The organism is Streptomyces pseudovenezuelae (assembly GCF_001513955.1).
Lineage (GTDB): Bacteria > Actinomycetota > Actinomycetes > Streptomycetales > Streptomycetaceae > Streptomyces > Streptomyces pseudovenezuelae.
The window spans coordinates 352,876-409,942 of sequence record NZ_KQ948148.1; the positions used below are offsets into that span (position 1 = coordinate 352,876).

50 protein-coding genes, 1 tRNA gene and 2 pseudogenes (1 of these 53 cut by a window edge) are annotated in these 57,067 nt (G+C 70.3%); 23 read left to right on the forward strand and 30 right to left on the reverse strand.

All coding sequences use genetic code 11. From position 1 onward, the window contains the following. On the forward strand, positions 1-76 hold the end of the coding sequence (locus tag AQI94_RS21970) for a PIN domain-containing protein (RefSeq protein WP_051831890.1). Its footprint begins 266 nt before the window's first position; only the last 76 of its 342 coding nucleotides appear in the window; its start codon lies beyond the left edge, outside the window; the stop codon is at positions 74-76. A gap of 2 nt (positions 77-78) precedes the next feature. Here AQI94_RS21970 and AQI94_RS21975 read toward each other — a convergent pair whose 3' ends face one another. From AQI94_RS21975 to AQI94_RS21985, 4 genes are all read right to left on the reverse strand, one after another. Continuing rightward, the gene (locus AQI94_RS21975) at positions 79-735 is read right to left on the reverse strand and encodes a DUF433 domain-containing protein (RefSeq protein WP_031037229.1); all 657 of its coding nucleotides are present in this window, start codon (positions 733-735) and stop codon (positions 79-81) included. Positions 736-820: 85 nt separating this feature from the next. After that, complete coding sequence (locus tag AQI94_RS21980; protein WP_031037231.1) at positions 821-1,720, reverse strand: hypothetical protein; 900 nt, start codon at positions 1,718-1,720, stop codon at positions 821-823. A gap of 281 nt (positions 1,721-2,001) precedes the next feature. Next, positions 2,002-2,142 carry a DUF397 domain-containing protein gene (locus AQI94_RS45710; protein ID WP_225890239.1) on the reverse strand — a complete coding sequence of 47 codons (141 nt, stop codon included), beginning with the start codon at positions 2,140-2,142 and terminating at the stop codon, positions 2,002-2,004. Then, positions 2,096-3,013, reverse strand: coding sequence for a helix-turn-helix domain-containing protein (locus AQI94_RS21985; protein WP_031037234.1), 918 nt, complete (start codon positions 3,011-3,013; stop codon positions 2,096-2,098). The genes AQI94_RS45710 and AQI94_RS21985 overlap by 47 nt, the downstream gene beginning before the upstream one ends. Positions 3,014-3,191: 178 nt before the next feature. Here AQI94_RS21985 and AQI94_RS21990 point away from each other — a divergent pair, with 178 nt between their 5' ends. The 4 genes from AQI94_RS21990 (at position 3,192) to AQI94_RS22005 (ending at position 8,435) form a co-directional block, all read left to right on the forward strand. Continuing rightward, positions 3,192-3,656 (forward strand): ATP-binding protein, encoded by a 465-nt coding sequence (locus AQI94_RS21990; RefSeq protein WP_031037236.1) that lies wholly within the window; start codon positions 3,192-3,194, stop codon positions 3,654-3,656. 159 nt (positions 3,657-3,815) lie between these two features. Continuing rightward, entirely contained in the window at positions 3,816-6,290 is a 2,475-nt protein-coding gene (locus AQI94_RS21995) for an AAA family ATPase (RefSeq protein ID WP_031037240.1), read from the forward strand. Beyond that, the gene (locus AQI94_RS22000) at positions 6,287-6,697 is read left to right on the forward strand and encodes a hypothetical protein (RefSeq protein WP_079062553.1); all 411 of its coding nucleotides are present in this window, start codon (positions 6,287-6,289) and stop codon (positions 6,695-6,697) included. The genes AQI94_RS21995 and AQI94_RS22000 overlap by 4 nt, the downstream gene beginning before the upstream one ends. Positions 6,698-6,749: 52 nt before the next feature. Continuing rightward, on the forward strand, positions 6,750-8,435 hold the full coding sequence (locus AQI94_RS22005; RefSeq protein WP_031057301.1) for a TIGR04141 family sporadically distributed protein: 1,686 nt from the start codon (positions 6,750-6,752) through the stop codon (positions 8,433-8,435). Between the two features lie 180 nt (positions 8,436-8,615). Here the strand turns inward: AQI94_RS22005 and AQI94_RS44050 are convergent. Next, positions 8,616-8,777, reverse strand: a pseudogene (locus tag AQI94_RS44050) (class I tRNA ligase family protein); the annotation flags it as partial. A gap of 443 nt (positions 8,778-9,220) precedes the next feature. Beyond that, a complete protein-coding gene (locus AQI94_RS22015; RefSeq protein WP_031057305.1) occupies positions 9,221-9,748 on the reverse strand; it encodes a YbjN domain-containing protein in 528 nt (175 codons plus the stop codon). 139 nt (positions 9,749-9,887) lie between these two features. Here AQI94_RS22015 and AQI94_RS22020 point away from each other — a divergent pair, with 139 nt between their 5' ends. Continuing rightward, on the forward strand, positions 9,888-10,379 hold the full coding sequence (locus AQI94_RS22020) for a hypothetical protein (RefSeq protein WP_031057308.1): 492 nt from the start codon (positions 9,888-9,890) through the stop codon (positions 10,377-10,379). 36 nt (positions 10,380-10,415) lie between these two features. Here the strand turns inward: AQI94_RS22020 and clpB are convergent, their stop codons facing one another. Then, entirely contained in the window at positions 10,416-13,013 is a 2,598-nt protein-coding gene (gene clpB, locus AQI94_RS22025; protein WP_062229892.1) for an ATP-dependent chaperone ClpB, read from the reverse strand. A gap of 129 nt (positions 13,014-13,142) precedes the next feature. Here clpB and AQI94_RS46255 point away from each other — a divergent pair, with 129 nt between their 5' ends. Next, positions 13,143-13,556 carry a pyridoxamine 5'-phosphate oxidase family protein gene (locus tag AQI94_RS46255; RefSeq protein ID WP_031057315.1) on the forward strand — a complete coding sequence of 138 codons (414 nt, stop codon included), beginning with the start codon at positions 13,143-13,145 and terminating at the stop codon, positions 13,554-13,556. 128 nt (positions 13,557-13,684) lie between these two features. Here the strand turns inward: AQI94_RS46255 and AQI94_RS22035 are convergent, their stop codons facing one another. Together AQI94_RS22035 and AQI94_RS44640 are read right to left on the reverse strand one after the other, a co-directional pair. After that, positions 13,685-14,020 carry a Rieske (2Fe-2S) protein gene (locus AQI94_RS22035; RefSeq protein WP_007383548.1) on the reverse strand — a complete coding sequence of 112 codons (336 nt, stop codon included), beginning with the start codon at positions 14,018-14,020 and terminating at the stop codon, positions 13,685-13,687. Position 14,021: 1 nt separating this feature from the next. Beyond that, entirely contained in the window at positions 14,022-14,207 is a 186-nt protein-coding gene (locus tag AQI94_RS44640; RefSeq protein ID WP_158806423.1) for a hypothetical protein, read from the reverse strand. A 104-nt stretch (positions 14,208-14,311) separates the two neighbouring features. Between AQI94_RS44640 and AQI94_RS22040 the strand changes: the two genes are divergently transcribed. The 3 genes from AQI94_RS22040 (at position 14,312) to AQI94_RS22050 (ending at position 17,506) form a co-directional block, all read left to right on the forward strand. Next, positions 14,312-15,352, forward strand: a complete 1,041-nt coding sequence (locus AQI94_RS22040; RefSeq protein WP_031057318.1) for a hypothetical protein — start codon at positions 14,312-14,314, stop codon at positions 15,350-15,352. Between the two features lie 166 nt (positions 15,353-15,518). Then, positions 15,519-16,517, forward strand: coding sequence for a helix-turn-helix transcriptional regulator (locus AQI94_RS22045; RefSeq protein WP_031057322.1), 999 nt, complete (start codon positions 15,519-15,521; stop codon positions 16,515-16,517). Beyond that, positions 16,514-17,506, forward strand: a complete 993-nt coding sequence (locus tag AQI94_RS22050; protein WP_031057324.1) for a helix-turn-helix transcriptional regulator — start codon at positions 16,514-16,516, stop codon at positions 17,504-17,506. Before AQI94_RS22045 ends, AQI94_RS22050 begins: the two co-directional genes overlap by 4 nt. Here the strand turns inward: AQI94_RS22050 and AQI94_RS22055 are convergent. Continuing rightward, positions 17,469-18,497, reverse strand: a complete 1,029-nt coding sequence (locus AQI94_RS22055; protein WP_031057326.1) for a helix-turn-helix transcriptional regulator — start codon at positions 18,495-18,497, stop codon at positions 17,469-17,471. The two genes, AQI94_RS22050 and AQI94_RS22055, sit on opposite strands and share 38 nt — an antisense overlap. A gap of 376 nt (positions 18,498-18,873) precedes the next feature. On the opposite strand from AQI94_RS22055, the gene AQI94_RS22060 reads away from it, so the two are divergent. Genes AQI94_RS22060 through AQI94_RS22070 form a run of 3 tightly spaced genes read left to right on the forward strand, consistent with a single transcriptional unit; the run spans position 18,874 to position 22,191 of the window. Then, the gene (locus AQI94_RS22060; protein ID WP_031057329.1) at positions 18,874-20,418 is read left to right on the forward strand and encodes a circularly permuted type 2 ATP-grasp protein; all 1,545 of its coding nucleotides are present in this window, start codon (positions 18,874-18,876) and stop codon (positions 20,416-20,418) included. Continuing rightward, on the forward strand, positions 20,415-21,347 hold the full coding sequence (locus AQI94_RS22065) for an alpha-E domain-containing protein (protein WP_031057331.1): 933 nt from the start codon (positions 20,415-20,417) through the stop codon (positions 21,345-21,347). Before AQI94_RS22060 ends, AQI94_RS22065 begins: the two co-directional genes overlap by 4 nt. Before the next feature lies 1 nt (position 21,348). Then, positions 21,349-22,191, forward strand: a complete 843-nt coding sequence (locus AQI94_RS22070) for a transglutaminase family protein (RefSeq protein WP_031057333.1) — start codon at positions 21,349-21,351, stop codon at positions 22,189-22,191. Between the two features lie 45 nt (positions 22,192-22,236). On the opposite strand, the gene AQI94_RS22075 is transcribed toward AQI94_RS22070, so the two are convergent. Continuing rightward, positions 22,237-23,340: a sugar ABC transporter substrate-binding protein gene (locus tag AQI94_RS22075; protein WP_031057336.1), complete on the reverse strand. Its 1,104-nt coding sequence runs from the start codon at positions 23,338-23,340 to the stop codon at positions 22,237-22,239. 240 nt (positions 23,341-23,580) lie between these two features. Here AQI94_RS22075 and AQI94_RS22080 point away from each other — a divergent pair, with 240 nt between their 5' ends. Further along, positions 23,581-25,965 carry a PA14 domain-containing protein gene (locus tag AQI94_RS22080; protein WP_031057339.1) on the forward strand — a complete coding sequence of 795 codons (2,385 nt, stop codon included), beginning with the start codon at positions 23,581-23,583 and terminating at the stop codon, positions 25,963-25,965. A gap of 56 nt (positions 25,966-26,021) precedes the next feature. On the opposite strand, the gene AQI94_RS22085 is transcribed toward AQI94_RS22080, so the two are convergent. The 5 genes from AQI94_RS22085 to AQI94_RS22105 all read right to left on the reverse strand — a co-directional run bounded on the left by AQI94_RS22085 (position 26,022) and on the right by AQI94_RS22105 (position 31,304). Then, the gene (locus tag AQI94_RS22085) at positions 26,022-26,468 is read right to left on the reverse strand and encodes a heat shock protein transcriptional repressor HspR (RefSeq protein ID WP_031057343.1); all 447 of its coding nucleotides are present in this window, start codon (positions 26,466-26,468) and stop codon (positions 26,022-26,024) included. A 6-nt stretch (positions 26,469-26,474) separates the two neighbouring features. Then, positions 26,475-27,656 carry a molecular chaperone DnaJ gene (gene dnaJ / locus AQI94_RS22090; protein ID WP_031057345.1) on the reverse strand — a complete coding sequence of 394 codons (1,182 nt, stop codon included), beginning with the start codon at positions 27,654-27,656 and terminating at the stop codon, positions 26,475-26,477. A 45-nt stretch (positions 27,657-27,701) separates the two neighbouring features. Then, positions 27,702-28,349: a nucleotide exchange factor GrpE gene (gene grpE / locus AQI94_RS22095; RefSeq protein ID WP_031057349.1), complete on the reverse strand. Its 648-nt coding sequence runs from the start codon at positions 28,347-28,349 to the stop codon at positions 27,702-27,704. Further along, positions 28,346-30,190, reverse strand: coding sequence for a molecular chaperone DnaK (gene dnaK / locus AQI94_RS22100; protein WP_031057350.1), 1,845 nt, complete (start codon positions 30,188-30,190; stop codon positions 28,346-28,348). The genes grpE and dnaK overlap by 4 nt, the downstream gene beginning before the upstream one ends. 94 nt (positions 30,191-30,284) lie before the next feature. Continuing rightward, positions 30,285-31,304: an MraY family glycosyltransferase gene (locus AQI94_RS22105; RefSeq protein WP_031057353.1), complete on the reverse strand. Its 1,020-nt coding sequence runs from the start codon at positions 31,302-31,304 to the stop codon at positions 30,285-30,287. Between the two features lie 195 nt (positions 31,305-31,499). Here AQI94_RS22105 and AQI94_RS22110 point away from each other — a divergent pair, with 195 nt between their 5' ends. Next, positions 31,500-33,782, forward strand: a complete 2,283-nt coding sequence (locus AQI94_RS22110) for a heterodisulfide reductase-related iron-sulfur binding cluster (RefSeq protein WP_031057354.1) — start codon at positions 31,500-31,502, stop codon at positions 33,780-33,782. A gap of 70 nt (positions 33,783-33,852) precedes the next feature. Here the strand turns inward: AQI94_RS22110 and AQI94_RS22115 are convergent, their stop codons facing one another. After that, on the reverse strand, positions 33,853-34,347 hold the full coding sequence (locus AQI94_RS22115; RefSeq protein ID WP_031057356.1) for a nucleotidyltransferase domain-containing protein: 495 nt from the start codon (positions 34,345-34,347) through the stop codon (positions 33,853-33,855). 117 nt (positions 34,348-34,464) lie between these two features. Between AQI94_RS22115 and AQI94_RS22120 the strand changes: the two genes are divergently transcribed. The 3 genes from AQI94_RS22120 to AQI94_RS22130 all read left to right on the forward strand — a co-directional run bounded on the left by AQI94_RS22120 (position 34,465) and on the right by AQI94_RS22130 (position 37,284). After that, positions 34,465-35,757, forward strand: coding sequence for an FG-GAP repeat domain-containing protein (locus AQI94_RS22120; protein WP_051832812.1), 1,293 nt, complete (start codon positions 34,465-34,467; stop codon positions 35,755-35,757). Positions 35,758-35,826: 69 nt separating this feature from the next. Next, on the forward strand, positions 35,827-36,783 hold the full coding sequence (locus tag AQI94_RS22125) for a Yip1 family protein (protein ID WP_078902923.1): 957 nt from the start codon (positions 35,827-35,829) through the stop codon (positions 36,781-36,783). 90 nt (positions 36,784-36,873) lie between these two features. Next, complete coding sequence (locus AQI94_RS22130; protein WP_031057362.1) at positions 36,874-37,284, forward strand: NUDIX hydrolase; 411 nt, start codon at positions 36,874-36,876, stop codon at positions 37,282-37,284. A gap of 52 nt (positions 37,285-37,336) precedes the next feature. Here the strand turns inward: AQI94_RS22130 and AQI94_RS22135 are convergent, their stop codons facing one another. Together AQI94_RS22135 and dcd are read right to left on the reverse strand one after the other, a co-directional pair. Continuing rightward, positions 37,337-37,852: a phosphoribosyltransferase gene (locus tag AQI94_RS22135; RefSeq protein WP_031057364.1), complete on the reverse strand. Its 516-nt coding sequence runs from the start codon at positions 37,850-37,852 to the stop codon at positions 37,337-37,339. Continuing rightward, positions 37,849-38,424 (reverse strand): dCTP deaminase, encoded by a 576-nt coding sequence (gene dcd / locus AQI94_RS22140; RefSeq protein WP_031057367.1) that lies wholly within the window; start codon positions 38,422-38,424, stop codon positions 37,849-37,851. The genes AQI94_RS22135 and dcd overlap by 4 nt, the downstream gene beginning before the upstream one ends. Before the next feature lie 525 nt (positions 38,425-38,949). On the opposite strand from dcd, the gene AQI94_RS22145 reads away from it, so the two are divergent. Beyond that, positions 38,950-39,023 (forward strand) — tRNA-Gly (locus AQI94_RS22145). Between the two features lie 49 nt (positions 39,024-39,072). Here AQI94_RS22145 and AQI94_RS42995 read toward each other — a convergent pair. Next, positions 39,073-39,205 (reverse strand): annotated as a pseudogene (locus AQI94_RS42995) (flavoprotein); the annotation flags it as partial. 335 nt (positions 39,206-39,540) lie between these two features. On the opposite strand from AQI94_RS42995, the gene AQI94_RS22150 reads away from it, so the two are divergent. Beyond that, positions 39,541-41,250, forward strand: coding sequence for an RICIN domain-containing protein (locus AQI94_RS22150; protein ID WP_031057371.1), 1,710 nt, complete (start codon positions 39,541-39,543; stop codon positions 41,248-41,250). 196 nt (positions 41,251-41,446) lie between these two features. Here AQI94_RS22150 and AQI94_RS22155 read toward each other — a convergent pair whose 3' ends face one another. The 3 genes from AQI94_RS22155 to AQI94_RS22165 all read right to left on the reverse strand — a co-directional run bounded on the left by AQI94_RS22155 (position 41,447) and on the right by AQI94_RS22165 (position 44,426). Then, positions 41,447-42,238, reverse strand: a complete 792-nt coding sequence (locus tag AQI94_RS22155; RefSeq protein WP_062229893.1) for a hypothetical protein — start codon at positions 42,236-42,238, stop codon at positions 41,447-41,449. Beyond that, the gene (locus tag AQI94_RS22160; RefSeq protein ID WP_031059993.1) at positions 42,235-42,765 is read right to left on the reverse strand and encodes a SigE family RNA polymerase sigma factor; all 531 of its coding nucleotides are present in this window, start codon (positions 42,763-42,765) and stop codon (positions 42,235-42,237) included. Before AQI94_RS22160 ends, AQI94_RS22155 begins: the two co-directional genes overlap by 4 nt. 1,007 nt (positions 42,766-43,772) lie before the next feature. Continuing rightward, the gene (locus AQI94_RS22165; RefSeq protein ID WP_031059989.1) at positions 43,773-44,426 is read right to left on the reverse strand and encodes a TetR/AcrR family transcriptional regulator C-terminal domain-containing protein; all 654 of its coding nucleotides are present in this window, start codon (positions 44,424-44,426) and stop codon (positions 43,773-43,775) included. Between the two features lie 139 nt (positions 44,427-44,565). On the opposite strand from AQI94_RS22165, the gene AQI94_RS22170 reads away from it, so the two are divergent. Both AQI94_RS22170 and AQI94_RS22175 read left to right on the forward strand, forming a co-directional pair. Then, on the forward strand, positions 44,566-46,083 hold the full coding sequence (locus tag AQI94_RS22170) for an FAD-dependent monooxygenase (RefSeq protein ID WP_031059986.1): 1,518 nt from the start codon (positions 44,566-44,568) through the stop codon (positions 46,081-46,083). Between the two features lie 335 nt (positions 46,084-46,418). Beyond that, positions 46,419-49,238, forward strand: coding sequence for a PKD domain-containing protein (locus AQI94_RS22175; RefSeq protein WP_225890240.1), 2,820 nt, complete (start codon positions 46,419-46,421; stop codon positions 49,236-49,238). Between the two features lie 11 nt (positions 49,239-49,249). Here AQI94_RS22175 and AQI94_RS22180 read toward each other — a convergent pair whose 3' ends face one another. Next, the gene (locus AQI94_RS22180) at positions 49,250-50,281 is read right to left on the reverse strand and encodes a saccharopine dehydrogenase family protein (RefSeq protein WP_031059980.1); all 1,032 of its coding nucleotides are present in this window, start codon (positions 50,279-50,281) and stop codon (positions 49,250-49,252) included. 110 nt (positions 50,282-50,391) lie between these two features. On the opposite strand from AQI94_RS22180, the gene AQI94_RS22185 reads away from it, so the two are divergent. After that, positions 50,392-51,360, forward strand: coding sequence for a helix-turn-helix domain-containing protein (locus AQI94_RS22185; RefSeq protein WP_031059978.1), 969 nt, complete (start codon positions 50,392-50,394; stop codon positions 51,358-51,360). On the opposite strand, the gene AQI94_RS22190 is transcribed toward AQI94_RS22185, so the two are convergent. From AQI94_RS22190 to AQI94_RS22215, 6 genes are all read right to left on the reverse strand, one after another. Beyond that, a complete protein-coding gene (locus AQI94_RS22190; RefSeq protein WP_225890241.1) occupies positions 51,353-51,868 on the reverse strand; it encodes a hypothetical protein in 516 nt (171 codons plus the stop codon). The two genes, AQI94_RS22185 and AQI94_RS22190, sit on opposite strands and share 8 nt — an antisense overlap. Before the next feature lie 107 nt (positions 51,869-51,975). After that, positions 51,976-52,689, reverse strand: coding sequence for a hypothetical protein (locus tag AQI94_RS22195; protein WP_031059972.1), 714 nt, complete (start codon positions 52,687-52,689; stop codon positions 51,976-51,978). Continuing rightward, positions 52,686-53,972: a WXG100 family type VII secretion target gene (locus AQI94_RS22200; RefSeq protein ID WP_031059969.1), complete on the reverse strand. Its 1,287-nt coding sequence runs from the start codon at positions 53,970-53,972 to the stop codon at positions 52,686-52,688. Before AQI94_RS22200 ends, AQI94_RS22195 begins: the two co-directional genes overlap by 4 nt. Positions 53,973-53,975: 3 nt before the next feature. After that, the gene (locus AQI94_RS22205) at positions 53,976-54,299 is read right to left on the reverse strand and encodes a hypothetical protein (protein WP_031059965.1); all 324 of its coding nucleotides are present in this window, start codon (positions 54,297-54,299) and stop codon (positions 53,976-53,978) included. Between the two features lie 350 nt (positions 54,300-54,649). Continuing rightward, positions 54,650-55,942 carry an alpha/beta hydrolase gene (locus AQI94_RS22210; RefSeq protein ID WP_031059962.1) on the reverse strand — a complete coding sequence of 431 codons (1,293 nt, stop codon included), beginning with the start codon at positions 55,940-55,942 and terminating at the stop codon, positions 54,650-54,652. Positions 55,943-56,072: 130 nt separating this feature from the next. Then, positions 56,073-56,447, reverse strand: a complete 375-nt coding sequence (locus tag AQI94_RS22215) for a hypothetical protein (RefSeq protein ID WP_031059960.1) — start codon at positions 56,445-56,447, stop codon at positions 56,073-56,075. Between the last annotated feature and the right edge of the window lie 620 nt (positions 56,448-57,067).

A 57,067-nucleotide genomic window follows, 5' to 3' on the forward strand; every position in this document is an offset into this window, starting at 1 on the left:
TGGTGCGGTGATCGCGACCACCAGACCGCAGACGTGGAAGGAGCAGCCAGTGCGCGTCCTGGACGTCAGCCCCTAAACTCAGGCGGCAAGGTGCACCACGGCCCGGCAGAGCGCGTCCACCTGCTCAGGCGTCATGTCGTAGTCGTACGCGATGTCCTCGACGGTCTCCCCCGCCTCCCACAAGTCGGTGATGGCCTGGACCGTGACGCGGTTGCCGGCCACCACAGGGAGACCGTGGCCGAACCTCGGATCGATCACGACGGGAACGGAGTCCGGGTACTGCCTCAGCCGCAGGCTGGAGGGGAAGTCCTCGCCCGGCTCCCAGGTGAGGTAGCGGAGATAGTCGGAGACCACTTCGTGGATGGGGACTTGGCCGTCGCGGGCTCTGCGGAGGTCTCCCCAGCCGTGCTCGATGAAGATGTCCACGCCGTCCGTGGCGATTCGCTTGGACACGAGGCCGTAGGGGGTGTCGAAGGCATCTCGTACGGCGGCGGCCGCTTCCCTGATCTCGCTCATGCGGAGTCCCAGGGAGCGAAGGGAACGCAGAACGTGCGCCTCGGCCACCGCGATGAACGGAACCGAGGGCTGTCCCTTCCGCACCGGCTCGACCTGGTGGACCAGCGGTGCTCCAGCGGCCTTGTTCTTCAGCCACGACGTGAGAGTCGACTGTGGAATCTCAAGGTAGGAGGCGGTTTCCGTGGGCGTCAGAAGCCCGTCGTTGAACCTGTCGACCATGCCCCACCTCCTCCTGGCGCCGGATTTCGCATCGTGCCACATCAAGCCTCCCACCTGCGGGTGGACCGCACACCCGGTCATCGGCTCAGCCGGCCGCACGTAGTGGGTCCCCGGCCCGGCAGTCCCGGCAGCGGCCGGGTTCCGCCGAACGGAACCCCCGGTCGCATCCGTCGCAGTTCCGCAGGGGCACGACCGTCGGGCGCACGGCGGATTCCGCGCTCCTGGCTGGTAGCGGCAGGGGAGTCTCCTTGAGGCGGTAGGCGAGGATGCCGACCGGGCGGGTGAGGAAGTAGTCCGGCAGACGTGCGGTGAGGTGATCCGTGATGTGCGTGGGCAGCAGGCCCGCCGCGAGCCACCGGGCGACGGCCGGGGCGAGGCGGGCGGTTTCCTGCGCGGACAGGATGAGGCGGGGGTCGACCCGGCGCAGTGCAGTGAGTACGGCTACGGCTCGGGGGTCGGCGTCGGCGAGCGAGACCGGTGCCTCCGCCTCCGCAGGTGCAGGCGCGGCCACTGTTGTCTCCACAGGCCCGGACGCTGGTGTGACCGCAGCGGCGGCGCCCTGCTTTCGCGGTCCACGCGGCTTCGGCGGCTCGGGAGGCCCGTCCGGGTCTGGGTTCGGTTCCGTATCCGGATCGCCGCCGGGGACGTCGTAGAAGTAGGTGCGGGTACGGACGTGCCCGGTGGACGTCCGCTCGCGGCGGCGCTCCAGGTAACCGGCCGCTTCCAACTCCCTGAGCGCCCGCGAGATCAGGATCTCGCCCTCGCTGAAGTGCTTGCACAGGGCCGGGATGGTCACGGGGGTGCCGTCGGGCAGGGAGGAGATGTACGCCGCGACGCCGACCGTGACCGCACTGCCGCGCCGCTGGGCGAGGTCGTTGGAGATCACGGTGAAGTCGGCCGTGAGGCGGGTGCGGACGTGGATCACGCCGGAGGTCGGAGCTCCGGCGTCGGCGCGCGAGGGCGCGTTAGACTGCGGGTCAGCCATCGGGAAGGTGTCTCTTCCTGATCGGTCAGGCCCTCGTTCGGGATTGCAGTCCCGGCGGGGGCCGAAGTCTGTGTGCTGTTGTCGCGGCGAACGTAACCGTCCGTATCCCGCGCCTGCAAGCCGGTCACCCGGACGAGTGACGCGAGCCCTGCGGCCGGGGAGGGTGGGTGGGCGGGTAGTTCTTTCCCCCGGTTCTTTAGGGAGGTCAGCGGCCTGCCGGGCCCTCGCGGACAGGGGTCCGGTGAGCCCGGGACGTGGACGGTGACCAGGGCCCGGCGGGCTCAGTGACGGTGGCCTCCGGCCTTCAACTCGCCTATGAAAGCCGCCCAGGAGGCAGCCTCGAAGCACAGCACCGGACCGTGCGGGACCTTGCTGTCACGGACGGGGACGGCGCTCTCCCGGAATCCGTCGGCCACCTCCACGCAGTCGCCGCCCGCCTGATTGCTGTAACTGCTCTTGCGCCAGGCGGCGCCGTTCAGATTTGGACGGGAGATTCGCGCCACGGTAGCTGCCCTCCAGGGTGGACCGGATCATGTCGAGTGACATGAGAGGGGGCAGCGCTGCCGCCCGCAGCCGATCGTAAATCACCTTGTAGCGGCTGACGTTGGCTGGCTCTTCGATGAGTTGGCCGTAGTCCGAGCCCTCTGTGTAGGCCACTTCCGCGCCGTCCGGGAGTGTCAGGATCGTCAGCGATCCGCCCATCGCCTCGTGTCCGCCTTGGTCGAACGGCAGTACCTGCACGCTGATGTGGCGCTCCTCTGCCTCACCGAGCAGTCGTGCCAGTTGCCGCCGCATCACGCCATGTCCGCCGATGGGGCGCCTCAGTACCGCCTCGTCCAGGATCACCACCAGCTCCGGCCGGTCGGGCGAACTCAGTCGTGCCTGCCGTCCCATACGGGCCGCTACACGCTCCTCCAACTGTTCTTCGCTGTCGAGCATCGCGTCCAAAGCTAGAACCGCCCGCGCGTAGTCCTCCGTCTGCAACAGACCCGGCACCACATGCGCCGCGTACTGCCGGATGACCACCGCCCGTTCCGAGCAGGCCATGAACCTCCGCGACCAGTCCGGAAACGCCTCCCGGTACACATACGGCCACAGCTCCACGAGCAAGTCATCCGCACCGAGGACCGCGTCCAGCGCCCGCGCCAGCTCCAGCGTCGGCTTCGCTCCGGACGCCCGCTCGATCTGCGTGATCCGCGTACCCACCACGTGAACCTTGTCGCCCAGTTCCGTCTGGGTCAGTCCGGCCGCGAGGCGAAGTCTGCGGACACGTGCACCGAACAGCGCGGCCATCGACGTACTGGGGTCAATTCCGTTGGCCAAAGCGTCACTTCCGTTCCTTACGGGTTGAAAAGTAAGGACGCGTCACCTGTTGAGCGTAGGGCGACCGGACGAATCTTGAGTGCGGAACGTGACGATCCACGCACACCACGCCACATCCCCCGCTCGACAGCCAAGGACGGACCACGCCGTGCTGACAGAAACCACGAACGTACAGAGCGAACTGCCGCCTCTCGTCGCACAGTTCACCTCCTCACCTCGCGGTGCGCGGCTGGCCCGGCAGCTCGCCGTACGGCACCTGGAGGAGCGGGGGTATCCGCCGGCGTCGGACGCGTCGTGCGCGGTCGCCCTTGTGGTCGCCGAACTCTCCGCGAACGCTGTGCTCCACGGCCGGGTGCCGGGACACGGCTTCGGTCTCCGGGTCGCTGTCGACACGGCGGCGGGCCTGGTCCGCGTCGAGGTCTCGGACGCGGCCTCCGCGAAACGGCCCCCGGCGATGCCACCTTCGTCGGCTCCCGAGGGAGAGTCGGGCCGAGGGCTGCTCCTGGTGGACACCCTGGCCGTGCGCTGGGGTTCCGCACCGCGCCACCCGTTGGGCAAGACGGTGTGGGCGGAAGTGTCCATCGGCCGCCCAACTGTTTGGCAAGATGCTTGAGTTGCGATAACCAGGGTTATCGCTGAAAACATGGATTGAGTAACTTCTCCGCCTCTAACGTCTGTTCCGTCACACCGGGCTCGCGCAAAGCGAGAGGCTCACGGCCCTCGCCCAGCGCACGGCCCGGCCCGGAACCGACCACGGAGGGCGGAGAGCACCATGACGGAACACCCCGCACAGAGCGGACCCAACGCATCCGACCAGCAGGTCGAGCACCGCCGAGGCGCCTCCTCGACGCTCGCCCGCCTGACCGCCCGCCTCGAAGGATCCGCGCTCAACGAGGCAGCCCGGGAACTCCTGCGCGAGGCAATCGGCGCCACCGAGGCGGAGGTCTCCGGCGCCCCCGCCGCCCCGCACCCCGACCAGCGGGTGTTCCTCGACTCCATCAGCGTGGGCGGCTTTCGCGGCATCGGCCGCAAGGCGCGTCTGCCGCTGACCGCGCGGCCCGGCGTCACCCTCGTCGTGGGACGCAACGGCTCGGGGAAGTCCAGCTTCGCCGAGGGCGCCGAGACGGCGCTCACGGGCCGGACCGCCCGCCTGGACAAGCAGCGGGGCGAGGTATGGCGCCGGCACTGGCGCAACCTGCACGACGGGGCCGACCCGAAGGTCGAGGTCCGCCTCGCCCTCGCGGGCGACCCCCGGCTGTCCACGCTGACGTGCACCTGGCCCGGCGACGACGTCACCGCCCCCGAGGTCGAGTTCAGACGGCCGGGCCACGGCCGTCGGCCCTTCGCCGGCATCGGGTGGGAGCGGGCCCTGAACGACTACAGCCCCTTCCTGTCCTACGCGGATCTCGACAAGATCCTCAACGGCAGGCCCAGCGAGCAGTACGACTCGGTCGCCGCCATCCTCGGGCTGCGTGAACTGACCGACGCGGACGAGCGGCTCCAGAGCATCGAGAAGACGCTCGACTCCGCGCTGAAGCAGGTCGAGGCCGAACTGCCCGCACTCGCCGAGGCGTTGTCCGCACTGGACGACCCGCGGGCGGTACGCGCGCTCGCGGTGGTCGGCAGGGCGGGCGACCCCGACTTCACCGAGCTCGACGCCCTCGTGACCGCACTGCCCGACGCGGACGAGGGCCGTCTGAGGGAACTGCGGGCGACCGCCGCGCTGGCCGGACCGGACCTCGGCGCCGTCGGCTCGGCCGTGGACCGGCTGCGCGAGGCCGTCGCCGTACTGGACGACGTGTGTGCCTCGGGCGCCGAGGACGCGCACCAGCGTGCGGAACTGCTGGCCAAGGCCCTGGAGCACAGCCGTCGGCACCAGGACGAGGACACCTGCCCGGTGTGCGGGTCCGACCGGACGCTCGACGAGGCGTGGGCCGAGCGGGCCGCCGAGCAGGTGGCCGGCCTGCGGCAGGAGGCCGTGACCGCGCGGGAGGCCCGCGACGATCTGCGGGACGCGGTGGACGCCCTCCGCTACCTCGTCACGCCGGTCCCCGCGTGGCTGCCCGCCGCGCTCGTGGACCCGTGGGAGGAGTGGCAGGCGTGCCGGGTACTCGACGACGCCGAGCGGCTCGCCGCCCGCGCCGAGACCGCCGCGCTCGTCCTCGCCGACGCCTGCGCCGCACTGCGCGAGGAGGCGCTGCGGGAGCTGGAGAAGCTCGACGAGGAGTGGCGCACCTGTGTCACCCGCCTCGCGGGCTGGCTCGACCGGGCCCGGCCCGCGTACGCCGGCAGGCCCCGGCTCAGCCAGGTCAGGGCAGCCCGCAAGTGGCTCAAGGAGGCGCGTGCCGAGTTGCGCGAGGAGCGGCTGCGGCCGTTCGAGGACCACTCGCAGCGGATCTGGGAGGAACTGCGCCAGCAGAGCAGCGTCGACCTGCGCTCCGTACGCCTGACCGGCAGCGAGAAGGCGACCGTGCGCAAGCTGGTGATGGACGTGTCCGTCGACGGCACCGAGGCGTCGGCGCTCGGCGTGATGAGCCAGGGCGAACTGCACTCCCTCGCGCTCTCGCTCTTCCTGCCGCGCGCCGCCGCGCAGGACAGCCCCTTCGGGTTCGTCGTCATCGACGACCCGGTGCAGTCCATGGATCCCGCCAAGGTCCATGGCCTCGCGAAGGTGCTGCACGACCTCGGCGAGACCCGGCAGGTCGTGGTCTTCACCCACGACACACGGCTCCAGCGGGCCTTCACCAACCAGGAACTCCCGGTCACCGTACTGGAGGTGGAGCGGGCGGGCCGGTCCGTGGTCACCGTGAAGCGGGTGACCGATCCGGTCCGTCAGGCACTGGCCGACGCACACGCCCTCATCCGCACGCGGAACCTCCCGCCGGTCGCGATGACCCATGTGCTGCCCGGCCTCTGCCGCGCCGTCCTGGAACGGGCCTTCTCCGAGGCCGCCTGGCTGCGGCTGCACCGGGCGGGGATGACCGAACACGAGGCGGAGAAGACCGTCGCGAGGGCCGTCACGCTGATGGACATCGCCGCCCTCGGGCTCTTCGGAGACCCGTCGAAGACGGCCGGTGAGGTCTACGGCGAACTGCGCAGGCAGTGCGGCCCCGGGGCGGTGGACCTCGTCCGGCAGTGCCAGGAGGGCGCCCACCCGACCGGCACCTCGATGCCGGACCCCCACCGGTTCGTGGACGACATCGAGGCCGTCGCCCTGACGGTACGCAAGCCCGAGGAGGGGCCGTGAACCACACGATCCGCCAGCTGCTCGACACCGCCGGCCTGCTCCTCACGGACACCGGCGAGTCCGCCCCGCCCGCCGCCGACACGGCCGTACCCGCCGCGTCCGCCGCCGCCACGGCGAGCCGGTGCCGCGGTGCCGCCTTCGCCCTCCGTGTCGCTCTGGAGAGCGCCGTCGCCGACCGCCTCACCGCCCACCGGGCGCCGCGCGCGATCCGGGAGGGCACCAAGCGGTCCGCGTTCCTCTGGCTCCGTGGCTGCGCCGAAGCGGGAACCGCCCGCCGGGCGAAGGCCGTGTGGAGCCAGCTCTGCCTGGGATGCCACTACCACCAGTACGAGATCGGTCCCACGGAGGACCAGGTTCGCGCATGGCACGCCGAAGTCGCGGCGCTCGTCGCCCTGTTGGCCACTTGAAACAACACCACGAGGACGCCAGTCCACATAGAGCGGAACGAGGAGTAGCACCTTGACGGCCCGTACGTCCAAGCGAACCCTGTACCGACTCAGGGGGGTCCCTCCCACAGCCGACGCAATGTTCGACGCCCTGGACGCGGACCAGTTGGCGCGGGTCCACGCGGATTTCGACGTCCCCGAGAACCTCGGTGTACCAGCTGTCTTGGTCACCGGCAGCTTCCAGCAGCCCGTCGCGAGCTGGTGCGACGAGATCTTCTGTACGACGGGTATCGAGGTGTCACGGCCCGTCAACCGCTCGGCCGGCCTGCTGATGCTGGCCGTCGACGGTGAGGTGTACGCGATCGGTTACGACCAGGGGTTCCGCCTGGTGCCGGACCGCCTGAAGGACCACCGCTTCGGGCTGAGCTTCGCGTCTCGCCGGGTGGACCCCGCGAAGATCCGGGACCTGGTGTCGCACACTCCCGGCGGAGGGCGTACCGACATCACTCTGATCCCGAGCGGGGCCTCGGTGTGGAGCCTGGGAATCGTCGAGCACGCACGGATCGTGCGCCGCCTCGGCGGCCACCTGGACAACATCCCTCTCACCCTCTCCCGGGACAACCCGGGGAAGATCTCCAGTGCCGAGGGCGGCGCCGGCCTGTGCATGCGGCTCGGTGTGGAGGCCGCCGACCTGATCGCCGACATCCGTGCGATCGCCCGCGTCCTGCGTGAGGAGAAGCCGAGTCCGGAGCTGGAGTTCGTCGAACACGTCGTGCCCGTCGACGACCCCGGTCTTGTCACTCGCCTGGAGGCCATGCTCGACAACCTTCTGGGTCAGGAGCCCGACGGGAGAATCAGCGTCGCCGTCCCCGCCGACCGTTGGGACGACTACATGGCCGCCAGGGCGTTCCGGGCAAGGATCAACAGCGACTCGGCCGGCCGGTCGACCGACGACTTCGACCTTGAGTACGTCCTCTTCCGTGCACGCATCCAGCGTGCGGGCAGCCGCGTGGCCGCGCTCCGGGAAGGAACCGTCACCCTCTACCGGCACAACCGCGCCGACCGGGCCGACGAAATCTGGACGTCCAGCGCGCTCCGCTGGATCGAGACGGAAGTGTTTCTCGACTCCCGCCGGTTCTTCCTCATGGACGAGCACTGGTACGAGATCGACCAGGAGTACCTGAAGGCGATCCGCTCGCACGCCGAACGGTTGATCACCGACACCCCCTCCGTCGACCTGCCCCCGTGGGTCCTCGGGGAAAAGGAGCGCACCTACAACGCGTCCGTGCCGGACCAGCGGCCCGGGTACGTCTGCTTCGACCGCGACAACGTGCAGACCGCGCTGCACCGCGGGAACGGCGTGGAGATCTGCGACCTGCTGAGCCCCGACAACGCCCTGGTCATGGTGAAGCGCGCCAAGGGCTCCGACACGCTGAGCCATCTTTTCAGTCAGGCGCTCGTCGCCGTACAGACGCTGCGGAACTCCCCGGAGGGGAGGGAACGGTTCGCCGAGAAGGTGGCCGCCGCCCGGCAAGGGCAGGGTCTGCCTGAAGACTTCCGGCCTTCGAAGGTCGTCTTCGCCATCCTGCTGAAGGACGGCACCGACCTCACCGCCGACACTCTGTTCCCGTTCTCGCAGGTCACCCTGGTACAGACGGCCAGGATGCTCGAAACGTGGGGGGTGCGGGTTGAGGTGGTCGGGATCGCCTCCACTCCGCCGGCCGCCGCCCCGACGGAGGTCCGACGGTTGGCGGCCTAGCCGATGCGCACCGCCTCATTTTCCGGCGTTTGCCGTGAACCTCCTCGCCGGGCGTTTCCGCGTTGGCGACCAGAACAGCATCATGGGCATCGTCGGCCCCCTGCACGAGTACCGACCGGTGCCGCTGTCCGTCGGCCAGCCGGCGATCACGACGGACTCACGGCCGGTGAGCGTGGTTCACAGCGTCTGCGTCACGAACGGATCGATCGAGTGAAGCAGGCGCAGCGTCACGTCGAAGACCTCGCCCAGAACGCGTGCCGAGACCTTGGCCGCGTCGCCGCCGGCCATGAACGTCGTCTCGGACAGCTCGACGTACCAGTCGAAGGCCTCGTCCCACGCGAAGCCGGGGAGGCCGGCGGCGCTCGCCGAGCTGTCCCGGCCGGTCGCAAAACAGACCAGGGCCTTCGAACAGGCCGAAAAGTTACCCACAGGCTGTGGACGGCCGCCGCGAGACCGACTGGCGCGCCTTCCCGACGGCGCCGCCGCCGGCCGCCGTCCGCCGGTACGCGCTGTTGCCGGCCGACCGCGCCACGCTCCCCTGCTGGTCCACCGCGGGGTCCCGCTGCTGGTGGCGCTCAGCGGGTCGGGGTTCTTCGCGTCCAGGCCCCGTTCCGGCTGCCCGCCTTCCCACAATGACGCTGCCGCTCCCGACGCCGCCGCCACGGACGGCGAGAGCCCGGCCCCGGCACGCGGCCGTGGTGGCCGGTGCCCTGGCCGGGCTCTCGTCCGATTACGGCGCGTGTCCGGCCGTGATCGCCGGCACGCCCCGTCAGCGGGAGGAACTGCTACTCGTCGTCCTCGGGCTTCTCGGCGTCGTTGACCTCCTCCTCGAGGCCGAGCTGCTCGACGAGCCACTTGTCGAACTCGATGGCGGCGCGCACCCAGCTGACCGTGGAGGACACGAAGTGCTCCAGGGCGACGCCGGTGCCGATGAGCATCTGCGCCTCACCGATCAGACGGACGGTGCCGTCGTCGTGGGTGTGGCTGTAGACCTTGGGCCACAGGGTGCGCCGGTTCCAGTCGTCGATGGACTCCAGCAGCGTGGGCTTCTCGTCGATCTGGTGGGGCCGGTCGTAGAACGTCCGCACCGAGAAGACCTGCTGGTCGCCCTCGCCGCGGAACATGAAATACGTACGGAACTGCTCCCACGGCGCCGCGAGGTCACCCTCGTCGTCGACGACATACTTCAGCTCCATCTGGTCGAGGAGCTGCTTCACGAGATCCTGATCCGGGACGACGGGGCCCGCCGGTCCTTGGGGCTGCGGCTCGGGCTGGCCCCCGAAGTTCGGAATCGAGGACGGGTCGATGGTCACCGTGAATTTCCCTTCGTACGGATTCCGCCATCCTCCCCCATGCGGGGAGGGGGGTGGCAAGCCCAGACAGACCCTGTCCTCCCAGGGCTGACATGATCCGGTCAGCACTGCATGCAGGTGTCGAGGAAACGGGGAAGACATGACCGATACGCAGACCGGAACACCGGCGGAACCGACCGTGCCGGGCAGGACCAGATGGGGGGTGTTCGCGGCGATCCTGGCCGTGCCGACGCTGGTGGTGGCGGCCCTGATCGCGCTGCTGGTCGCCTGGCTGTTCACGGACGACTCGGTCGACACGGGCGAGCGGAAGGCCTCGTGCGCCGAGGCGTTCGCCTACGGCGGGGCGAAGCCCCCGACCGGGGCGCGCGACCTCGCATGCGTGCTGGAGGCCGCGCCGGAGCCCCGGTACGAGGCCCGCTTCCTGCTGCGAAGCGCCGAGGTGAACGCCTGGGTGGCGGCGAGCTACCCGGACGGGCCGGGACTGCGGAACGTGCAGTGCGACGGCGACCACGACGGTTACGCGTGCATGAACCGGGGCCCGGTCGCCGGGCAGAGCGCCTCCGTGCAACTGGAGATCGCCTACGACGGGCCGAAGTGGTCCGTGGTGCGGTTCGTGGCGTTCACGGAGTGACGAGGAGGCGCCGCCACCCCCTCGTCACCACCGCGCTCAGAGCGTCTTGCCGGTCGCCGGGCCCACGATCAGACCGTCGCCGAAGGCGTCCACCCGGACCGTGTCGCCGTCCTTGACCTCGCCGGACAGGATCTCCTTGGCGAGCCGGTCGCCGATCGCGGTCTGGACGAGGCGGCGCAGCGGGCGGGCCCCGTAGGCCGGGTCCATGCCCTCGACGGCGAGCCAGTCCAGGGCCGCGTCGGTGATCTCCAGGGTGAGCCGGCGCTCGGCGAGCCGCTTCGCGAGCCGGTCGATCTGGAGGCGGGCGATCCGGCCGAGCTCGTCCTTGCTGAGGGCGGAGAAGACGACCAGGTCGTCGAGCCGGTTGAGGAACTCCGGCTTGAAGGAGGCCCGGACCACCTCCAGGACCTGTTCCTTCTTCTCCGTCTCGCTGGTGATCGGGTCGACCAGGAACTGGCTGCCCAGGTTGGACGTCAGCACCAGGATCGTGTTGCGGAAGTCGACCGTGCGGCCCTGACCGTCCGTCAGGCGCCCGTCGTCCAGCACCTGGAGCAGGATGTCGAAGACCTCCGGGTGCGCCTTCTCCACCTCGTCGAGCAGCACCACGCTGTACGGCCGCCTGCGCACCGCCTCGGTGAGCTGGCCGCCCTCCTCGTAGCCGACGTAGCCGGGAGGCGCGCCGACGAGCCGGGAGACGCTGTGCTTCTCGCCGTACTCCGACATGTCGATGCGGACCATCGCCCGCTCGTCGTCGAAGAGGAAGTCGGCCAGGGCCTTGGCGAGTTCCGTCTTGCCGACGCCGGTGGGGCCGAGGAAGAGGAAGGAGCCGGTGGGCCGGTCGGGGTCGGCGATCCCGGCCCGGGTGCGCCGTACGGCGTCGGAGACGGCCTGCACGGCCTCGCTCTGCCCGATCAGGCGCTTGCCCAACTCCTCCTCCATGCGCAGGAGTTTCTGGGTCTCGCCCTCCAGGAGGCGGCCGGCCGGGATGCCGGTCCAGGCGGCGACGGTGTCGGCGATGTCGTCGGCGCCGACCTCCTCCTTGACCATGGTGTCCTTGGCGGCCTCTTCCTCGGCCTCCGAGGCGGCCTCCAGGTCCCGTTCCAGGGTGGGGATCTCGCCGTAGAGCAGCTTGCTGGCGGTGTCGAAGTCGCCGTCGCGCTGGGCGCGTTCGGCCTGACCGCGCAACTCGTCCAGCTTCTCCTTCAGTTCACCGACCCGGTTGAGGGACTGCTTCTCCTTCTCCCAGCGGGCGGTCAGGCCCCGCAGCTCCTCCTCCTTGTCGGCGAGGTCGCGGCGCAGCCGCTCCAGGCGCTCGCGGGAGGCCGGGTCGGTCTCCTTGACCAGCGCGAGCTCCTCCATCTTCAACCGGTCGACCCCGCGCTGGAGTTCGTCGATCTCGACGGGCGAGGAGTCGATCTCCATCCGCAGCCGGGAGGCCGCCTCGTCGACGAGGTCGATGGCCTTGTCGGGCAGGAAGCGGGAGGTGATGTACCGGTCGGAGAGGGTGGCGGCCGCGACCAGCGCGCTGTCGGCGATCTGGACCTTGTGGTGGGCCTCGTAGCGGCCCTTGAGGCCGCGCAGGATGGCGATGGTGTCCTCGACGGTGGGCTCGGCGACCAGCACCTGCTGGAAGCGGCGCTCCAGGGCGGGGTCCTTCTCGATCCGCTCCCGGTACTCGTCGAGGGTGGTGGCACCGACCATCCGCAGCTCACCGCGGGCCAGCATCGGCTTCAGCATGTTGCCGGCGTCCATCGAGGAGTCCCCGCCGGCGCCCGCGCCCACGACCGTGTGCAGCTCGTCGATGAAGGTGATGATCTGCCCGTCGGAGTCCTTGATCTCCGCGAGGACGGTCTTGAGCCGCTCCTCGAACTCACCCCGGTACTTGGCACCGGCGACCATGGCCCCGAGGTCGAGCGCGACGAGCCGCTTGTCCTTGAGCGACTCGGGCACGTCCCCCTTGACGATCCGCTGGGCGAGCCCCTCGACGACGGCGGTCTTGCCGACGCCGGGCTCGCCGATGAGGACGGGGTTGTTCTTCGTACGGCGGCTCAGCACCTGCACGACCCGGCGGATCTCCTGGTCGCGGCCGATGACGGGGTCGAGCTTGCCGTCGCGTGCGGCGGCCGTGAAGTCGGTCCCGAACTTCTCCAGGGCCTTGTACTGCCCCTCGGGGTCGGCGGTGGTCACCCTGCGCCCTCCTCTGGCCTTCTGGAAGGCGTCGATCAGCTTCTTAGGGGTGGCGCCCTGCTGGGTCAGCACCTCGGCGGCCGGTCCGCCCTTGGCGGCGATGCCGACGAGCAGGTGCTCGGTGGAGAGGTACTCGTCGCCGAGGTCCTTGGCGCGGGCCTGCGCGTCGGCGATGACGGCCAGCAGGTCGCGGTTGGGCTGCGGGGGCGCCACGGTGGACCCGGCCACGCTGGGCAGCGAGCCGAGCACCTTCTCGGCCCCGGCCCGCACGGCGGCCTGGTCGGCGTCGACGGCCGCCAGCAGGTCGGTGATGTTCTCGTTGTCCTGCCCCTGGAGCAGAGCGAGGAGCAGGTGGGCGGGGGTGAGGTCCGGATGTCCCTCGGTCACGGCCCGATTGCCGGCCGCGTTGATCGCGTCCCGGCTCCGGTTGGTCAGCTCGGCATCCACGTGTCCGTACTCCTCCTCGGTGTCAGCTCCTGTACCGACTCCTGTGCTGACTCAGTCAGCGTACACAAAGTTGAGTCTATTCCACTCAAGGCGGCCCACGGGAGGGATGAGGGGACTAGCTTTCCCGGCATGACCTCCTACGCCCAGGATCCGGGTGCCCCGGACCCGTCGTTCCTCAGCTTCTGGCGCGAACGGCATCTGTGCACGCTCACGACACCACGCCCGGACGGGAGCCCGCACGTGGTGCCCGTCGGGGTGACCTACGACCCGGAGGCCCGGCTCGCCCGGGTGATCACGAGCCGGACCAGCGCGAAGGCACGGCACGTGCTGGCGGCCGGGGAGGACGGGGTCGCGGTGGCGGTGTGCCAGGTGGACGGACGGCGGTGGGCCACGCTGGAAGGGCGGGCGCACGTCCGCACGGAGCCGGAACGGGTGGCGGAGGCGGTGCGGCGGTACGCCGAGCGCTACGAGCGCACTCCGGCGCCGAACCCGCTGCGCGTGGTCATCGAGATCTCGCTCACGGGAGCGATGGGCCATTTTTGAGCCATGGCCTGATCACCCGATACCGTGAAATGTCGCCCAAAACTGCAGCGGCGTCACCGTGTTCAGGTCACGGTGACGCCGCTGCGGGGGGAAGCACCTGCGCGATCTGTTACGACGGGGGAATCGCGTCAGGCACTGCGGGGGGTGGCTGAGATGGTCCGCGGGGTGGGGGTTTCCGGTTCCACCAGCCGATGGTCTCGTTGGTCCAGGTTCACAAAGATCATTCCGTACCGGACGGCACACCGAACGGGCTGCGGCGCCCCCCGAGGCCGCCGCAGACACCGGTACGCCCGCACGTCCTCGTCCTCGTCCCGCGTGACGACCACCGGTTCGCCGAAGACGGTCACCATCAACGAGTCACCGGAGTGGGGGATCGCGGTGACGAGGTCGATGAAGTGCCAGCCGGAGCGGTAGGCGGTGGCCATTTCTCTGCGGAAGGAGCGGTCGTCGGGTGGAGTAGTCATGTCAGTCCCAGACCGTGTCCGCCGGGAATGCCTGCGCCTCGTCACCGGCGACCACGGTGTGTGTGGTCTCGGTGGCACCCACTCCATGAACGTCGCTCTTCGCACCGGAGAGGCCGGCGATCGCGCCGAGCGCCACAACGGCGGAGAAGGCGGCGACAAGCACCGAGCGAAGCATTCTGTTACGCATAGTCGGCTTCGTCCTCACTTGAAGGTCCCCTTTTCCCCCGTCGAGTAAGACGATGGCTCATTCGGGCACGTCATGGCCACACGAACGGTGCATCATGTTCCTGCATGTTCAGGACCCTGGGGGGTGGAAATTTGGTATCGAATGGGACTAAGGCGACACATCCCCATGCGGTGACCGAGTTGTGTGAGGAAGGTGGCCGTCTTTACGCCAACGCTCTGCGGACAGGACGCGTCTCCCGCGCGGACGTGGAGTCGGTTCCCTGTCTGCTGGAGTTCGCCCTTCTGCACCCCGACCCGGACGACGCGAACTGGATGCTTCCGGTTCCGCCGTCGGTCGCGCTCGCCCAGCGGCTCAACCCGCTGGAGCACGAGATCACCGAGCGCAGACGCATGTCGATCGAGCTGGCCGACGCCTTCGAGCCGTTCATGGCGCTGAGCGCCCAGCAGGTGGCACCGGCGCACTCGATCACGGTCCTGGAGGGGCTCGACCGGATCAACACGGCGCTCGACCTCGCGACGTCCCAGTGCCAGTCCGAGGTGCTCACGGTCCAGCCGAGCCGGGGCCAGCGTCCCGAGAACCGGCTGATCGAGGGGCTGGAGCGCGACCGGACCCTCATCGAACGGGGCGTCCGGATCCGCACCCTCTACCAGCACGTCGCCCGGTACAGCCCCGAGCGGCTGGCCTACATGGAGCAGTTCGCCGACGGCAAGGTGGAGTACCGCACCATCGACGAGTTGGTGGAACGGCTCATCATCTGCGACGAGACCGTGGCCTTCATCCCGGTCCGGGACGACCGGCAGGTCGCCCTGGAGCTGCGGCACCCGGGCCTCGTCGGCTATCTGGTCAAGGTCTTCGAGTTCATGTGGAGCCGGGCGGTCCCGCTCAGCGCGGGCGCTCCCTACGAGACCGCGCCGGACGGCATCACGGACATCCAGCACTCCATCGCCAAACTCCTCGTCGAGGGGCACGTCGACGAGGCGATCGCCCGCCGCCTGGGCATGAACGTCCGTACCTGCCGCGCCCACATCGCCAAGCTCGCGACCGTCCTGGGCAGCGGCAGCCGCGCCCAACTCGGCTTCCTCATCGCGCAGTCGGGAATCCTCGACCAGGGCAAGCCGGCGACGGAGGGGGACGGCCCTCCGTGACCGGGGCTCACACGCACGGAACGGGGCAACGGCGCGAGACGGGCCCGCCCCCCTGCACCCGTGCGCAGCGCGGCGGCCCTGTCCGCCCCCTCGGCAGTGAGAGCCGCGCCCGCCCCGGCCGTCTCCTCGCGGTGTCAAAAATCCCCGAGCAGGAGGGAGTGACCGAGTGAGCACGGTGCCCCATCCCGAGCACGGCGTGGAGAACCTGTGCGTCGCGGGGACGGAGCTGTACGCGCGCGCCCTGCGCGAGGGGTACGTGCTCGCCGTGGACGCCGGCGAAGCGCCCTGTCTGCTCGACTTCGGGCTCCTGCATCCCGCCGTCACGGACCCGGAGCGGCTGGAACCGGTCGCCCCCGCCGTCGCCCTGCACCGCATGCTGCGGATCGCGGAGGAGCGCATCGCGGACGAACGGCGGCGCGAGGCCCGGCTGACCGAGACGTTCGAGCCCCTGATGCGCATCGACGGCGGTCTCACGGGCGCCGAGGACTCCTCGTCGATCAGTGTCCTCAGCGGTCTCGACCTGATCAGCCGGGTCATCGGCCAGGCCGTGGCCGCCGGTTCCGAACTGCTGGCCGTCCAGCCGAACACCAGCGACCGGCACGCCCCGCAGCCCCCGCCCGTGCATGTCGAGGCCTTCGACCGCGACCAGGCCCTGCTCGACCGCGGCGGCCGTATCCGCACCCTCTACCAGCACACGCTCCGCCACGCGCCGAGCATCGTGGCCCGCTACGAGCGTCTGAGCGGCGATGTGGAGGCCCGCAGCCTGGACGAGGTGACGGAGCGTCTGATCATCGTGGACCGGACGGTGGCCTTCATCCCCGCCAACAAGGACCGCACCCTCGCCCTGGAGATCCGCCACCCCGCCCTGGTCGCCTTCTTCGTCACCGCCTTCGACCGGCTGTGGCGGCTGGCCACGCCGATGTACCCGGAGGCGGTGCAGCAGCCCACGCGCAACGGCATCACCCCGCGCCAACGGGCCATAGCCGCCCTCCTCGTCGAGGGCCACACCGACGCCGTCATCGCCGACCGCCTCGGCATGAACATCCGCACCGCCCGCGTCCACATCGCCAAACTCGCCGCCACCCTCGGCAGCGAGAGCCGCGCCCAGCTCGGTTACCTCATCGGGCAGTCCGGCATTCTCGGCCAGGAGGACACGGGCGAGTGAGCACGGCGGCGGTCCACCGGGAGCACGGTCCGCAGGACCCGTGCCCGGAAGGCATCGAGCTCTACGCGCGCGCCCTGCGCGAGGGCGGCATCGACCGCCGGGACGCCTCGCCCGTGCCCTGTCTCGTCGACACCGGACTGCTGCGGCCCGGTACCCGGGACGCCGCCCGGCTGGAACCGGTACCGCCCGCGCTCGCCCTGCACCGCATGCTCCGCGCCACCACGGACCGCGCGGCGCACGAGCGGCGGCGCGAGGAGCGGCTGGCCGAGGCGTTCGCGCCGCTCCAGCGGATCGACGGGCGCGGCGCGGCGGTCGCGGAGAACCCGGCGATCAGAGTCGTCAGCGGTACCGGCCCCATCAACGAGGCCATCACCGAGGCGATGGCCGGCGTCGCGCACGAACTGCTGTGCGTGCAGCCCAACGTCCACTACAACGACAGCCGGGGCGCGGCCGCCCAGGTCGTGGCGATGGGCCGGGACCAGGCGCTGCTCGACCGCGGCGCCCGTATCCGCACCCTGTACCAGCACACCCAGCGCCACATGCCGCTGGTCCTCGCCCGTTACGAACAGCTGCGCGGGGACGCCGAGGCGCGCTCCCTGGACGAGGTCACCGACCGGCTCATCGTCGCCGACCGGACGGTGGCGTTCATCCCCGCCGACGAGGACGGCACGGTCGCGCTGGAGGTGCGGCACCCGGCCCTGGTCGAGTTCCTGGGCACCACCTTCTACCGGCTGTGGTGGCAGGCCACGCCCATGTATCCGCAGACCGTCCACCGGCCGAGCCTGAACGGCATCACGCCCCGCCAACGGGCCATCGCCGGACTGCTCGTGGAGGGGCACACCGACGCCGTCATCGCCGACCGGCTCGGCATGAACATCCGCACCGCCCGCGTCCACATCGCCAAACTCGCCACCACCCTCGGCAGCGAGAGCCGCGCCCAGCTGGGCTACCTCATCGGACGGTCCGGGATTCTTGACCGGGGAGCGTGATCGAGGAGACGGCCGTCGGGCCGTCCAGGCCCACCTGCGCTATCCGGACGCCCAGTTGCGTACGACTGGCCGCCCCGAGCGTCTCCGACAGCCGCGCGATGTGGGCCCGGCAGGTGCGCACGCTGATCCCCAGCCGTTCCGCGATCACCGCGTCCTGGTGGCCCTCGGCCAGCAGGGCGGCGATGGACTGCTCGCGGTGGGAGATGCCCTCGATGCCGGTGTCGGGCAGCGGGGCGGTGAGGGGGATCGCCAGGCGCCACAGCCGCTCGAAGACCGTCACCAGGTACTCCACCAGCGCCGGGTGCCGTAGTTCCAGGGCGAGGGTGCGGTCGGCGTTCGCGGGGATGAAGGCCACCGTGCGGTCGAAGAGGATCAGCCGGTCGATGACCTCGTCCAGGGTGCGCGCCTGGACCGTGCCGCCCATCAACTCCAGGTAGTTCAGGAGCCCTTGGCCGTGCCGGGCGACATGGGTGTACAGGTCCCGCATCCGCACGCCCCGGCCGCGCAGGGCCAGCGCCCGGTGCAGGCCCTCGGTCAGCTCGTGCTCGGGGCGGATGCCGCCGGGCTGGACCGTGAGCACCTCCGTCGTGCAGGCCTCGGTCGCCTCGTCCATCGCGGCCTGGATCCGGGAGAGACCGTCGAGGACCCGGATCGCGGTCCCCTCACCGGCGCCCGGCACCACACTGGGCCCGAGTCCCGCGTACCGCTCCACGGCCGCGACCGCCGCCCCCACCCGCCGCTGGCTCGCGCTGACCTCGTCGTGGACCTCGCGCAGCAGCCGGGTCATGACCTCCTGCGGGGCGGTCGGCACCAGCCAGTCCATGTCGTCGGGGTCCGGGTGCAGCAGGGCCAGTTCCAGCAGGCAGGGCACGGGCTCGGCATCGACGCGCGGCACCCGGCCGCGCCGTACGGCCCGGGAGTACACCCGGTCCCCGGCCTCGCACAGCCGGTCAGCGCCGTGTGGATGGTCGTCCGCCCCGTAGCCGGCCATTGCCCATCCCACCCCCGGTTCCAGCGTCTACCGCCCTCTTGTCCTGTTCCCCATCGGAGCGTCGAAGCCCCCTCGGCTCCGCAACTATGCGCGGCCCGGACCGGCTCCGCAACACGGCTCCGCACGCCAGGGGCGGGGAAATCGGCGGGTATGCGCCGTTGTCGACGGCCCTCCGTCCGCCTGCCTGCACCAAGCCGACGGCGGTGCGATCACCCTCAGGAGTGCATCGCGCAGCCGCACACCCCCGGGTGCCGGTGATCCCGCCGGCACCCGCCGCCCGGCCGGGCCACCGGATACGGAACAACCGGCTCCGCGCGTCAACTCCCGGAAACCGCGCAGTGATCACCCCGTTACGTCCCGCATTTAACGTCAGCCCATGGCGGACATATTTGACGCATACGCGTTGGCCGACGCGTGGGACGAGATGTTCGAGCGGCCGGGCGAGGTCAGGACCGCCTACGAGCCGGTGCTGGCCGCGCTGCAGCCGATCGAACCGAGTGAACTCCGGTTCCGGGCCGACCAGATGGCCCGGGCGTTCACCGACCGGGGCGTGACCTACGCCTTCGCCGGCGAGGAGCGGCCCTGGCCGCTGGACCTCGTGCCCAGGATCCTCGACGCCCTCGAATGGGATCTCGTACAGCGCGGGGTGAGCCAGCGGGTCAGGGCACTGGAGGCCTATCTCGCCGACGCCTACGGGCCCGCCCGCGCCTTCGAGGACGGTGTGGTGCCCTGGCGGCTGCTGCTGAACTCCCCGCACTTCCACCGGGCCGCGCACGGGCTGGAGCCCGTCAACAACGTGAGAATCCATGTCGCCGGCATCGACCTCGTACGGGACGAGCAGGGCGCCTTCCGGGTCCTGGAGGACAACGTCCGGGTTCCCAGCGGCGTGTCGTACGTCATCGAGAACCGGCGCGCCATGACCCGCGTGTTCCCCTCCCTCTTCGACGGGCAGCACGTGCTCCCCGTCGACGGTTACACGCAGAAGCTGCTCGCCGCCCTGCGCGCGGCCGCGCCCGACGGCGTCCAGGACCCCCGGGTCGTGGTCCTCACCCCCGGCCCCAGCAACGCCGCCTACTTCGAACACGCCCTGCTGGCACGGCTGATGGGCGTGCAGCTGGTCGAGGGGCACGACCTGGTGTGCCGGGGCAACCGGGTGTGGATGCGCACGACCCGCGGAGAGGTGCCGGTCCATGTCGTATACCGGCGCCTGGACGACGACTTCCTCGACCCGCTCCACTTCCGCCCGGACTCGGTGATCGGCTGCCCGGGCATCCTCGGCGCGGCCATGGCGGGCCATGTCACCCTCGCCAACGCGGTCGGCAACGGCATCGCGGACGACAAGCTGCTCTACACCTACGTCCCGGACCTGATCCGCTACTACCTCTGCGAAGAACCGATTCTCCCCAATGTGGAGTCCTTCCGGCCCGACGAACCCGGCCAGCTCCAGGCCGTTCTCGACCAGATCGACCAGCTGGTCGTGAAGCCGGTCGACGGGGCCGGCGGCCAGGGCATCGTCATCGGTCCCAAGGCGGACCGCGAGACCCTGGAGAGAACCCGCGAGGCGGTCCGGCGCGACCCCCGGGGCTTCATCGCCCAGCGCCCCGTCGCCCTGTCCACCTCCCCCACCCTCGCGGGTGAACGCATGGCGCCCCGCCACATCGACCTGCGCCCCTTCGCCGTCAACGACGGCACCGACGTGTGGGTCCTGCCCGGCGGCCTGACCCGGGTCGCCCTCCAGGAGGGCAATCTGATCGTCAACTCCAGCCAGGGCGGCGGCTCCAAGGACACCTGGGTGCTCGCCGAGGGCCCCGCGGAACCGCCCACACCCGCGGACAGCGCTGCCCACCTGGACATCGCTCCCCGCCAGCACGGTCCCGACGGCTCCCCCACCGTCGTACAGGAAGGGGCTCAGCAGCAGTGAACGACGTGATCCTCTCCCGGATAGCCGAGGCACTGACCTGGACCGGCCGTTACGTCGAGCGGGCGGACAACACCGGCCGGATCCTCGACGCCTACCTCCACCGGATGCTGGAGGACCCGTGGCGCGACGAGAACGTGGCCTGCCGGTCGCTGTACGCGATCCTCGGCGTGGACGCGGGCGGCAGCCGGGTCGACATGCAGCAGGTCCTCGACCAGCTCGCCTTCGACGCCCGCTCGACCTGTTCCATCGAGGGGGCGCTCGGCGCGGCCCGGCTGAACGCCCGCAGCGCCCGTGAGGCCGTCTCCTCGGAGATGTGGGAGTGCCTGAACTCCACCTGGCACGCGCTGGCCGACCAACGGCTCGCAGCCCGCCGTACGGGCCCCTACGCCTATCTGGAACTCGTACGGCGGCGCGCGGCCCTCTTCTTCGGGCTCGCCGACTCCACCATGAGCCGTGACGACAGCTGGCGCTTCGTGGTCCTGGGCCGGAGCCTGGAGCGGGTGGACATGACCGTGCGGCTGCTGTCGGTGCGGGTCCTGGACGCCGCCCACGCGCCCGACTGGCCGACCCTGCTGAGCGCCTCGGGCGCCGACGAGGCGTACGCGCGCCTGTACGGCGGTTTCGGTGACACCCCGCGGGTGGCCGAGTTCCTGCTCCTGGACCGGGACTTCCCGCGCTCGGCGCTGCACGCGCTGACGACGGCGGAGGAGTGCCTGACCGCGCTCGGCCGGCCCCGCCAGGACCCCGCGCGCCGCCCGATCGGCCGGATGCGCACCCGGCTGGAGTACCTCGACCTGCACGCCCTGGAGGAACAGCTCCCGCTGCTGCTCAGGGATCTGCAGACCGCCTGCATGGCCTCCGCGGAAGCGGTGGCGGAGCGGTTCTTCCCCTACCAGGGGCCCGTCGAGTGGGCCCAGGAAGGAGCGTGAGATGACTCGCAGGCTCCGCATCAAGCACGTCACGCAGGTCGCGTACGCCCAGCCCGCGGCCTCGTCCCACAACGAGGTCCGCATGACCCCGCTGACCCTGCCCGCCCAGACCACGCTGGACGCCCGGGTCACCGTCAGCCCGGCGACGCCCACCTGGTCGTACTGGGACTACTGGGGCACCCAGGTCACCGGCTTCGACCTGATGGACCCGCACGGCCATCTCACCATCACGGCCTCCAGCCTGGTCGAGACGCACCCCGCGGGCCCGCTTCCCGAGCCGCCCGGCTGGGCCGGGCTCGCCGAACAGAGCGCGAACTCACGCCTGTTGGAATTCCTCGACCCCACGGTCCGTACGACCGTCCCCGCCGGGCTGGTCGACCGGGCACGCGAGGTCTCGGCCGGACTCGACGTCCACGCGACGGCGGTCGCCGTGTCCGCCCTCGTCGCCGACCGGGTCTCCTACCTGCCCGGCACCACGGGCGTGAACACCTCCGCCACCGAGGCCTGGGAGCAGGGCGCCGGTGTCTGCCAGGACATCGCCCATGTCACCCTCGCGCTGCTGCGGGGCGTGGGCCTGCCGACGCGGTACGTCTCCGGCTATCTGCATCCCGAGCGGGACGCGGAACTGCACCGGCCGGTCGCGGGGCAGAGCCACGCCTGGGTCGAGTACTGGGCCGGCGAATGGTGCGGCTACGACCCGACCAACCGGGTCCGGGCCGACGAGTCCCACGTGGTGGTGGGCCGGGGCCGGGACTACGACGACGTGACCCCGCACAAGGGGATCTACCGGGGCGTCCCGGCAGGGCCGCCGGAGGTCACGGTGGAGTTCACGCGGGTGGCGTGAACGGCGGGCGGGGCCGCGATGCTCCGCGGCCCCGCCCGCCGGCGGTCACTGCAGGCCCGCCGCCGCGCAGGCGCTCTTGTAGTCCGAGGTGCAGATGTCCTTGACGGTGTAGATGCCGTCCTTGACGACCGTGCTCTTGATGTTGTCCCTCGTCAGCGCGACGACCTGGACGAGCTGGGCCGGGATGTCCTTGTTCGTCGGGCTGTCCACGCTGTCCGTGGCGAGGGCGTCGAACTGGATGCCCTTGCCCTGGATCTTCGTCACGGCCATCTCGGCGGCGGCCTCGGCCTCGTCCGGGTACGGCTTGTAGACGCTCATGTACTGCTCGCCCGCGACGATCCGCTGCACCGCGGACAGTTCCGCGTCCTGGCCCGTGATCGGCGGGAGCTTGGTCATGCCCGCGTCCTCCATCGCCTGGATGGCCGCGCCGGCCATGGCGTCGTTGGCGGAGTACACGGCCTTGATGTTGCCCTTGCCGATCGCGCTGACCGCCTCGGCCATGTTCTTCTGCGCGATCTCCGGCTTCCAGCCGTCGACGTCGTAGGTCTTGGCGATCGTCACCTTGCCGTTGAGCTCGGACATCGCGCCCGCCTTGAACTGCCCGGCGTTCGGGTCGGACGGCGAGCCGTTGATCATCACGATCTTGTCGGAGGTGTCGATGCCCGAGCCGAGCGCCTCCAGGAGGGAGCGGCCCTGCACCTCGCCGACCAGCTCGTTGTCGAAGGAGACGTATCCGTCGATCGGGCCCTCGGCGAGCCGGTCGTAGGCGATGACCGGGATGCCCGCGTCCTTGGCCTTCTCCACCATGCCGGCGATGGCGTGCGAGTCCACCGCGTCCAGCAGGATGACGTCGACCTTCTGGTCGATCATCTGCTGCATCTGCGTGGCCTGCTTCTTGGCGCTGGCCTCGCCGTTGGCGTAGACGGTCTTGCCCTGCTTGCCGGTGAGCTCGGAGACCTTCTTCTTGATGATCGGGTAGTCGAACTCCTCGTAGCGGGTGTTCGTCTTCTCCGGCATCAGCACACCCACGGTGATGTCGTTGCCCTTGGTCGGACTCGCCTCGCTCCCGCTCGCGGCGCCGAGCGCGCCGCAGGCGGCCAGCGAGAAGGTCATCGTGGACGCGGCCACGGCTATGGCGATACGACGCATGGGGCTGCTCACTTCTGGTGCTTTCCGGACGCGGGCGCGGCATTGCGGCCCATGTGACTGAAAAGCCAACGCGGGGCCGCCCACCGACGTCAAGCGGAATCACTTAACGAGTGCGCAACGCCACTCTCCGCCGATGGTGTGAAGACTTGGCGCGAACACTAGTACAACCAACTTCACACCTCGCGAGTCGTGATCACAGCAGCCGCACAACTGCTGTTCCTTACTCGACCAGAGGACCGAATGAAGTCAGCCAGACGGACGACCGCCGCCGCAGTCGTCCTCGCCACCGCAGGCACCCTGTTCACCGCGGGCGCGGCACCCGCCTCCGCGGCCGTGAACTGCGCCTCCCCCGTGTTCAAGCGGCAGTTCTACGCGAACACGAGCCTGTCCGGCACCCCGAAGAAGACCGACTGCGACAACGCGATCGACCAGTCCTGGAGCGGCGCCCCCGTCTCCGGCCTTCCGAAGGACAACTTCGCGGTCCGCTGGACCGTGACCCGCGACTTCGGCTCCGGCGGCCCCTTCGCGCTCAACGCCTCGGGGCTCGACGGCATCCGCGTCTACGTCGACGGCGTACGCAGGATCGACCTCTGGAAGAACGTCTCGACCACGGTCGCGAAGGCCGCCGCCGTCACCGTCCCGTCCGGCACCCACACCCTGCGCGTCGACTACGTGAACTGGACCGGCGCCGCCAAGGTCAAGGTCGGCTACGCGCCCCGGACCTCCGCCGACGTCGACAAGGTCAAGCCGCTCACGCCGACGGGCACTTCGGTGTCGTACGACCGGAGCACCCGCAGGGCCAAGGTCGTCTGGTCGAGGAACAAGGAGATGGACCTCGCCGGGTACCAGGTCTACCGGCGGCTCAAGGGCACCTCGTACGGCACCAAGCCGCTCACCACGACCACCTCGACCTCGTACACCGACACCCCGCCGCCCACCGGCGCCACGTACTACTACGAGGTCCGCGCCCGCGACAAGGCCGGCAACACCTCCGGCGGCACCGCCGACCAGCCCGTCACCACCGTGGACACGACTCCGCCCGCGGCGCCGTTCCTGGAGATGGACGCGTGCCCGGCGGGCCAGCCCTACGCGGCCCCCGAGCTCGTGACCACCGCGGAGAACGCGGCCGACATCGCCCTCTACGAGATGCAGCGGCTCAACCCGGCCACCAACAGCTGGGTGACCGTGTACACCGGCGCCAAGGGCGCGATCTGCGACACGGGGCAGATCGCCGACGGCAGCAAGGTCACCTATCGCGGCCGGGCCCGGGACGCCGTCGGGAACTGGTCCGCGTACTCGGCTGCCACCACCTTCACCACGTTCGACCTGACACCGCCCGCCACCGCCGCCGACGCGCGCGTCGAGTACCGGTCGGGCGTTCCGCACGTGGTGTGGTCGGCCGTCGACGGGGCCGCACGGTACGAGGTCCTCCAGTACGACCAGGCGACGGGCGGCTGGCTCGACGCGCTGCCCGGTACGGCCGGCACCACCACGCAGACCGATGTCGTACCGCGCCAACTGGTTGCCGTCGCCGACTCCTACCGGTACGCGGTGCGCGCCCAGGACACCAGGGGCAACGCCTCCGCGCCGGTGGAGGCCGTCCTGGACATGGCGGACCGGCCGGAGGCGATCGCCCCGTACGAGACCACCGCCACCCGCTCCGCCGGGGGCGTGTACGTCTCCTGGGCCAGTGCCGACCCGTGGGCCCACGACAGCGCCCCGCTGCTCACCTACCGGATCGAGCGGACCGACCCGGCGACCGGTGAGACCGTCGTCGTGGACAAGTGCGGGCCGGACAGCGCGGATCCGTCGGTGGACTGGTGGTGGGCGGGTGACGACGCTCCCTCCTACGCCGGGCGCAAGGTCCTGCGCGGCACCTGCCAGGACGTCTCCGGAGCCTCCGAGACGACGTACGAGTACCGGGTCGTCACCGTCGACCCGTACGGACACGCCTCTCGGCCCGGTCCGGCGGCCACCGCGACGACCCCGGACACCAAGCGTCCGGACCCGGTGGAGAACCTGACCGCCGAGCAGGTCCCGCTCGGTGTACGCCTGACCTGGACCCCGCCCGCCGACGACGACGTCTTCACGTACTACGTGTGGCAGGGCGTCACCGACCCGGAGTCCGGCGAGACGCGCTGGAAGCGGAACTGCTGGAGGGGGGAGTCCCTTGCCGAGACCGAGATCCTCTGCCCGACCGTCGCGGACGGCGCGACCCACGTCTACCGGGTGGCCGCCGTCGACGCCCTCTGGGACGAGGGGCCGGACTTCTTCCACACGGCCGACGTCTCCGTGACCCTGCCCGACGCCCGGCCGCCCGGCTGGACCGGCACCGAGATCGTCGAGGACAGCTACCCGGACCTGTACGTCGGCTGCTCCGAGAGCTCCGGCCTCGGGGACTGCGCCCGGTTCACGGGCTACCGCGTGGAGCGCTGGGACCCGGCGACGAGTGCCTACGTCACGCTGGCCGAGGGGGCGACGGACAACACCCACTCCTTCATGGACACGACCGTCCACGAGGACCGGCTGGCCCTGTACTACTACCGCGTCGTCCTCCTGGACTCCGCGGGCACCGAGACCGTGGCCCGGTCCCCGGCGTACGGCATCTGGGAGTACGAGTTCTGAACCGGAACACAGGGAAGGGGCCCGGAGATCTCTCCGGGCCCCTTCTCCATGCCTGCCTAGTCCTTGGCCTTCTTCGGCCGCCACACCACCAGCGCGCTGGTCTGCTGGACCTCCTGGTACGGCACCAGGTCACGGCGGTACGACGCGTGCACCGCCGCCTCACGCTGCTGCATGGCCGCCGCGGCGCCCTCGACGGCCGCCTGCAGCTCGACCACCCGGGACTGCAGCGCCGCGACCTGGTTCTCCAGCTCGATGATGCGCTTGATGCCGGCGAGGTTGATGCCCTCGTCCTGCGACAACTGCTGGACGGTGCGCAGCAGTTCGATGTCGCGGGCCGAGTAGCGCCGGCCCCGGCCCGCGGTGCGGTCCGGGGACACCAGGCCCAGACGGTCATACTGGCGCAGTGTCTGCGGGTGCAGGCCGGAGAGCTGGGCCGCCACCGAGATGACGTAGACCGGGGTTTCCTCGGTCAGTTCATACGGATTGCGTCGACGACCGTCCATCTCGAATCATGCTCCCTTCGCGGCCTGGAACAGCTCCGCCCGTGGGTCCTCACCCACGGTCGCCTCGCGATACGCCTCCAGCGCGTCACGAGCCTTCCCCGACAGCTCGGTCGGGACACTCACCTCGACGGTGACCAGCAGGTCGCCCCGGGTGCCGTCCTTGCGGACCGCGCCCTTGCCCCGCGCCCGCATGGTGCGGCCGTTGGGCGTGCCCGGGGGCAGTTTCAGCGTCACGGCCGGGCCGCCCAGCGTCGGCACCCTGACCTCGCCGCCGAGCGCCGCCTCCGAGAAGGTCACCGGGACCGTCACCGTGAGGTTGTCGCCCTTGCGGCCGAAGACGGGGTGCGTCGCGACATGCACGGTGACGTACAGGTCGCCCGCTGGGCCGCCGCGTTCACCGGGCGCCCCCTTCCCGCGCAGCCGGATCCGCTGCCCGTCGGAGACGCCCGCCGGGATGCGGACCTGCATGGTGCGGGAGGACTTGGCCCGCCCGGAGCCCTTGCAGATCTCGCAGGGGTTCTCCGCGATCAGGCCGCGGCCCTTGCAGTCGGGGCAGGGGTCCGTGAGGGAGAACCCTCCGCCGGAGCCCCTCGCCACCTGGCCGGTGCCCACGCAGGTCGGGCACACGCGCGGGTTGCCGTTGGCGTCGCCGGTGCCCGAGCAGGCCTTGCAGGGGGCCTGCGAGGACATCCGGAGCGGGACCGTCGCCCCCTCGATCGCCTCGGTGAAGCTGAGGGTGACCTCGGTGTCGATGTCCTGCCCGCGCCGGGGCTGGACGCGCGTGGTGCCGGAGCTGCCCCGGTTGAACAGGCCCCCGAAGACGTCTCCGAGTCCGCCGCCGAAGCCGCCGGCACCCTGGCCCTGTCCCTGGGCGCCGCCTCCGAAGAGGTCGCCCAGGTCGAAGTTGAAGGAGCCGCCCGCGCCGCCCGGCCCCGGGCGGAAGCCGCCGTTGCCGAACAGGGCGCGGGCCTCGTCGTACTCCTTGCGCTTCTTGGGGTCACCGAGGACGTCGTTCGCCTCGGAGATCTCCTTGAAGCGCTCCTCGGCCTTGGTGTTGCCCTTGTTGGCGTCCGGGTGGAACTCGCGGGCGAGCTTGCGGTACGCCTTCTTGATCTCGGCCTCGGTGGCGTCCTTGGGGACGCCGAGGACCTTGTAGTAATCCTTCTCGATGAAGTCCTTGGTGCTCATCCTCGACGCGCCCCCTTTCCGGTGTCCCGATGGTTCTCTTCGACCTCAGCCCTCCTCAGGGCCGTTGTCCTTGTCGTCGCCGGCCTCGGACCCGTCCTCGGCCTTGACCGCCTGCGCGCCCGGCTGCGGTTCGGCCACGGCCACCCGCGCGGGGCGGATGGTGCGCTCGCCGATGCGATACCCGGGCTGCAGGATCGCCACGCACGTCGTCTCGGTGACGTCCGGTGCGTAACTGTGCATCAGGGCCTCGTGGATCGTCGGGTCGAAGGGCTCGCCCTCCTTGCCGAACTGCTGCAGGCCCATCTTCGCCGCGACGGTCTCCAGGGACTCCGCGACGGACTTGAACCCGCCGAGAAGCTCACCGTGTTCGCGCGCGCGGCCGATGTCGTCGAGCGTGGGCAGGAGCTCGGTCAGGAGGTTCGCGATGGCGATCTCCTTGACCGTGATCCGGTCCCGCTCCACCCGGCGGCGGTAGTTCTGGAACTCGGCCTGGAGCCGCTGGAGGTCCGCGGTGCGCTCGTCGAGCGCCTTGCGCGACTGGTCCAGCTGGGCCGTCAGACCGGCGATCTGCGCTGTTGCGTCCCCGGCCGGGGCCGCCCCTTCCTGGGGGGCGGCCTTCGGCTCGGCGTCGTCGGGGGTGGCGCCGGAGGGGACGTCGGGCTTCTCGTCGAAGCCCGGGGTCTCCTCCGTCACGCGGCACCGTCCTTGCGCTCGTCGTCCACGATCTCGGCGTCCACGACGTCGTCGTCCGCCTTGGCCTGGGAGGCACCGGCGTCCTCGCCGTCGGCGGCCTGTCCGGCCTGGGCGTCGGCGTACATGGCCTGGCCGACCTTCTGGGAGACCGCGGCGACCTTCTCGGTCGCGGTGCGGATCTCCGCGGTGTCCTCGCCCTTGAGCGCGGCCTTCAGCTCCTCGACGGCGGACTCGACCTCGGTCTTGACCTCACCGGGGACCTTGTCCTCGTTGTCCTTGAGGAACTTCTCCGTCTGGTAGACGAGCTGCTCGCCCTGGTTGCGGGTCTCGGCGGCCTCGCGGCGGCGGTGGTCCTCCTCCGCGTACTGCTCGGCCTCCTGGCGCATCCGGTCGACCTCGTCCTTCGGCAGCGAGGAGCCGCCGGTGACGGTCATCTTCTGCTCCTTGCCCGTGCCCAGGTCCTTCGCGGTCACGTGCATGATGCCGTTGGCGTCGATGTCGAAGGCGACCTCGATCTGCGGGACACCGCGCGGGGCCGGCGGCAGACCGGTCAGCTCGAACATCCCGAGCTTCTTGTTGTACGCCGCGATCTCGCGCTCGCCCTGGTAGACCTGGATCTGCACGGAGGGCTGGTTGTCCTCGGCGGTGGTGAAGATCTCGGACCGCTTGGTCGGGATCGTCGTGTTCCGCTCGATGAGCTTGGTCATGATGCCGCCCTTGGTCTCGATGCCGAGGGACAGCGGGGTCACGTCGAGGAGCAGGACGTCCTTGACCTCACCCTTGAGGACACCGGCCTGCAGGGCGGCGCCGATGGCGACGACCTCGTCCGGGTTGACGCCCTTGTTGGCGTCCTTGCCGCCGGTGAGCTCCTTGACGAGCTCGGCCACGGCGGGCATACGGGTGGAGCCACCGACGAGGACGACGTGGTCGATCTCGTTGATGGAGACGCCGGCGTCCTTCATGACGTTGAAGAACGGGGTCTTGCAGCGCTCCAGCAGGTCCGCGGTCAGCTGCTGGAACTGGGCCCGGGTGAGCTTCTCGTCCAGGTGCAGCGGGCCCTCGGCGGAGGCCGTGATGTAGGGCAGGTTGATCGAGGTCTCGGTGGAGCTGGACAGCTCGATCTTGGCCTTCTCGGCCGCCTCGCGCAGACGCTGCAGCGCCATCTTGTCCTTGGCGAGGTCCACGCCGTGACCGGACTTGAACTGCTGCACCAGGTAGTCGACGACGCGCTGGTCCCAGTCGTCACCACCGAGGTGGTTGTCACCGTTGGTGGCCTTCACCTCGACGACGCCGTCGCCGATCTCCAGCAGGGACACGTCGAAGGTGCCGCCGCCGAGGTCGAAGACGAGGATCGTCTGGTCGTCCTTGTCGAGGCCGTACGCGAGCGCGGCCGCGGTGGGCTCGTTGACGATGCGCAGGACGTTCAGGCCCGCGATCTCGCCGGCCTCCTTGGTCGCCTGGCGCTCGGAGTCGTTGAAGTACGCCGGGACGGTGATGACCGCGTCGGTCACCTTCTCGCCCAGGTAGGACTCGGCGTCCCGCTTCAGCTTCTGCAGGATGAAGGCGGACATCTGCTGCGGGTTGAAGGGCTTCCCGTCCAGCTCCGTCTTCCAGTCGGTGCCCATGTGACGCTTCACCGAACGGATGGTCCGGTCCACGTTGGTGACCGCCTGGCGCTTGGCCACCTCGCCGACCAGCACTTCGCCGTTCTTCGCGAAGGCGACGACGGACGGCGTGGTCCTGGCACCCTCGGCGTTGGTGATGACGGTGGGCTCGCCGCCTTCGAGAACGCTGACGACGGAGTTAGTCGTGCCCAGGTCGATGCCGACCGCACGTGCCATGGTTGATTCCTCCAGCTGACTTGAGTGGAACAGGCTCAAGTGTGCACGACACCTCCCGCCCGGTCAACAGACCTGAGTCGTGCGGGCTCAACTCTTATCCGTTCCTTACACGCAACTGGGCTCTGACCTGCGTCGATACCGGACGAGGGGCACTGTGGGCTTTGACACGAAGGAGTGCGAGGACGACGACCAGGGCGCCCCCGGCGACCCAGAGTGCGCCGGTCGCGGCGATCCACCCGAGGTGCACCAGGACGCCGACGAGTACCCCGCCGAAGGCCGCGGCACCGAGGACGACACACGCCCCCTGCACGGTGAGCCCGAGCCGCCGCAGCCGGTGGGCGAGATGGTCGGGGGCGGCCCGCAGCAGCGGCCGCCCGGACAGCCCCCGGGCCAGGACGACGAGCACGACGTCGGCGCTCACCACCGCCGTCAGCGCGAACAACACCCCCGCGCCGGAGCCGAGTTCCTGCCCCGCGCGGGTCGTCACGGCCGCGGAGGCGAGCACGAACCCGGTGAACAGCGAGCCGCACGCGCCGAGTCCCGCGCGCGCGGGATGCCAGTTGTGCATCAGGAACCCGGTCAGCGCGGCGGCCAGCACGCTCAGCAGCACGGCGAGCCCGTCCATCACCTCGGCCGCCGCACAGGCCCCCGCCCCGAAGGCGGTGACCACGCCGACGGTCCCGGCGAGCCCGTCGGCGTGGTCCAGCGCCTTGAACCCGAGGGCGACGAAGACGATCCAGCCTGCCGCGAGCAGCCCGGCGGCCACCCCGGTCTCCTCGTACGGCACGACACACGCCGCCGCCACGGCCGTACCGCCCACGAGGAACCGCGCCTTGACCCGCCGTACGTCGGCGACGAGCCCGAGGAGGGCCACGCCGGCCCCGGCGACGAGCAGCCGCCCGACCTCGGGTCCGAGCGGGGTGACGCCCCGCCAGTCGCCGACGACCGCCACCCCGCAGGTGGCGGTCACCATCGCCACCCCGCCGGACAGCGGCATCGGCCGCCGCCATCGCCGGTCGACGATCCCGAGGCGCAGGGCGGCCGCTCGCAGCACGGCGGTGAGCACGGCGGCGAGGAGCAGGGCGGAGGTGGCGGCGAGGATCCCGTAGAGCACGAGCCTAAATTAGCGCCGTATGTACCAATTCATCACGAATAACACGATCGGGTTTTAAGGTAACCCTCAGCGATTCAGATCACCCCGTGCCCGGCTACAGTGCGGCGGAGGATGGGGGTAGTCTCAGACGGACTGCATAAGTTACCGCTTAGTAATCTCGCTCGTAGAACCCTCGCAGGCCCGAGGAGCCCCGAAATGCAACTCGCCGCGATCATCGTGTCGCTGGTTCTGATCGTGGTCGGCGTGGCCCTGTTCGCCCGCGCCCTCCTTCAGATCTACACCTTCATGCGGCTCGGTCAGGACGTGCCAGCGGGCACCCGCACCGACGCACCCGGCCGGCGCACCGTCACCGTGGCCAAGGAGTTCCTCGGCCACACCCGGATGAACCGCTGGGGCATCGTCGGTGTCGCGCACTGGTTCGTGGCGGTGGGCTTCTTCACCCTTCTGCTGACGATCGTGAACGCCGTCGGCCAGTTGTTCCAGGCCGACTGGATCCTGCCGGTCATCGGCGACTGGGCGCCGTACAACGTCTTCGTCGAGTTCATCGGCACCATGACGGTCCTCGGCATCCTGGTCCTCATCGCCATCCGGCAGCTGAGCCACCCGCGCAATCCGGGCCGCAAGTCCCGCTTCGCCGGCTCCAACTTCGGCCAGGCGTACTTCGTCGAGACCGTCATCCTCGTCGTCGGCGTCTGCATCTTCATGCTGCACGCGCTGGAAGGCGCCCAGCACCACGTGGACGGCTACGAGGCCTCGTTCTTCATCTCGTACCCGGTGGTGCACTGGCTCGGGGGCATGGACGTCTCCACGCTCCAGAACCTCACCTACTTCTTCGCCGGCCTGAAGATCGCCACCTCGTTCATCTGGATGATCGTGGTCGCCCTCAAGACCGACATGGGTGTGGCCTGGCACCGTTTCCTCGCGTTCCCGAACATCTGGTTCAAGCGGAACGCGACGGGTGAGACCTCGCTCGGCGCGCTGCTCCCGATGACCTCCGGCGGCAAGCCGATCGACTTCACCGACCCCGGTGACGACGACGTCTTCGGCGTCTCCCAGGTCGAGCAGTTCTCCTGGAAGGGCCTGCTGGACTTCTCCACCTGCACCGAGTGCGGCCGCTGCCAGTCGCAGTGCCCCGCCTGGAACACCGGCAAGCCGCTCTCCCCCAAGCTCCTGATCATGTCCCTGCGCGACCACGCGCACGCCAAGGCGCCCTACCTGCTCGCGGGTGGCGGCAAGACCATGGAGGGCGAGGAGAAGGCGTCCCAGGAGCAGCTGGCCGCAGTGCCGGCGGCGGCTCTGGCGGAGGCCGAGCGCCCGCTGATCGGCACGCTCGAGGACAACGGCGTCATCGACCCGGACGTCCTGTGGTCCTGCACCACGTGCGGTGCCTGCGTCGAGCAGTGCCCGGTGGACATCGAGCACGTCGACCACATCGTCGACATGCGCCGCTACCAGGTGATGATCGAGAGCGCGTTCCCGTCCGAGGCGGGCACGATGCTCAAGAACCTGGAGAAGAAGGGCAACCCCTGGGGCCTGGCCAAGAAGCAGCGCCTGGAGTGGCTCAAGGAGGTCGAGTTCGAGGTCCCGGTCGTCGGCCAGGACATCGAGGACCTCACCGAGGTCGAGTACCTGTACTGGGTCGGCTGCGCCGGCGCCCTGGAGGACCGGGCCAAGAAGACCACCAAGGCGTTCGCCGAACTCCTCCACATCGCGGGCGTCAAGTTCGCGATCATGGGCGGCGACGAGAAGTGCACCGGTGACTCCGCCCGCCGCCTCGGCAACGAGCCCCTGTTCCAGGAGCTCGGCATGGAGAACGTCATGGCACTGAACATGGCGTTCGGCGAGGAGCTGGACGACGACGGCAAGGTCGTGGCCGAGTCCGCGAAGCCGAAGTCGGCCAAGAAGATCGTCGCCACCTGCCCGCACTGCCTCAACACGATCGGCAACGAGTACCCGCAGCTCGGCGGCGACTACGAGGTCATCCACCACACCCAGCTGCTGCAGCACCTCGTCGACGAGGGCAAGCTGGTCCCGGTGACGCCGGTCGAGGGCATCATCACCTACCACGACCCGTGCTACCTGGGCCGTCACAACAAGATCTACACGCCCCCGCGCGAGATCATCGCGAACGTGCCCGGCCTGCGGAACGAGGAGATGCACCGCCACAAGGAGCGCGGCTTCTGCTGCGGTGCCGGTGGCGCGCGGATGTGGATGGAGGAGCGGATCGGCAAGCGCATCAACAACGAGCGCGTCGACGAAGCCCTCTCCCTCAACCCCGACATCGTCTCGACGGCCTGCCCGTTCTGCCTGGTCATGCTGACCGACTCGGTCAACGGCAAGAAGAACGACGGCAAGGCCAAGGAGTCCATCCAGGTCGTCGACGTAGCCCAGCTGCTGCTGGAGTCCGTCAAGACCCCGGGCGACCCGCAGGACTCGGCGGAGACGGAGAGCGCTCCGGAGCCGGAGCCGGTGAAGTAGCGGTCGCGGCAGTGCCGTTCGGAGCCCTCAGGTCCCACCGGGCCTGGGGGCTCCGCGCCTTTCCCCGCGCTCAGAAGTGGGTGGCGATCCCGAACACCCACCGGAGCTGAGCCATGTCGTGCCGGTCACGCTCCGAGGGCTCGTACCCCTGGTGGAAGAAGACCTGCTGCTCGGCGGAGAGACACGGAACGGCCGTCCCGCCGACGGTCCCGGTCACGAAGGCGGAGGCCGGGTACACGAAGGGCCGCCCCGCCTCCCCGGACGCCTGCACGGCGGAACCGTCCCGGGCGAAGACCAGCGGGTGCAGATCGATCTCCCGTCCGCCGGGAGCGGTGACCACGAACCGCACCGGGCGCAGGTCGAGGCTCTCCACGAACCCCGCCCCGGCCAGAGCCGCCACGACGGCCGGCTCCTGCTCCTGCCGGTGCATCAGATCCAGGTCACGGTGGTCCCTGGTCCGCCTGCCCACCAACGCGTCGATCCCCCACCCGCCCCCGACCCAGACCTCCGCCCCGGCCCGCCGCAGCAGGTCCAGGACACGCACCACCTCGTCGGCGTCCACCACTTCACTCCAGGGGTCGTACGGGACTGTCGCCACCTGTCGAACACGTGCATCATTGCCGGGTCGTTGTCGATGATGCTGACGAGGTGAGCGGTGCGCGTGCGGATCGTGCGGAGACACGTGACGGGTCCGGCGCTCTCGGGCGGCACCGTGCTCACCGCCCTCGCCGCCACTCTCCTCCTCGCCGCCTGCGGCCCCGCCCAGCACACCGGATCGGAGGATCCCGCCCCGGTACGGGCCGCCGGCGCCCCGGCCCTTCTCCCCGTCCCGAAGGGCAAGGGCAGCAGCACCCCGGACGACTTCAACGGCGACGGCCACCGCGACCTCGTCCTCGGCGACCTGGTCAAGGAGCAGGCGCACGCCGACGACCCCGGCATCGGCGTCGTCTACGGCAGCGAGCGCGGACTCGTCCCGGGCACCCGGCAGTTGATCGCCCCGGACCGGCAGGGCGCGGCCACCGACGGCCAACTCCCCGCGCTGTTCGACGCGGAGGCCACCTGCGACCTGGACAAGGACGGCTTCACGGACCTCGTCGTCTCCACCGACCCGCCCTACGACGGTCAGGGCCGGCCACCGGTCCCGCTCCAGATCCTCTTCGGCTCCCCGACCGGCCTGGCCGGCAGGGCCGTTCACCTCACCGTCCCGCCCGCCGCCCGTGTCGGCAACGACTGGCCCGACCAGCCGGTCTGCGGCGACTTCGACGGCGACGGCGCACAGGACCTCGTCCTGCACGCCACCGGCGGTCATCTCACCTACCTGCGCGGCCCGTTCACCCGCAAGGGCACTCCGCGCAGGGCAGGCGCTCCGCTCCGGTCGCCCGGTGAGGTCCCCACCGGCCCGGCCGCCGACGTCGACCGCGACGGCTACGACGACCTGATCGTCCGTACGACCCAGGGCACCGGCCCCTCCGCCGTGGTCCTCGGCGGCCCGGCGGGTCCGACCCGCACCGGCGCCGTCCTGCCGTCCGGCATCGACGTGGCCCTCGGCTCCTTCGGCCGCGGCAAGGCCCTGGACGCGGCCGTCGGCGCCATGGGCGGAACGTCTCTGCGCTACGACCTCCCGACCGCGGCGCAGGGCTCCCTGGCCTCCCCCGGCTCGGTCCTGGACGCCGCCGACCTCGACGGCGACGGCCTGAGCGAACTGGTCTCCAGCGGCTCGCGCCTGCGCGTCTTCCAGGGCCGTACGACAGGCCCGTCCACCACGGCGACGGTCACCGTCGAACCTCCCGCCACCGGGACCACCCGGGTCGTCGCGGTCGGCGACTTCGACGGCGACGGCCGGGCGGACCTGGCGGTGCGGACGTACCGGAGCGAGACGAAGGACACCGTCGCGGTCTTCCCCGGCACGAAGAAGGGTCTCGTGAGCGCCGAGCCGGCGGTCACGTTCTCGACCTCCGCGTTCCTCAGCCGCTGACGGGACCGGGTGCCGCCGGGAATGCCGTACGCGAACCCCGTAGGGGACGGATGTGACCTCCCTTAAGGGATGTCACAGCTCGGCAGCAAAGCCGTCCCCGAAACGCCGGGCCGCACACGTCACTCCCCAGGACCAGGTACGTTCGAAGACGTGGCTGGATTCAGGATCGGACGCGGCCGGGACAACGGCGCTCCTCACACGCGACCGCAACAACCTCCGTACGGGCAGCAGGCGCCCCAGGGACAGCCGTACGGCTATCCCCCCGCGCCCCAGCCCCACCCGGGCCAGTGGACCCAGGGAGGCAGCGGGGGTTACGACGAGCCGGAGTACTTCGGCGACGGCTCCGGCGCCCCGCAGCCGCAGGGCGGCCATGACCCGTACGCGGCGAACAACCCGGGCCACACCCAGGCGTTCTCGGTCGGTGAGGACCCCTACAACCAGGGCGGCACCTACCGCGCGGGTTCGGCCCCGGCCGGTCCGGTGGGCCCCCGGCTGCACTGGAAGGAACTCCTGAAGGGCATCCTGCTCTCCCCCAAGCAGACCTTCCTGCAGATGCGGGACTACACGATGTGGGGCCCGGCCCTCGTCGTGACCTTCCTGTACGGCCTGCTCGCGGTCTTCGGCTTCGAGGGCGCCCGAAAGGACGCGATCAACGCCACCCTGTCGAACGCGATCCCGATCGTCCTGATCACGGCCGTCGCCATGGTGCTGTCCGCCTTCGTCCTCGGCGTGGTCACCCACGCCCTGGCCCGCCAGCTCGGCGGCGACGGCGCGTGGCAGCCCACGGTCGGCCTCTCCATGCTGATCATGTCGCTGACCGACGCCCCCCGGCTGGTCGTGGCCATGTTCTTCGGCGGCGACGCGTCCTTCGTCCAGCTCCTCGGCTGGGCCACCTGGGTGGCCGCCGGCGCTCTGCTCACGCTGATGGTCAGCCGCAGCCACGACCTCCCCTGGCCGAAGGCGCTCGGTGCGTCGGCGATCCAGCTGATCGCCCTGCTGTCGATCGTGAAGCTGGGCACCTTCTAGCCCCGCACCCGCACGAGAAGGGGCTCCCGGTCCTCCCGGGGGCCCCTTCCGCTGTCCCGGAAGGCCAGATCCCCGCTACGGTCCCGGGGCATGACGAGGAGTGACAAGGGTGTGCCGGAGAAGGTGGCGTGGGTCCTGGTCCGGGGCAACCGGGTGCTGGTGACGCGCAGTCACGGCAGGGACCGCTTCTACTTCCCGGGCGGTCATCGCGAGCCGGGCGAGTCCGACAGCGAGACCCTGGTGCGGGAGATCGCCGAGGAGCTGCGGGCGCGGATCGACCCCGCTTCCATGGTGCACTTCGGCACCTTCGAGATCGGCGAGGGGCATCCGGAGCACGGCCCCTTCCGGATGATCTGCTACACCGCCGATCACCGCGGTGAGCTGACCCCGTCGCGGGAGATCGCCGAGAAGGCGTGGTTCCGCCACACCGACCGGAACCGCGTCTCGGCCGTCGACGAGCTGGTCCTCACGGCGCTGCACGAGTCCGGGTGGCTCACCTGACCCCACGACGGGAGCCGCGCGCGCCGGCCCACGGGAGAGCTGAGAACCCCCCTCAGACCGCCTCGCGGTTCTCCTTGGGCGCCTGTCCGGACCTGTGTACGGGAGGCAAAACACTCCACGGGAAGTTGATCCAGTCGTCCGTGCGCTTCCAGACGTACTCGCACTTCACCAGGGACTGCGGCTTCTCGTAGATGACCGCGGAGCGGACCTCGGCCACGGCGTCGAGGCAGAAGTCGCGGACCAGTTTGAGCGTCTTGCCGGTGTCGGCGACGTCGTCGGTGATCAGGACCTTCTTGTCGGAGAAGTCGATGGCGTTGGGGACGGGGGCCAGCATGACCGGCATCTCCAGGGTGGTCCCCACGCCGGTGTAGAACTCGACGTTCACCAGGTGGATGTTCTTGCAGTCGAGGGCGTACGCGAGACCGCCGGCGACGAAGACGCCGCCGCGGGCGATGGAGAGCACGACGTCGGGCTCGTAGCCGTCGTCGGCGATGGTCTGCGCGAGTTCGCGCACGGCGGTGCCGAAGGCCTCGTAGGTGAGGTTCTCCCGCTCGTCCCCGGCGCTCATACCTGGGTCCGGTGGAAGTTGAGGAAGGACCGGGAGGCGGTGGGGCCGCGCTGGCCCTGGTAGCGGGAGCCGTAGCGCTCACTGCCGTAGGGGAAGTCGGCCGGCGAGGAGAGCCGGAACATGCACAGCTGGCCGATCTTCATGCCCGGCCAGAGCTTGATGGGGAGCGTGGCCAGGTTGGAGAGTTCGAGGGTCACGTGCCCGCTGAAGCCGGGGTCGATGAAGCCGGCCGTGGAGTGGGTGACGAGTCCGAGCCGGCCGAGGGAGGACTTGCCCTCCAGGCGGGAGGCGAGGTCGTCGGGGAGCGTGATGACCTCGTACGTGGAGGCGAGGACGAACTCCCCGGGGTGCAGGATGAACGGCTCGTCGCCCTCCGGCTCCACGAGCCGGGTGAGGTCGGCCTGCTCGACCGCGGGGTCGATGTGGGGGTAGCGGTGGTTCTCGAACACCCGGAAGAAGCGATCGAGGCGCACGTCGATGCTGGACGGCTGCACCATGGATTCGTCGTAGGGATCGATCCGTACCCGCCCGGCGTCGATCTCGGCCCGGATGTCCTTGTCTGAGAGAAGCACGCCCCGAGGATACGCAAGGCGCGCGGACCGACCACAACCGGACGGACCCGCGCGCCTGGCACCGATCTCTACTGCTGCTCTCTACTGCTTCTCTCTAGTGCTTCTCCAAGGTCACCGGAACGACGCTGCGAAGCCGGGCACAGCGAGGACACCGGACGAGTCGTCCGGGGCCGAGGCGCTCGGCCTGCTGCATCGGGAACGAAGCGGTGCTGAACACGTGCCCTTCGGCACAACGGACGACGGTGCGCTCCATCAAGTCCTAGAGTCCCTTCCCCAAGAGGCGCGTCCGGCTGCTGCTTGCCTGACGACAAAAGCCACATTACGGGATGGGCGGGACGGCCCTCCAGGCGGCACTCCGGTCCCGCGCGGACCCTCTTCCACGCCTCCACCGTACGCCCCAACTCCCGCGCCCCGCAGCCCCCGTCCCACCCCGCGAACGCACACGGGCCCCACGGCTTCAGCGCCGGGGGCCCGGTATGAGGTAAGGTGACGTTGCGTTCGGACGGGTTCCATCCGGCGTCTTACGCGGGTGTAGTTTAATGGTAGAACATCAGCTTCCCAAGCTGAGAGCGCGAGTTCGATTCTCGTCACCCGCTCCATAGCCAAGGCCCAGGTCAGCGACCCGGGCCTTTTTGCTGTGCGCGGTGATCATCGGTCAGCACCACCGCCGGCCTTGGGCCGGTGAGTGAGGCTCGTACGAGCCGACCAGCACGCCCATCTCGCGCAGCTCGCCCGGACTCCGGCGGTACGCGGGGTGGGCGACCTGGGCCGAGTTCACGTACATGCCGTTGGGCTTCTCGTCGGGCGGCCACGTGCTCCGCAGCGAACGAGAAGCGGTCAAGGCGAAAAAATCTGTGGATCTTCGCGGCAACCTATTTCGGCCTGTCGGACCACTAAGCGCTGTCCGGCCAAGTGGTCCGGTCAGATGCAACGGCTGAAAGAGAGAGCACAGGCATGTCCCCGGAACCAGAGCACAGACATGTCCCAGGCCCACCCACGTCACCGGTGGCGCCCCGCGTCGGCGGCCACCGTGCCGACGGCGGCGCGCGCGGTGACCGCCCGAAGCATCGTGGCCGTCGGTTGCTCGCGCGTCGGGGTCTCTGGGCGGGTCTCGCCATGGTGGTCGTGGCCGGCTCGGCTGTCGTGGTCAACCAGGCTTCGGCGGACCAGAGAACCGTGGATCTGAAGAAGTGGTACGTGCTGGTCAACCGCAACAGCGGCAAGGTGCTGGACGACCGCGGCTCCGCCAAGAACGACGGCGCGGCGGTGGTGCAGTGGAGCCGTCACGGCGGGGCCAACCAGCAGTGGCGGTTCGTCGACTCGGGTGACGGGTACTACCGGCTGCAGAACCGGACCTCCGGCAAGGTGCTGGACGACTTCGGCTGGTCGAGGACCGCCGGCTCCGCCATGGTGCAGTGGAAAGACCTGAACGCCACCAACCAGCAGTTCAAACTGGCCAAGTCGTCGGACGGCTACGTGCGTTTGGTCAATCGCTTCAGTGGCATGGCTGTCGGTGTCAAGACCGCCGCCAAAGCCAACGGGGGCGACGTCGTCCAGAACCGCGACCGTGGCGGTGCCAACCAGCAGTGGAAGCTCGTCGCGGCCGGTGGCGTCGCCGGCGGCACCGGGAACCCGGGGAACTCCGGCAGCACGCCCACGCCTGGCGGCAGCACTCCGGCCAGCCCGGCTCCGAGCGGCAGCGCTCCGGCGTCGCCGCCGACGTCTCCGACCCCCACCAACGGCAGCTCGACGCCACGTTTCATGGGCAGCGACAAGGTGTTCATCGGCGGTTCGATGACTGACACCTCGGCGAACGCCGCGCCCTTCGACGTGCGCTACGCCTACATACACAGCCAGCCCGCGCCTTCCTCGGCCGCCTATACGGCATCGCGTTGCAAGGATGAGTGGTCGGGCTGGTGGGGCTGCTGGGGCGGCAACACCACCGCGCCCGGCAATCAGGTGACCTGGCAGGACGCCCAGGCGGCCAAGGCCACCTACGAGGGCAAGCCGCGACCGCAGAAGTACCTGTGGACCTGGTACTCGTTGCGCGACCTCGGGGACGCGGCAGGCGAGGGCGACGGCCCGGGCGAGGTCAAGGCCATCAACAGGCTCGACCTGCTCACCCGGTACCTGAACGACTACCGGTTCTTCCTCCAGAAGATCGGGAATTCCCACGACATGATCGACCTGGAGCCCGACTTCTGGGGCTTCGCCCGGTCGCTCGGCAATCTGCACCAGGTTCCCTCGCAGGTCTCGGGCGCCAACCCGACGGACTGTGGATCGCAGGAGAACAGCGCCGCCGGACTCGCCCAGTGCCTGATCTCGATGGCACACAAGTACGCGCCGAACACCTCCGTGGGGCTGCACCTCTCCTGCTTCGACTGGGAGAGCAACCTCCAGAAGTGCGTCAAGGACTACGCGGACCTCGGGGCGAAGAACGCCGACTTCCTGGTCACCGATGTGTCGGACCGCGACGCGGGCTGGTACGCACAGCCGGCCCACGGCAGCCGTGACACCTTCTGGACCGACCAGAAGGCCGCCGCCTCGCTGAAGTTCTGGGAGACGATGGCCGAGTCCGTGGGCAAGCCGGTGGTCCTGTGGCAGATCCCCGTGGGCAACATGGCGGGGAACAACACTCCCGGCCACTTCAAGGACGACAAGGTGGACTGGCTCTTCGGCCACATGGACCAGGTGGCGAACGCCCACATCGCCGGCCTGCTGTTCGGTGCGGGGTGGACGGAGCAGACGACGCCCGAGACCGACGGCGGAAACCTGATCCGCAAGACGATCGCGTATCACAACTCGGGTGGTACACGACTCAAGTAGGCGAAGCCGGCGAATGCGCCCCCATCTCTTCGATGGGGGCGCATTTCGTCGTCTGCGTCGGGCTGAGGACTTCTCCGGAAGGGGACGAGCGTGCTGACCGGTGACGGCGGGGAAGCCGAGTTCGACCGCGAGGCGGACGCCCACACCCACACCACGCAGGAGGACCAGGAGCACCGCCGTCACCATGCAGTGGCGTTCACCGGGTCGGGACGAACCCTCCCCGGACCGACGCGGAGCCGCCCGAAGCCTGTGCGTCGACGCGGTAGCCGTCGCCCGAGGCACTGCGCGCATCGACGCCGTTGTTGAACTGTGCGGCGAACTCATGGCTCCCGGCCGGCACGGTCAGGCCCGGCTTGAGGACCCAGCGGTAGACCAGCGCGCCGCCGGCCTCCTGGACGGTGACGGTGAAGTCACCACTCGGCAGGGTCTGCCAGGTGCCGGTGTTCTTCGCCCCGCCGGTCTGCACGATCCGGATCTCGACCGTGAGCGAGGTGAGCGGCTTTGTCGTCTTGAGAACGAGGTTGCTCTGCGTCCAGTAGACGGTGCTCTTCGGATCCAGCGAGCCAGTCGACCGCAGCGACCCGTCCTGGCTCTCGTCGGCGGTCGGCGAGGGCGAGGCGCTGGTGGCCGCCGGGGCCGGGCGCGCGCTGCCCGGGGTGGTGGCCGGGGGCGGCGCGACCGGGCTGGGGCCGGCCGATTTCGGGGGCGGGGAGCTGACGGCCGGGGGCAGGGTGGCGGGCGTGGTCACGGTGGGCGTCGGCGGCGGGGTCGCGACGATCGCGGCGACGGCGAGGCCGCCGGTCGTCAGGATGCCTCCGGCGGCGAGCCCGGCGAGGGCGACCCTGGTGCCGGAGCGCGCGAACGGTCGCGCGCGGTGCCGGACGGCGGGGCCGGCCATGCCGCGTTCCACCCGGGCCAGCATCCGTGCGCGGTCGGGCCGGTGGGCCTCGGCGGCCTCACGCAGCCGACGGTCGATGTCCTCGTTCACCGGTTCCTCCTCCCTGGCACCAGGTTCTCGGCCGCGTGTGCGCCCAGTAGCTTCTGCAGCTCGGCCATTCCCTTCGAGGTCTGGCTCTTCACGGTTCCGACGGATATGCCCAGCGCCGCCGCCGTCTCCTTCTCCGACAGGTCGAGGGCGTGTCTCAGCACCACGCAGGCGCGCTTGCGGTACGGCAGCCGGGCGAGCGCCGCGCGGACGTCCAGCACGGCCGCCGTGTCCGGCCCGTCCACCTTCTCGGGGCTGCGGGACCAGAACAGCGTGATCCGGCGTCGCTCCCGGACCGCGCTGCGGATCCGTCCCCGCGCCAGGTTGGCCACCACACCGCGGGCGTAGGCGAGCGGGTGGTCGGCGAGCCGCAACCGGTCCCATTGCTGCCACAGGGCGACCAGGGCATCCGCCGCGAGGTCGTCCGCCGCGTCGGTCTCGCCGGTCAGGAGGTGTGCCAGACGGGCGAGCTCGGCATAGTGGCGTTCGAAGAATTCGTGGAACTCCGCGGACGCGTCATCGAGGAGCATCCCCCGGTCGCCCTCTCCTTGCCATGATGTGCGCGTTAGTTGCATGTTTAACAACAGCGGGGGGCGCAGCCTAACAGTGCCCAGCCCGGGATTCGAACAGCGGTCGTGGTCGGTTGTGGGGCGTTGAAGGCTGACTGGCGGGCTGGTCAATGCCGGGCGAACGGGACGCCGGTCGGCTGCGCGATGTCCGGCCGCACGGCGGTGCTGTCGACGGTCAGCCGCTCCCCGTAGATGTCGGTGGTCCTTCACCGGTTCCGCTCCCGGGGGGCGGCACGCCGGCACACCGACGACCAGCAGCGCAAGGGAAGGCCCGCGACGCCCGCGACCAGTCCGCGCCTGCGCCACGGTTGCGGCGCGGCGTGCTTCGTTGCCCTCATGCCCGTACATCCGGTAGTTCGACTCAGCCTTCCGTCTCCCAGTTGCCGCCGAGGACGAGAAGGTTGCCGCCTCGACGCCGTGTTCTCGCAGACCGGCCGGGGAGAACGTGTCCGGGTTTCTGAGATCCCGGGTGCCGGCCACCGGATTCCCGAGGCAGGCCGGGGGCCGGGGCGTCCGCCGGGCCGGCTGACGCATCGGCGGTGATGTCGGCATGCGGGTGCTGAACGGTATCTCCATGGACGTGCGGGCCCGCGAGGTCGTGGTCACGGTGGGGCCGTCCGGGTCCGGCTCGGCAAGCCGAAAGCCGAGGCCAGGAAGCAGCCCGCCTTGCTCAGGTCATGGTCGCGAACGACCTGAAGGAGCTCGCCGCGCTGCAGGCCGCGGCATTCGGTATCTGACTGCCTGACAAGAATCTGACGGGGAGCAGCGAGTAACCACGAGGAAGGCAGCGGCGTCCGGACACGGCAGCAACTTCCTGCTGGTGCCCGCCTCGGACTTGGGGTCGCCCTGGACGCCGCGCCCATGCCTACGCTCCGGATCGGTGAGGCGGGCGGGCGGGTTGTAGCGGGCGACAACCCCGCAGCGAAGGCCGCGTCGGGTCGTACGGGCCGTCGGCCGGGGCGGAGTCATCAGCCGCGCTCCCGCTCCTCCCTGGCGGCGCGCAGACCGAGGACGACGATGCGCAGCCCGTACTCGAAGCCGGCGTCGCCGTCCATGCCGAGCAGGTCGGTCGACGCCTGGGCGGTGAGGGGGAAGCGTTCGGCATCGATCATGGAGGCGAGCCGTTCGGGGGCGTAGGGGTTGTCGTCGCCGTACGCCGCACTGGTGTGGGCCTGCTCCTCGATGGTGTGGCCGATGGTGAAGTGCAGGACCGCCGGGAAACCGCGTGCCGCCTCACTGAGAGTGAAGCCGGCATCCCGCAGGGTTCGCAGGTTCAGCTCCACCGCCCGGTGCACGGTCTCGTGGTTGACGTAGGTGCCGGCGAGGACGCGTGCTCCGTCCCGGTGGCTCAGCATCGCCTGGCGCAGGTGGCGGGCCCAGTCGGCGAGCCAGTCCTCCCAGGAGGAGCCGTCGCGGGGCGGCTCCAGCCTCTCGGCCGCCTCGACGTACACCAGTGTGGCCATGGCGTCGAGCAGCTCCTGCTTGTTCTTGACGTGCCAGTAGAGGGTCGGGGCTCGTACGCCGAGGTCCTGGGCGATGAGGCGCATGGTGAGGCCGTCGAGGCCGACGTCGTCGAGCAGTCGCAACGCCGTCCGGGCGATCGCCTCGGAGTTGATCTTCATTCCCGCCCCCTTCTTTCTGGGCGCTTGACACTCTAACACCGTTAGGGGCACTCTCTAACGGCGTTAGATTCTCTAACGCCGTTAGACGCGGCGAGCGGTAAGCCGTGCTGGAAGCGAAACGGAACAGGGGGAAACACAGATGACCGACACGAAGACGGACACGGATGTGGTGATCGCGGGCGCCGGGCCGACGGGCCTGATGCTCGCCTGCGAATTACGGCTCGCGGGGGTCGACGTGGTGGTGGCCGACGGGCTCGCCGCGCGGACCGGTGAGTCGCGGGCCGGCGGGATGCACGCCCGGACCATGGAAGTGCTGGACCAACGGGGCGTCCTGGACCGCTTCCTGGCGGCCGGCACACCACGCCCGATCGGGCACTTCTCGGGACTGTCGCTGGACTTCGACCGGTTCGGGACCAGGCATCCCCGGTCGCTGGTGCTGCTGCAGTCCCACATCGAGCGGTTGCTTGAGGAGTGGGCCACCGAGCTAGGTGTACGGGTGCGCTGGTCGTCCGAGGTGACCGGGATCCGACAGCACGGCTCCCATGTCGAGGTCGAAGCAGGCGGACCGGAGGGCTCACGTTCGACACTGCGCGCCCGCTACCTCGTGGGCTGCGACGGCGGGCGCAGCGCGGTGCGCAAGCTCGCCGGCATCGGCTTCCCGGGCACCCCGGCGACACTGACCGCGCTGCTCGGCGACGTCGAACTCGCCGATCCACCCGCCGAATCGCTCTTCATGCAGCGGCGAACGGGCGGTGACTTCTCGGTGTTCGCCTTCGAGCCGGGCTGGTACCGGGTGATCACCACGGAGCACGACCGTGTCGACGGCCGGGGGGAACCGGTGACGTTCGAGGAGCTGCGGGAGTCACTGCTGAGGATCGCGGGCACCGACTTCGGTATGCACAGCCCCCGTTGGATGTCCCGGTTCGGCGACGCGGCCCGGCAGGCCAAGCGGTACCGGGAAGGCCGGGTGCTGCTGGCGGGCGACGCGGCTCACATCCACTTCCCGGCAGGTGGCCAGGGACTGAATCTGGGGGTCCAGGACGCGGTCAACCTCGGCTGGAAACTCGCCTCGGCGGTGCATGGCCGGGCGCCGGAGAGCCTGCTGGACAGCTACCACGCCGAGCGGTATCCCGTCGCGGAACGGGTGCTGCACAACACCCGGGCACAGGCGGCGCTGACACGTCCCGGCCCGCAGACCGACGCGCTTCGCGACGTACTCCGTTCACTCATCGAGTACGACGACGTCAACCGGCACCTGGGTGGGATGATCACCGCGCTGGACCTCCGCTACCCCATGGGCGACGGCCACCCGCTGACCGGCCGCCGGGTCCCCGACGCCGAACTGAAGACCGATGACGGCCGGCGTCGCGTCTTCGAACTGCTGCGCGCCGCGCGCCCCGTGCTGCTCGACCTGCGTGGTGACGCCGCGCTGGCGGCCGCGACCGAGAGCTGGGCCGACCGTGTCGACCTCGTCGAGGCCCGGTCCACGGCCGACCACTGGCCCCTCTGGCCGGCCGACGAGGCCCCCGCCCCCGCCGCGCTCCTCATCCGCCCCGACGGCCACGTCGCCTGGACCGCACCCGCCGGCACCACCGCCGACCTCGCCGCCCTCCGGACCGCCCTCACCACCTGGTTCGGCCCGGCCACGGCCGACTGAACCAAGCCGGCAGGGGGACCGCGGCGATGCGACACCGGTCCACCGCGGCGGATGCCCGTCGCCGGCCCGCTACGGCACCGCACTGCCCCGACGCGTGACCTGTCCCCGCGGCCCCCTGCCCCTTCACTGAAGCGCGATCCTCAAGGCCTGCTGATGCGCTGGTCTGCGCGCATCCCGCGCCGGCCAAACTCCGGGCAAACTTTCCAGGCGGGGAGAAAAATAAGCCCCTCACCACCGTCTGCCGTCCCCGTCCTGATCTACGCTCCGGCCCATTGCAGCGAGGGTCCGAAGGGGATGCGACTGTGGGCTCGTTCCTGGGCTGGAGACAATCACGGGTGGCGACCGCCGCTTTCACGGCGCTGCTCGTCGGCAGCCTCGGCGTCGGCAGCGTCGGTGTCGGCACCGCCCACGCGGACCCCGTCACCGGTACGACGTTCTACGTCGACGACGAGGCGACCGGCTGTGACGACGCCGGTCCCGGTACGGCGGCGGAGCCGTTCTGCCAGATCCAGCCGGCCGCGGACGCCGCGGTGGCCGGGGTCACCGTGCGCATCGCGGGCAACAGCACGTTCTACGCGCCGGTGACCGTCAGGTCCACGGGCACCGCCGACGCACCCGTAACCTTCTCCGCCGCGACCGGCGACGGTTCGCGCGTCAACGTCGGGGGCCCGCGCCTGACCACCGGGATCACCTTCTCCGGTGCCCGGTACGTCGACATGACCGGGATCCGTGCCCGGGCCGCCGGGGCGACCGCCCTGGCCGTCCAGGGCTCGCAGCACATCAGCTTCGACGCCGCCTCCGCGCAGAGCACCGCCGTCGACGGCACCACCGCGGTGATCGCGGTCGACGGAACCTCCTCCGACATCGCTCTCACCCGCCTCGACGTCGACCAGCCGGCCGGGCCGGACGTCACCAGCGCCGCCGGAGCACGGAACATCACCCTGGCCGGCGACACCTTCGAGGGCGGCGGAGTCGCGGCCGCGGGCACCACCGGCATCGACCTCGCGGGCGACACGTTCTGGACGGTCTGCGGCGCGATTCGTCTGACCGACGGCAGTTCCGGGTCGGTGGAGAACAACGTCGCCCTGCCCTACGGCACCACGGCCTGCTCCGCCACCACGGCCGAACTCACGGTGGACGCCGCCTCCGCACCCCAGGTCGGCGCGGACTACAACGCGCTCAACCCGCCGTCGACCGGGACGGACTACGACTGGGCCGGCACCGCCTACGCCACCGCGCAGGCGTTCGGGGCCGCCACCGGCCAGGGCGCCCACGACCTGGACCAGACGGATCTGACGATCCCCGCGGGCGGACTGCCCACGGAGCACTCACCGCTCATCGACTCGGCCGACTCCGACGCCCCCGGCGAGCTGTCCACGGACGTCGGCGGGCACCCCCGGGTCGACGACCCCCTCGTCGCCGACACCGGCACCGGCCACGACGACCGGGGCGCCACGGAGTTCCAGGACCCGTTCACGGTGAAGGGGCTCACGGTGAGCGCCGGATACGTCGGCGTCCCGGGCACCGCCACCGCACAGCTCGGCAACCCGTGGTCGGACTCCCTCGACGGTCTCACGTACACCTTCGACTTCGGGGACGGTACGACGGTCACCTCCACCACCGGCTCGGCCACCCACACCTACACGCAGACCATCTCGGACCCCGGCATCGAGGCCTCGGTCGTGGTGACCAGGGCCGACGGCACACGGGCGGGTGCGGCCTCCTCCTGGGTACGGGTGAGCCCGGTGCCGGATCTCACCCCGGCGATCGGCTGCGGGAGCACCACCTCGTCGCCGGACACCGCGCAGTGCACGTACGACACCGGCTTCGACCCCTACCCGATCACCAGTGACCGGATCACCTACGGCGACGGCTCCCCGGCGCTCTCCGTCACCGCCCGCCAGGACCTGCTGCAGCACACCTACAAGGCGCCCGGCACGTACACCGTCACCCAGACGGTGACCGACTCCGACGGGCGGACCGCCACCGCGACCGCCAGGGCCACGGTCGGCGCGGACTTCGTCGCCGCCGGTCCCGTGCGGATGCTGGACACCCGGTACGGAACAGGCGCGCCCAAGGGGCCCGTCGGTCCCGGCGGCGTGGTCCGGCTGAAGGTCCTCGGCGTGGGCTACGTCCCGGCGTCCGGGGTGACGGCGGTGACCCTCAACGTCACCGACACGGGCGCGACGGCGGCCAGTTATGTGTCGGTCTACCCGGACGGCACCGCCCGCCCGAGCGCGTCGAACCTCAACTTCGGTGCCGGCCAGGACAATCCGAACCTGGTCACCGTCCGGGTGGGCGCCGACGGCTACGTCGACCTGTACAACGCCCACGGCGAGGTGAACCTCGTCGCGGACCTGGAGGGCTACTGCACCACCAGGGCCGACGACGGCGATCTGTCCGTGTCGGGCCTGGCCACGATGCCCCCCACCCGGGTCCTGGACACCCGCGACGGCACCGGCGCCGCCAAGGGCGCGGTCGGGCCGCGCAGCACCACGACCCTCACCCTGCCGACGTACGCACGCGGCTGGGCGACCGTCGGCGCGGTCCTCAACGTCACCGTGACCGGGGGCACCAGCAGCGGCTACGTCATCGTGGAGTGCGGCGGCCCCGTCTCGCCGACCACGTCCACCCTCAACTACCGGGCCGGACAGACCGCTTCCAACCTCGCCGTCCCCTGTGTGAGCGCCGGCAAGATCCACATCTACAACAGCGCCGGGCACGTCCAGCTGATCGCCGACCTCCAGGGGCTGTTCACCAACCAGCAGGCGGGCACCGACGTCGACACGACCGCCCCCTACGGCGGGCCGTTCGTGGCGACCGCGCCCACCCGTTTCCTCGACACCCGCACGGGTCTGGGCGCGACCGCGAAGCCGCTGGGCGCGAACGGCACCCTCACCGTGAAGCTCACCCAGGTTCCGGCGGGAGCAAGCGCCGTACTGGTCAACCTCACGGGCGTCGCCCCGACCGCGGCCACCCATCTGACCGCCTACGGCGACGGCACCCTGCCGACCGTGTCGAACGACAACCTCACCGCGGGTCGGACCCGCCCGGTCCTCGCCGTGGTCCCGGTCGGGGCCGACGGCTCCATCCGTATCCACAACGCGCTCGGCTCGGTCGGCGTCGTCGCGGACCTGGAGGGCTACTACGGCTGAGAACGGCAGTCTCAGCTCGGCAGCTCGACGGTGATGTGCGGGGACAGCGCGCGCAGGAAGTCCGGGGCGTCGAAGGCCTGGCCGGCCGAGGCGACGCCGTGCGTGCGGGGGCGGCCGGTGAGGATGCGGTGGACGGCCTCCACCGCGAGGGGCGCGCTGACCGCGTAGATGTCCCGGCCGCGCGCCACAGCGCGCCGTTCGGTGTCCCCGGAACGTACGACGGCGTCGACGACGAAGGTCTGGTCGGACCGCCCGTTCTCGTCGGCCGCGGTCGGCGCCGGGGTGTCCGGGGCCGAGAGGTCCCTGGCGGCTTCGCTCGCCATGTGGGTGCGTACCTCGGGGATGGAGAGGTGGCGGGGAAGGGTGACCACGTCGGCCATCGTGAACTCCGCGACGACCTCCCTGGTGCCCATCGGGTCGGGGAAGGGCCACTTCAGGAGCGTCGGCGCGTCGTCGTGGTACTCCAGGCGCCCGCCCGTGTAGCGGACCCGCCGGCCGCCCCGGCGCTCACCGGAGACCGCGCCCGCGGCGCGTGTCCCGGGTGTGGGGTGCCAACTGCTCAGTCCGTACGCGATGTCCGCCTCGTCGGCCGCCGTCCAGTCCCCCATCGCGGCGGTGGCCAGCAGGTCGCCGAGGCCGCCGTAGAAGGCCATCGCGGGGACGATCACCACTCCTGCCGCGCGGGCACGGTCCGCGAAGTGCGCGAAGGTGTCGAGGTTCGCCTCGATCTCGGCCGCCACATCGACGTACGGGATCCCGGCGCGCAGGGCCGCCTCGATCACCGGGGCGGCGGTCACCGCGAAGGGCCCGGCGCAGTTGATGACCGCGTCGACGCCGTCCAGGGCGCGGTCGAGTGCGGCGGGGTCGTCGACCGCCGCCGGCCGGACCTCAAGTCCTGGCTCGGACGCCGCCAGCGCCCGCAGCTTGCCGGCGTCGCGGCCGGAGAGGACCGGGACGAACCCGCGTTCCCGCAGCCGCGCCACCACGAAGCGTCCGGTGTGCCCGTACGCGCCGAACACCGTCACCGTCTGACCCGATCCCATGGGTTCTCCCCCGTGCTCCAACGACCTGCCTGATCTGCCGAGACCATCGTGTCGGGGGCGAGGGCCCCGGCGTGAGTGTCCGGAACGACGTGGCCCGTACACTTTCGGACATGGGCACTGTCGTCGCACTGGCCGTCACCAAGGGGATGCTGCCCTTCGAACTGTCCATGGCGTACGAGGTGTTCGGCTCCGCTCCGGTCGGCGTGACCGTGCCCTGGTACGACGTGGAGCTCTGCGGATCGGACGCCGTGCGGCTCGGCCGGTTCCGGCTGGAGCCGGACTCGGGGCTCGACCGGCGCCGGCATGCCGACACCGTGATCGTCCCCGGCTGGGCCGACACCGACGAGGACCCGCCCGCCGAACTCGTCGACGCGGTGCGTGCGGCCCACGAGGCGGGTGCGCGCGTGGCCTCCCTGTGCACGGGCGCCTTCGTGCTGGCCGCCGCCGGGCTGCTGGACGGCAGGCGGGCGACCACGCACTGGGTGCACACGGACGCCCTGGCCGCTCGTCACCCGCGGGTGGAGGTCGATCCGGACGTGCTCTACGTGGACAACGGCAGCGTGCTGACCTCCGCCGGCAAGGCCGCCGCGCTGGACCTGTGCCTGCACCTCGTCCGGCTCGACCACGGTTCGGCCGTCGCCAACGCCGTCGCCCGCCGTCTGGTGGTGCCACCGCACCGGGCGGGCGGCCAGGCGCAGTTCGTGGCGGCTCCGGTGCCCGCCCGTGACGACCACCCGCTCGCCGCGCTGCTGCCCTGGGCCGTCGAACGCCTCGACCGCCCCCTCGGCGTCGAGGACCTGGCCCGCCGGGCGGGGATGAGCTCGCGCCACCTGGCCCGCCAGTTCAGGGCGGTGACGGGCACGACTCCGCTGCAATGGCTGCTGACACAACGGATCCGCCGGGCACAGGAGTTGCTGGAGACCACCGACGACGTCATCGACGCCATCGCGGCGGCCACCGGCATGGGCACCGCCACGACGCTGCGCCGCCACTTCCACCGCACGGTCGGCGTGCCCCCGGACACCTACCGCCGGACCTTCCGCTCACGGCCTTCGGACAGGCAGCCGCGGGCTACCTGAGGCGAGCGGGGCGCCTGATGCCCGCGCGCCTCGCCTTCTCGACGCGCTCCGGTCCGGCGTCCTTCCGGTACTTCTCCGCCTCGTTCCAGTCCTTGGGCTGCAGGAAGAGCATTTCGCCACCGCCCGGCACGATGAACGCGCCACCGAAGGGCTCGTCACCCGCGAACCAGACACCGTCCGTGATGCCGACGGGCCACCGCCCCCGCAAGGCGTCCTTCGCGCGCAGGGTGAAGGGGGTGCCGCCTTGTCCTCCGAAGCGCAGGAAGAGCGTGTGGGTCGACTCCATGCTGTATTTCTCGACCGGGGCGCGGAATTCGAGCGGGTAGGTGCGGAACACCTTCGAGCACTTCCGGATCAAGGTCAGACGGTCCACAAGAAGGAACAGTGTGAACACGGTGCCGAGCATTCCGACAATGGCCACCGGCAGCAAATAGCCGATCTGTGTGACGAAGATCTGGACCCACAGAATCAGGAACACCGGGAAGACCTTGAGGAACTTCTTCAGCACGACGCCGTGGTAGTACCGCACCGCGCCCCGGAAGTCCGTCCCGTCTGTCGCGTACGGCGCGGGCGGGGTGTCCGACTCCAGACTGTTTTTCGACCCTTCTGGCACTGTCATCCGAACGGACTCCCTTCTTCTGCCCCTGAGCCGGCATCCGGGAACGGCCCGGACCCCTTGGTCCCTTCGGCAGGGCCCGGAGCCGCCGGGTCGTTGAACGTCACCGTACGTGCGACGCCGAGCAGCACGCCACGGTAGTCGTCGGCGAGCTCCACGGCCGGGGTGACCAGCTGCACGGTGATGATCGACGAGGTACGGGGCACCGGGATCGCCACGGTGCCCTGCCAGACGGTTCCCTCCGCGGGGCCTTCCTGGCCGTCGGGGGGAGCGGTCGGCGCGATCGTGGTCCGCTGCGTCTCCCACAGGTATCCGGTGCCCGCGGACAGCTCCACGGGCACGAGGCCGTTGTCCGGCCCCGTCCCGCCGTCTCCCAGCATCTGGAGAAGCACGGCTTCGGGGTGCGCTCCCGACGTCGGGACGGTGGCGGCCGTGAGGACGGACAGCGTGGGCTCGCCACGCTCGTCCGGGTGCATGCCGAGAGCGCACCCCATCACGTCCTGGCTCCGCAGCATCGTCAGGACGATGGCGTACAGCCGGAACACCTGGTCGGCGCGGTCCCGCACGTCATCGGGAAGGGAGTCGAGCTGTCGGGCCACCTCCTGGATGCCCTCGGGTGACGGCTGGAGGTCCAGCTGGAGGTATCCGTGGGGCAGCCCGTACCAGAACTCCGGCTTCGGCTCGGCCTGCACGGTGTCAAGGAATCCATTCACAGCCGGATGCCACCCATCAGTTCGCCGAGATCCTCCGCGATGGCGATCGCACCGCTCCTGAAGCCGGTCGAGGCGGCCGCACCCTTCGTGATCTCGGACGCGTCGTGTCCGGGACCGTTCTTCGGCAACACGCCCATGTTCTCCAGGGACGACGCCATGTTCGCCGCCACGTTGACGCCGTTGATGCCGTACTGGAGCGCTCCGACGGCGGGGTCGGTGGCCGCGTCGAGAGCCTTGAAGTTGAACGCGGGCACGATCTCCCGGCCGAACGCCCCCAGCTTCGAGCCCACCGACAGGGCCTCGCCGCCCTCTCGTGCGACCGCCGCCGCGAGACCCGCCTCGCTGCCGGCCCTGGCAAGGGCACCGACACCGGGCACCATGCCGAGGCCGTCACCGACCATGGAGGCCCAGGCGAACGCACCTTCCTTGAAGCCGTACTCACCCATCAGCGAGTCTCTGAAGTCCTCACTCGCAAGGTTCTTGGCCATGGAGACCGCGCTCGCCGCGACCGCGATACCGAGGAAGACCGGCGCCAAGGGTGTGGGGAGCAGGGCCAGCAGACCCGCGATGGCGCCGATGGTTCCGGCGTGCTCCACGAGGAACTCACCGACCGCCTTGAGGCCCTCGCCGATGGCGCTGAGGGCCTTGTCGAACCAGCCCGGCTCCTTGGGGGCGAGCTTGTCGTCGGCCTCGTCGAGGCTGCGGGCGACGGTCTCGGCCGCGTCGGTGTGGGTGCCCTCCAGCTCCTTCGCCTTCGCGATGACGTCGTTGTAGGCGGTGTTGGCGTTGTTGAGGTGAGTGGTGGCCTCGTTCAGTTCGCGCTCGGCGGTACGCAGGCGCTCCGTCGCGGCATCCGCCTCCGCCTGGCTGGGATATTGCTTGCCGGCGAGCTTGAGGTCCGGGTTCCCCTTGGCCTCGTCGTAACGGGTACGGGCCTTGTCGGCGTCGGCCTTGTTCTCGCGCGCCGCGTCGTCGTACTTCTTGGCCAGCTCGCGGTGGGAGGTCAGGTCGCCTTCCCATGTGCCGAGCGCCGCAGCGGCTTTTTCGAGCGAATGCCCGGCGTTCATCATGGCGGTCTTGAGGTCGCCGTCCAGGGTGTCCCGGAACGCGCTCGCCGCGTCTCCCTGCCAGCTTGAGCTCGCCCCGAGCAGGTACTCGATCTGGCGGTGGCAGTTGTTGAGCGTGTCGGCCGCGGACTTCACCTTGCGGTGGAGGGAGGTGACCTGCTCGGGCACCCCGGGTACCGGGTTCCAGCCGAGGCTCGGGTACGGGTTGTCAGCCACCGGTCACTTCCCCCCGGTATTCGCGGCGTTGGTCTCTTCCATCTTCTTGAGGGCCTTCGAGAGGTTGTCCTCGAACTGCCGGTAACTCAACGCCGTCTTTTCCACGCCTTCGTCGACCGCTTTGATCATGTCCTTGAGCTGGCCGGTCCCGTACTTCCATTTGTTCTGGAACGTCTCGCACGCCTCGTCCAACCGCGGAGTCCCGATCTGGTCGGCACTGACGGCGGAGAGCGCTCTGCGCGCTTCCTCCAGATCGGCGACCGACTGCTTCAGTACCCGGCCAAAGGAGTCCAATTGGCTCAGATCGACCTTAAATTCATCCGCCATGAGGCGGCCCCCTTCTTCGACTGCGTGCGAGGCGACACGACGGCTTGGGGAACGGAACGGGACAGATGTTCCCACCAGGCCGCCGGCGCGGCACCAGACTAAAGTATGGGCAAAGGCACTCCGCCGCCGTTCCCCTTGCGAATCGGCAACTCCCGCACGGTAAAGCCGAGTCGAGCGGAAGCCGGGCCCGCTTTCCGCTCACCATCTCCTTGATCTCCACAGATTCGCCAACTCGGGCAACGCGCCGCGGGGCCGAGGAACGCCTGGTGCGGTGCGCCCGGTCCGAGGCGTTCTCCGTGTGTGCTCCTGCAACGGCGGCGGCAGGCGGCAGGCGGCAGGCGGCGGCAGTCCTACCTGCGCGTCCTGGCGGTGGGCGTGGGCTCCGGGCCCTCGGCGCGCAGGGGGTCGCGGCCGGGCTTCTGCGGGTCGGCGACCACGGCACCCTTCTTCTTGTGGTGACGGGGCACGACGTCCTGGGGGAACGTCAGCTGCTGGTTCATCCACTTCAGGGCGGGGGGCATCTCCTGCACCCAGGTCGGGAAGTTGTGGCTGCCGTGCTCGGGCTGGATCGACACGACCCGCATGGGTGCCCTGACGGCCTTGATGAAGGCCTGCGTCTGCGGATAGCCGCGCTCACCGTGCTTGCTCTCGGCCACCAGGACGGAGACGTCCGGGACCGGCAGGTGCTTGAGCCGCCACATGAGGTCGTGGCCGTTGATCCGCTCGATGCGCTGCGGGCCGTTGCCGAAGAGGTTGCCGGTCGTCGCGTCGTCCTTGACCTTGTAGTCGGGCGACAAGGCGGCGGCCGTCGTGTACACGTGCGGGTCGCGCATCGTCAGCTGGAGGGCGCAGCTGCCGCCGGACGAGTAGCCCATGACCCCCCAGGCACTGGCGTCATGGCCGATCCGGTAGGCGGACTTCAGGGCGTCGGGGAGATCCCTGGCGAGGAAGGTCTCGGTCTGCGGACCGCCCGGTACGTCCACGCACTCGGTGTCGCGCGGCGGAGCGATGGTGGGCCGGATCATCACCATGATGGTCGGCTGCATCCGACCGCTCTTCTGCAGTTCCCCGGCGGTCTGTGACACCCGCAGGTACTGCGCGAGGTTGAAGATGCTGCCGGGGTATCCGCTGAGGGCGACGATCACCGGGAAGCGCTGCCGCTGGTACGCCTTCTGGAAGTACTGGGGCGGCAGGTAGACGAACGCCGGGTCGACGACGCCCGTGCGGCGGCCGATGACCTTCACGGACTCCACTCGCCCGTTGACCGCGGCGGGGCCGGTGGGCAGTCCGCTGACCCGGCTCAGCTGCTCGTCGCCTGCGGGCCGGACCAGCGCCCCCTTCACGGCGACGCCGTTCACCGTGCCGGTGCCGCCGTAGTCCCCCGCCTGCGTCACGCCGACGGGGGCCGTCTCCACGTGGCCGAAGAGTTCGCCCCACGAACCGAAGAACTGGTACGACGAGTTCAGCCAGCACGCGAACGCCGCGATGATCACCGCCTGGGTCGTCCCCAGGGCCACCAGGCGGCCGAGCACCTGCAGCAGTCCCTGGCGGGCGAACCGCGGCCACCACCAGACAAGCAGTGCCACGGACACGGCGGCGAGGGCCGCCATCACATACACGGTCGTCTCGCTGGTCAGACCCATACCGGATGATCCCCGATTTCCCTACCTGTGCGGTTTCCTTCACACAGAAGGAGGGCTGTGGAATCCTCCGCGTTCCCCAATTAGTGCAAAAGGGGTGCGCTGGTTAGCGCAAAAGGGCTATCCGGACCGGCTACCGGTCGAAGTAGCTGAGATCCCCCACGGTCCATGCGCTGACGTCCTTGATCGCGACCCGGTACATGCCTCCCGTCTCCGGGATGCCGAGGCTGCCCTGCAGGATCCGGGCGAGATGGAAGTGCAGATGCGTGGGCGTCTCGTCGCTCGCGGGCCGGCCCCCTCGCGGGTCACGGGCGAAGACGTCGGAGAACGGGCCGAGGCGGTCCGAGTCCTTCAGTACCTCCGCCACCCGCTCCCGCCACACGGCCTCAGGAGCCAGTCGGCCGGTGATGACGGCCCCGCCGACGACCACGGTCAACGACATCTGATTGCTTCGCTCGGACTCCACCGCGGCGGAGAGCGCGACGAGCAGCTCGTCAGGGTTCGACATGGAAGCAGATCCTATGCAGTCCCGGAACCGGCCCGCGGCCCGGGCGGCGGTTTCGCGGCAGAACGGGGGCTCCTCCCGAAGCGCCGCACAGGGGTCAGAGTTTCTCCTCTGCCATGGGAGTGAAATCTACTCTTGCCAGAGTAGACATCCTCTCCCGATCTGGTTACGCTTCATGACGTAGACACGGTCGAACGAGACCCGGCAGACACGAACTGTCGGGAGTTGCAGACGAAGTTCGCAGGTCAGTGCGGCTCTCGAGCCTCGAAGCCAAGGTGTTCCCAGGACGGTGACGAGACTGGGCGCCGCACTGGGCGGCTCGTACGTCAAGGAGCTGCCGCACAGCAGTACCGCCCGGCCGACGCCCCCCGGCCGGGTACCGCAAGACCCGGAATGGATGGTGGTCCCCGGTCAAGCAGTTGCGATCCCCCCGCACCCCGCTCTGCCGGGCCGGGTAGCGGAAACAGAAGGTCGGCACCGCAGTCAGGGCCGACAGAAGTGTTCGCTTTCCCTCGGGGCCCCGACGCCGCACGGTGTCGGGGCCCCTCGACGCGTTGCACCACGAGGTGACATGACCCCGGACAAACCTCTGCGCGATCGCCTGGAGGACGACGACTACCCGG

Coding starts and splice junctions, on each gene's coding strand:
- AQI94_RS22075 (WP_031057336.1), bottom strand. CDS start 23,340: ATGCGTCGTATCGCCATAGCCGTGGCCGCGTCCACGATGACCTTCTCG.
- AQI94_RS22160 (WP_031059993.1), bottom strand. CDS start 42,765: ATGCTCCTCGATGACGCGTCCGCGGAGTTCCACGAATTCTTCGAACGC.
- AQI94_RS22080 (WP_031057339.1), top strand. CDS start 23,581: ATGAAGTCAGCCAGACGGACGACCGCCGCCGCAGTCGTCCTCGCCACC.
- AQI94_RS22125 (WP_078902923.1), top strand. CDS start 35,827: ATGTCACAGCTCGGCAGCAAAGCCGTCCCCGAAACGCCGGGCCGCACA.
- AQI94_RS22210 (WP_031059962.1), bottom strand. CDS start 55,942: ATGGGTCTGACCAGCGAGACGACCGTGTATGTGATGGCGGCCCTCGCC.
- AQI94_RS22060 (WP_031057329.1), top strand. CDS start 18,874: ATGGCGGACATATTTGACGCATACGCGTTGGCCGACGCGTGGGACGAG.
- AQI94_RS21980 (WP_031037231.1), bottom strand. CDS start 1,720: ATGGCTGACCCGCAGTCTAACGCGCCCTCGCGCGCCGACGCCGGAGCT.
- AQI94_RS21975 (WP_031037229.1), bottom strand. CDS start 735: ATGGTCGACAGGTTCAACGACGGGCTTCTGACGCCCACGGAAACCGCC.
- AQI94_RS22165 (WP_031059989.1), bottom strand. CDS start 44,426: ATGAAGATCAACTCCGAGGCGATCGCCCGGACGGCGTTGCGACTGCTC.
- dnaK (WP_031057350.1), bottom strand. CDS start 30,190: ATGGCACGTGCGGTCGGCATCGACCTGGGCACGACTAACTCCGTCGTC.
- dnaJ (WP_031057345.1), bottom strand. CDS start 27,656: ATGAGCACCAAGGACTTCATCGAGAAGGATTACTACAAGGTCCTCGGC.
- AQI94_RS22180 (WP_031059980.1), bottom strand. CDS start 50,281: ATGGGATCGGGTCAGACGGTGACGGTGTTCGGCGCGTACGGGCACACC.
- AQI94_RS22040 (WP_031057318.1), top strand. CDS start 14,312: ATGTTCAGGACCCTGGGGGGTGGAAATTTGGTATCGAATGGGACTAAG.
- AQI94_RS44640 (WP_158806423.1), bottom strand. CDS start 14,207: ATGCGTAACAGAATGCTTCGCTCGGTGCTTGTCGCCGCCTTCTCCGCC.
- AQI94_RS46255 (WP_031057315.1), top strand. CDS start 13,143: ATGACCTCCTACGCCCAGGATCCGGGTGCCCCGGACCCGTCGTTCCTC.
- AQI94_RS22215 (WP_031059960.1), bottom strand. CDS start 56,447: ATGTCGAACCCTGACGAGCTGCTCGTCGCGCTCTCCGCCGCGGTGGAG.
- AQI94_RS21995 (WP_031037240.1), top strand. CDS start 3,816: ATGACGGAACACCCCGCACAGAGCGGACCCAACGCATCCGACCAGCAG.
- AQI94_RS22085 (WP_031057343.1), bottom strand. CDS start 26,468: ATGGACGGTCGTCGACGCAATCCGTATGAACTGACCGAGGAAACCCCG.
- AQI94_RS22110 (WP_031057354.1), top strand. CDS start 31,500: ATGCAACTCGCCGCGATCATCGTGTCGCTGGTTCTGATCGTGGTCGGC.
- AQI94_RS22130 (WP_031057362.1), top strand. CDS start 36,874: ATGACGAGGAGTGACAAGGGTGTGCCGGAGAAGGTGGCGTGGGTCCTG.
- AQI94_RS21985 (WP_031037234.1), bottom strand. CDS start 3,013: ATGGCCGCGCTGTTCGGTGCACGTGTCCGCAGACTTCGCCTCGCGGCC.
- AQI94_RS22135 (WP_031057364.1), bottom strand. CDS start 37,852: ATGAGCGCCGGGGACGAGCGGGAGAACCTCACCTACGAGGCCTTCGGC.
- AQI94_RS22070 (WP_031057333.1), top strand. CDS start 21,349: ATGACTCGCAGGCTCCGCATCAAGCACGTCACGCAGGTCGCGTACGCC.
- AQI94_RS22020 (WP_031057308.1), top strand. CDS start 9,888: ATGACCGATACGCAGACCGGAACACCGGCGGAACCGACCGTGCCGGGC.
- AQI94_RS22035 (WP_007383548.1), bottom strand. CDS start 14,020: ATGACTACTCCACCCGACGACCGCTCCTTCCGCAGAGAAATGGCCACC.
- AQI94_RS22170 (WP_031059986.1), top strand. CDS start 44,566: ATGACCGACACGAAGACGGACACGGATGTGGTGATCGCGGGCGCCGGG.
- AQI94_RS22055 (WP_031057326.1), bottom strand. CDS start 18,497: ATGGCCGGCTACGGGGCGGACGACCATCCACACGGCGCTGACCGGCTG.
- AQI94_RS22185 (WP_031059978.1), top strand. CDS start 50,392: ATGGGCACTGTCGTCGCACTGGCCGTCACCAAGGGGATGCTGCCCTTC.
- AQI94_RS22150 (WP_031057371.1), top strand. CDS start 39,541: ATGGTGGTCGTGGCCGGCTCGGCTGTCGTGGTCAACCAGGCTTCGGCG.
- AQI94_RS22205 (WP_031059965.1), bottom strand. CDS start 54,299: ATGGCGGATGAATTTAAGGTCGATCTGAGCCAATTGGACTCCTTTGGC.